The organism is Streptococcus suis (assembly GCA_022354845.1).
Taxonomy (GTDB): Bacteria; Bacillota; Bacilli; order Lactobacillales; family Streptococcaceae; genus Streptococcus; species Streptococcus suis_AA.
This window is the reverse complement of sequence record CP031970.1, coordinates 1556872-1614542: the sequence shown is the minus strand read 5'-3', so window position 1 is coordinate 1614542 and position 57671 is coordinate 1556872. Positions and strand designations below refer to the sequence as shown.

Below are 57671 nucleotides of genomic sequence, written 5' to 3'. Positions count from 1 at the left end.
AGCGTCCAGCGATTATAGCGTCTGGAGGAATAAAAAATCCATTTGATATTGTGAAATCACTTGCCTTGGGAGCTAATTTAGTCGGATTATCTAACCGTATCTTACAATATGTAAAAGATGGTAAAATGGACCAAATGGATAAGGTTTTTTATGATTTGTCGGTTATGAACGGTGAAATTCGTGATATTATGACTCTCCTAGGTGCAAAAGATATTGCATCGTTGAGGAAGACAGATCTTATCTTGCCTGCCTCTGTACAACATTGGTGTCAAGCGCGTGGTATTGACTGGCAGTTGTACGGTCAACGTTCTAAAAAATAGATGAATGTTAGTAAAGGACGGATATTTTGTCCTTTTTTTTAACATTTCTTTCGATTTTATCAGATTTGTGGTAGAATAATAAAAAATTATATCGAGGTAAACAAATGAAAGCAATTATTACAGTTGTTGGTAAAGACAAATCGGGTATTGTAGCTGGTGTAGCAGGAAAAGTTGCAGAATTAGGACTTAATATTGATGATATTTCTCAAACCGTTTTAGACCAGTATTTCACAATGATGGCCTTGGTATCTGCTGAAGAAAAGAAGGACTTTACGAAGCTTCGTGCAGAATTGGAATCTTATGGTGAGGCTTTAAACGTTAAAATCAATATTCAAAGTGCAGCTATTTTTGATGCGATGCACAATTTATAAGGAGAGTAATTTTTATATGGACATTAGACAGGTAACTGAAACGATTGCCATGATCGAGGAACAGCACTTCGATATTCGGACGATTACTATGGGGATTTCTCTTTTAGATTGTATTGATCCTGACATTGAAAAAGCTGCTGAGAAAGTTTATTCTAAAATTGTGACCAAGGCAAAGAATTTGGTTTCGGTTGGGGATGAAATAGCAGCAGAATTAGGGATTCCTATTGTCAATAAACGTGTGTCTGTAACGCCGATTGCCTTAATTGGTGCGGCGACTGATGCGACAGATTATCTCCCATTGGCTCATGCTTTGGACAAGGCAGCTAATGAAATCGGAATTGACTTTATCGGAGGTTTTTCAGCCCTTGTTCAAAAAGGCTATCAAAAAGGTGATGAAATTCTGATCAACTCCATTCCACAAGCCTTAGCACAGACTTCAAAGGTTTGTTCATCGGTTAATATCGGTTCGACAAAGTCCGGTATTAACATGACTGCTGTGAGAGATATGGGAAGAATCATCAAGGAAACAGCTGAAGCTTCTGAGATGGGTGCTGCTAAGTTGGTGGTTTTTGCGAATGCGGTTGAAGATAATCCGTTTATGGCTGGCGCTTTCCATGGTGTTGGTGAGGCAGATGTCGTTATTAATGTGGGTGTTTCTGGGCCAGGTGTAGTAAAGCGTGCTCTGGAAAAAGTCCGCGGGGAGAGCTTTGATGTAGTAGCTGAAACAGTGAAGAAAACAGCCTTTAAAATAACTCGTATCGGTCAGCTAGTGGGCAATATGGCGAGCGAACGTTTGGGTGTCAAATTTGGTATCGTTGACCTCTCACTTGCTCCAACACCTGCTGTCGGGGACTCTGTTGCGCGTGTCTTGGAGGAAATGGGATTGGAAACCGTTGGCACACATGGAACAACAGCTGCACTTGCTTTACTAAATGACGCGGTGAAAAAAGGTGGCGTTATGGCTTGTAACCAAGTAGGCGGTTTATCAGGCGCATTCATTCCTGTATCTGAAGATGAAGGGATGATTGCAGCGGTACAAAGTGGATCGCTCAATCTTGAAAAATTAGAAGCTATGACTGCGATTTGTTCTGTCGGTTTGGACATGATTGCCATTCCAGAAACGACTCCAGCCGAAACCATTGCAGCAATGATTGCAGATGAGGCAGCCATTGGGGTAATTAATCAAAAAACAACAGCAGTCCGTATTATCCCATTAGGTAAGGAAGGTGAATTGATCGAATTTGGAGGTCTTCTAGGAACAGCTCCTGTTATGAAAGTCAACCAAGCATCTTCTGTTGATTTTATCAACCGAGGTGGTCAGATTCCTGCGCCAATTCATAGTTTTAAGAATTAAAAAACGTAGACCGATTGCCCAAGCAGTCGGTTTTTTTGTTATACTATATAGTAAATAGTAAGAAATGACAAGGAGAATACTATGGCAGACGTAAGATTATACATTTCCCGTCATGGAAAAACAATGTTTAATACAATTGGTCGGGTACAAGGTTGGTGTGATACGCCTCTTACCAAAAAGGGAGAAGAAGGTATTCGTGAGTTAGGGCTTGGACTGAAAGATACCGGAGTCGATTTCAAATTAGCTGTGTCAAGCGACTTGGGACGAACAGTTCAAACGATGACCATTGCTTTGCGGGAATTGGAAAAATTAGGGGAAATTCCATATTATCAGGATAAACGCATTCGAGAATGGTGTTTTGGTAGTTTTGAGGGTATGTATGATGCAGAACTATTTCAAGGAGTTCTTCCTCGCTTGAAAGGAACTGTGGATACGAATGGAATGTCATTTGCAGAAATAGCGACAGGGATTCAAGAAGCAGACACAGCTGGTTGGTCTGAATCATGGGAAGTGCTTAGCAATCGTATTTTGACAGGTTTTGAATCTATTGCTCAAGACTTGGAAAAGCAAGGTGGAGGAAATGCCTTGGTTGTTAGTCATGGTATGACGATAGCCACACTCGCTCATCTACTTGACCCAGAGAGGGGGGCAGATGTTGTATTGGATAATGGCTCAATTACAGTTCTCAAGTATGAGAATAGCTCATTCACCATTGAATCATTTGGGGACATGTCCTATCGCCAGCGAGGAGCAGAATTAATAGCTCAAGGGAAATAACGAAAGAATCAGAGTTTCATCTCTGATTTTTTTCTTGACATGTATATCGAGATGCGATATAATAAATACATCGAAGTACGATATATCGAGGTACGAAAGGGGTTTTATGAACGATAAGTTAAAACGGGTCTATGTTCCCATGACAGAGACAGCCTTCTATATTCTCTTTCATTTACAGCAGGAACGACATGGTTACGATATTACACAGAAGACTAAGGAAGTCACGGCAGGTCAGGTCGTGATTAGTCCCGGAACCATGTATGGCACCCTATCGAAAATGGAAAAAGATGGCTTGATTGCCTTTGTCAGAGAAGAAGACAAGCGAAAGTTATACCAAATAACAGCAACGGGTCGAGAAATTCTGGATATAGAATTGGCTCGAATTGAACGACTTTATCGAAATAGTAAGGGGGAAAGTTATGGAAACTAAGACAGAGTGTAGAGTATTTTTTATCACAGATTTCAATCAGCAGGCACATTATCTTAGCAACATGCATAAAAAAGGGTGGAAGCTAGTTAAGATTAGCTGGAGCTTATTTTATCATTTTGAAAAATGCGAGCCAGAAGATGTTGTTTATCAGGTTGATTTTAAAGAATCTAAAAATAAAGATAGAGAATCCTATCTACGTATGTATGAGGACTATGGTTGGGAATTTGTCACATCATGCCAAAACTTCGTTATTTTTAGGAAGGCAGCTGTAAAGGGAGATCTTGAGATATACGGTGATAGGGAAAGCAAGCTGGTATTTGTTAAAACAATCATCCAACGACGCTATTTGCTGTCTTTGGGACTATATTTCATTCTATCAGGGACGAATATGAGTTCTCATCCAGGTTTTGTCTTAGTCTTTTCTCTTATTTATATCCCTCTCTTATTATTACTTGGGCTACGTTTTTATCGCATGATGAAGAGCGACTAGGTCCTCAGACTGATTTTTAGCACTCTAAGAAAAAGAGTGCTAATTTTTTGTCTTTTTCTCTTGACAATTCATTTTTTCAGGGTATAATAGGAGTATATAGCTTAGCACTCATTACAAGAGAGTGCTAACGCTCTTCGAAAATCAACACTATCCGTTGTCAGCTTGCCTTTGTGAACCTCAGTTCTACATTCGGCTTCGCTTCCTAGGCTACTGTCGATTTTCATTGAGCGTAACTAAAACAGTGTTCATGAAAGGAGCGAAGATGATTACCCAACGTCAAAATGATATTTTGAATCTGATTGTTGAATTGTTTACGCGCCATCATGAGCCAGTTGGTTCTAAGGCCTTGCAGGAGATGATTTCTTCTAGCTCAGCAACGATTCGAAATGATATGGCTAAGTTAGAGCAATTAGGCCTTTTGGAAAAAGCGCACACGTCTAGTGGAAGGATACCGAGTCGAGCTGGTTTTCAATATTTTGTAAATCATTCACTGAATTTAGAGTATATTGACGAGGAAGATGTCTATCAGATAGTTAAGGCTTTCGATTTTGAAGCTTTTAAACTAGAAGATATACTGGAGCGGGCCAGTCAGGTTTTAGCAGATTTGACAGAATACACATCAGTTATTTTAGATGTGGAGCCGACCAGTCAACAGTTGACTTCCTTTGACATAGTACAGCTAAGTAATCACGATGCTTTGGCAGTTTTGACACTAGATCAGTCCAAGCCAGTCACTGTCCAATTTGCGATTCCGAAGAACTTTTTATCAAGGGATTTGGAAGTACTAAGACGCCTAGTTGATGAACGATTTGTTGGACAGACAGTTCTGTCTATTCACTATAAACTGCGGACGGAAATACCTCAAGTGGTACAGCGATACTTTACTACAACGGACAATGTCTTAGATTTGATGGATTACATTTTTTCCAACTTATTTCAAGAAACAGTCTTTATTAGTGGCAAAGTTGCTTCGCTAACTTATGGAAATCTTGCTACCTACCAATTATTGGATAGCCCACAACTTCTGGCGCCAGAACTACGACAAGGATTGGCACCGAATCAGCAGTCCAGCATTGTGATAGCCGAGCACAGAGATCCAGCTCTTGCAGACATAACGGTGATTCATCATCGCTTTCCTATCCCCTATCGGGGTATGGCTCAGATGAGTTTGCTTGGTCCTGTTGACATGGACTATCGTAGGCAGATGAGTTTAATCAACATCATCAGCCGAGTCCTATTTATGAAATTAACTGATTACTACAGATATTTAAGTAGTAATCATTATGAAGTCAATTAAGATGTGACGGCGTGAAGGAAATGATTGAAAAATAGGAGATTGACGCGGTGTCATCAGACGCAAGGAAATCTATCTTTTTTCTGAGTTTCTAGCCCGAACTCCATTTATTATTTGTCAAAGTAATAATAGAAAATGAAGAGGTGAACAACTTGTCAGAAGAAATCAAAAATGAAGAAATCGTAGAAGAGGTTGAAACAACAGAAGATGTTGTGGAAACTCCTGAAAAATCAGAATTGGACTTAGCAAATGAGCGTGCAGAGGAATTTGAAAACAAATACCTCCGTGCCCACGCTGAAATGCAAAATATTCAACGTCGCGCCAACGAAGAACGCCAAATCATTCAGCGTTACCGTTCGCAAGACTTGGCTAAGAAAATCTTGCCGAGCTTGGATAACTTGGAACGTGCCCTTCAAGTCGAAGGCTTGACAGAAGATGTCAAAAAAGGCTTGGAAATGGTGCAGGAAAGTTTGATTCAAGCCCTTAAAGAAGAAGGGGTGGAAGAAGTCGCTACAGATGTCTTTGACCCAAATCTTCATATGGCTATTCAAACAGTCCCAGCCACAGACGACTGCCCAGCAGAACGCATCGCACAAGTATTCCAAAAAGGCTACAAGTTGCATGAACGTCTGTTGAGACCTGCTATGGTGGTGGTATCAGAATAACTTAGTTTTCCAGTTTATCTTTAATTACTTCGTTAACTCGCCTTGCCGTACTCCAGTACTGTCTTCGGCTCGTTGCCTAGTACTAAAAGCAAACTGAAACACTAAGGTCGCTCTGCTATTTTCCAAAAAAGAAACCTGACCGAGATGTCGTTAAACTACTTGAAAAGAAAGTAAATTAAAAAGAGGTAAATCATATGTCTAAAATTATCGGTATTGACTTAGGTACAACAAACTCAGCAGTTGCAGTTCTTGAAGGAACTGAATCAAAAATCATCGCAAACCCAGAAGGAAACCGCACAACTCCGTCTGTTGTGTCTTTCAAAAATGGTGAAATCATCGTTGGTGATGCGGCAAAACGCCAAGCAGTAACCAACCCAGATACCATCATCTCTATCAAATCAAAAATGGGAACTTCTGAAAAAGTTTCAGCAAACGGTAAAGAATACACACCACAAGAAATCTCAGCTATGATCCTTCAATACTTGAAAGGTTATGCGGAAGAATACCTTGGTGAAAAAGTAACTAAAGCTGTTATCACTGTTCCTGCTTACTTCAACGATGCTCAACGTCAAGCAACCAAAGATGCTGGTAAAATCGCTGGTCTGGAAGTAGAACGTATCGTCAACGAGCCAACTGCAGCAGCCCTTGCTTATGGTTTGGACAAGACTGACAAAGACGAGAAAATTTTGGTATTCGACCTTGGTGGTGGTACTTTCGACGTGTCTATCCTTGAACTTGGTGACGGTGTCTTTGACGTACTTGCTACAGCAGGTGACAACAAACTTGGTGGTGACGATTTTGACCAAAAGATTATCGACCACATGGTTGCAGAATTCAAGAAAGAAAATGGCATCGACTTGTCAGCAGACAAAATGGCTCTTCAACGTTTGAAAGATGCAGCTGAAAAAGCGAAGAAAGACCTTTCAGGTGTCACTTCAACTCAAATCAGCTTGCCGTTCATCACTGCAGGTGCAGCTGGTCCGCTTCACTTGGAAATGACATTGACTCGTGCAAAATTTGACGAATTGACTTACGACCTTGTAGAACGTACAAAGACTCCAGTTCGTCAAGCCCTGTCAGATGCAGGTCTCAGCTTGTCAGAAATCGATGAAGTTATCCTTGTCGGTGGTTCAACTCGTATCCCAGCCGTTGTAGAAGCTGTTAAGGCTGAAACTGGTAAAGAGCCAAACAAATCTGTAAACCCTGACGAAGTCGTTGCTATGGGTGCGGCAATCCAAGGTGGTGTTATCACTGGTGATGTGAAAGACGTTGTTCTTCTTGACGTAACACCATTGTCACTTGGTATCGAAACAATGGGTGGTGTATTTACAAAACTCATCGACCGTAACACAACTATCCCAACTTCTAAATCACAAGTCTTCTCAACTGCTGCAGACAACCAGCCAGCCGTTGACATCCACGTGCTTCAAGGTGAGCGCCCAATGGCAGCGGACAACAAGACTCTTGGTCGCTTCCAATTGACTGACATCCCTGCAGCACCTCGTGGTATTCCACAAATCGAAGTAACATTTGATATCGATAAGAACGGTATTGTTTCTGTAAAAGCTAAAGACCTTGGTACACAAAAAGAACAAACCATCGTTATCCAGTCTAACTCAGGTTTGACAGAAGAAGAAATCGACCGCATGATGAAAGATGCAGAAGCAAACGCTGAAGCAGATAAGAAACGTAAGGAAGAAGTGGATCTTCGTAACGATGTTGACCAAGCAATCTTTGCGACTGAGAAAACTCTTAAAGAAACTGAAGGCAAAGGCTTTGACGCAGAACGCGACCAAGCCCAAGCAGCTCTTGATGAGTTGAAAGCAGCCCAAGAAGCTAACAACTTGGACGACATGAAGGCTAAACTTGAAAACCTCAACGAAAAAGCCCAAGCCCTTGCAGTGAAACTCTACGAGCAAGCCGCAGCAGCCCAACAAGCAGCTGCAGGTGCAGAAGGCACACAAACTGCTGATAACGCAGGCGATGATGTGGTAGACGGCGAGTTTACTGAAAAGTAAGTCAAGATGTGAGAGCGTTAAAAGAACGACAGAAAAATAGGAACTTGACGCTGAATGCTTACATTCAAGGAAAGTTATCTTTTTTCCGAAGTTCTTAGCTCGAACTCAGTTCTTATCTTATCGAGAATAGGAATTCAGAAACGAGCAGTTGGTCCGGAGATCTTTTAATCCCGAGCCACGAAATTCTTCACTAGGCTTTGTTAACTCTCCTCTATGAACCCTAGTTCAATCTTCGTCCAGTTGCCTAGCCTAGTCTTGGATTTCTTTGAGTATGTAGAGCGTGGAAATTTATTTTTCCGAAGTTCTTAGCTCGAACTCAGTTCTCATTTTCTAGAAAATAGAAATCATTCGTCAATAAAATTTCCAATCACAGAGGTTGCAACCCAGCCTCTGTTTTTGGGTAAATAGCATTCTAACTTTTACAGAATTGAATACGCCTACGACTCTGTGGAAAAGTCAAAAAGTCTGGGGATAGACTTTTTGAGGAATACCTGTCGCTCGTTGTTTTTGTGCGACAGGGCTGAAAGTGTCCACTGGACCTCTCACTCCTTATTTTTCTTTGAGTCGCTTAACGGTTTAATATCTTCATAGAAAGGAAAGTGTTCGTAATCGAACACGGGCTACTTTCTGAGTTTCGTCTATTATTTAACGAAAGGAAATGAACCCGCTCTAAAAGCTGTGTGAAAAGTCAAAAAGTCTGGGGATAGACTTTTTGAAGAATACCTGTCGCTTATTGTTTTTGTGCGACAGGGCTGAAAGTGTCCGCTGGACACTTTCACTCCCTATTTTTCTTTGAGTCACTTAACGGCTTAATATCTTCATAGAAAGGAAAGTGTTCGTAAACGAACATGGGCTACTTTCTGAGTTTCGTCTATTATTTAACGAAAGGAAATGAACCCGCCCTAAAAGCTGTGTGAAAAGTCAAAAAGTCTGGGGATAGACTTTTTGAGAAATACCTGTCGCTTATTGTTTTTGTACGACAGGGCTGAAAGTGTCCACTGGACACTTTCACTCCCTATTTTCACTTTGTCTAAGTTTTACAGAAAGGAAAGTGTTCGTAATCGAACACGGGCTACTTTCAACATTCTAAAGAAAGGAATACAAGTTCGGTTATTCGAACACAGGCTAAAAACCTAGTGAAAAAGATAAACTTCCTAGTGTGTTAGACACACTGCGTCAGTTTGCTGTTTTCACTTTTCCAAAACCATGATAGAAAGGAAAGTGTTCGTAATCGAACACGGGCTACGGACTGTGCCAAAAAGATAGTTTTTCCTAGGACGATGTCGTCCTGCGTCAAAACTCCTATTTTGGCTGTGTCCGCTTAACGCCCTTAGTATCTTATATGAACAATACTGAATTTTACGATCGTCTGGGGGTTTCTAAGGATGCTTCACAGGACGAGATAAAAAAAGCATATCGGAAGCTTTCAAAAAAATACCATCCAGACATTAATAAGGATCCGGGTGCGGAGGATAAATATAAGGAAGTTCAAGAGGCTTATGAAACTTTGAGCGATCCTCAAAAACGGGCTGCCTATGACCAATATGGTCCTGCAGGAGCCAATGGTGGCTTCGGTGGTGGAGCAGGTGGTTTTGGTGGATTTGATGGAGCTGGTTTCGGCGGTTTTGAAGATATCTTCTCAAGCTTCTTTGGTGGAGGCGGTGCAAGCCGTAATCCTAATGCACCTCGTCAAGGGGATGATTTGCAGTATGCAGTCAACTTGAAATTTGAAGAAGCGATTTTTGGTGTGGAACGAGAAGTTTCCTACAATCGTGAAGCAACCTGCCGGACCTGTTCAGGTTCTGGTGCAAAACCTGGAACTAGTCCAGTAACCTGTGGTCGCTGTCATGGTTCTGGTGTCATTAATGTGGATACACAAACACCTCTCGGAACCATGCGTCGCCAAATGACTTGTGATGTCTGTCACGGTCGTGGGAAACAAATCAAAGACCCATGTACGACTTGTCATGGTACTGGTCATGAAAAACAAGCTCATACAGTAACAGTTAAAGTTCCTGCGGGTGTTGAATCAGGTCAACGTATTCGTTTGGCAGGTCAAGGGGAAGCTGGTTTTAATGGAGGTCCTTATGGAGATCTTTATGTAGTTATCCAGGTTCAAGCCTCAGACAAGTTTGAGCGTGAGGGAACAACGATTCACTATAAATTGAATCTGAACTTTGTTCAGGCAGCTTTAGGTGACACTGTTCATGTACCAACTGTTCACGGTGATGTTGACATGGTTATTCCAGAAGGTACCCAGACTGGTAAAACATTCCGTCTAAAAGGAAAAGGTGCGCCTAGCATTCGTGGTGGAGCGATGGGTGATCAGTATGTTACCGTCAATGTTGTGACTCCGACAGAATTAAACGATCGTCAAAAAGCCGCTCTAAAAGAATTCGCCACAGCTGGGAATATTGATGTAAAACCACAGAAAAAAGGCTTCTTTGATAAAGTAAAAGATGCGCTTGATGACTTATAATTGGAAAAATCAGTAAGGAATACTTGCTGATTTTTTCTATCTATGTTACCCTTAAAGGGAGAAGTGAGGTAACAAATGGAATTTAAAGATGCGACAGCCATGTCCCAAGCAATTAGAGAAAAACGAATTTCTTCAAGAGAATTAGTTGAGGATGCGATCCAAACCATTGAGAAATTGAATCCTCTTTATAATGCTGTTGTCTCAAAACAGTATGAAACTGCCTTAGCTGAAGCAGATAACCTTGATCGTCATGGTAATGAAGATAAACCATTCTTGGGTGTTCCTCTCCTATTGAAGGATTTGGGGCAAAATGAAAGTGGTCAACCTTCTACATCTGGATCACGATTGTTTAAAGCTAGCATTGCTAGTCAAACAGATTATTTTGTACAAGCCCTTAAAAATATGGGTTTCCTTATCTTGGGGCGCACAAACACACCTGAATTTGGTTTTAAAAATATTTCTGATTCAAGTCTTCATGGACCTGTAAGGTTACCACTTGATAGGACACGAAATGCAGGAGGGTCTAGTGGTGGTGCAGCTGCAGCAGTTGCTTCAGGAATGGTCTCAATTGCGGCAGCTTCTGATGGAGGAGGGTCCATTCGAATTCCTGCTTCATTTAATGCCTTGATTGGGCTCAAACCAAGTAGAGGACGAGTTCCTGTAGGACCTTCTTCCTATCGTGGTTGGCAGGGTGCTTCCAGCAATTTTGCATTGACCAGATCCATAAGAGATACCAAGCGCCTTCTTTTTCACTTACAAACCTATCAGGTTGATGCTCCCTTTCCACTTGCTCCTTTAGTCAAAGAATCCCTGTTTTGTCCGATGACAAAGCCGATTAAAATCGCTTTTAGCCTTCAATCTCCAATTGGAACGTTGGTTTCAAACGATGCAAAAAATGCTGTTATCCAGCTTTTACCACGATTAGAGGCGCTTGGATACGAGGTGGAAGAGCTAAAAACACCAATTTTAGATGGCATTGAGGTGATGAAAGCCTATTATCTCATGAATAGCGTGGAGACTGCCCAAATGTTTGACGATATTGAAGCATTTATCGGACGGCCGATGACGGTGGAGGATATGGAACCAATGACATGGGCTATCTATCAAAGTGGACAAACTATTCCAGCAAAACTTTACTCTAAAGTCTTGCAAGATTGGGACCAATACAGTGCAAAAATGGCGACTTTTCATGAATCCTATGATCTATTGTTGACACCAACAGTAGCAGATGTTGCACCAACCTTAGAGCAATTTATTCCCACAGATCAGATGGTAAATCGCTTATTGCATTCGCAAGAATTATCAATGTCGGAACAACAACAGTTAATTTGGGACATGTTCGAGGATAGTTTAGCATGGACACCGTTTACCCAACAAGCCAATATTACAGGTCAACCATCAATCAGCTTACCAACCTACCACACTAAAAATGGGCTACCAATCGGTGTTCAATTGACAGCTGCAAAAGGAAGGGAAGATATCTTACTTCAAGTGGCTGAAACTCTGGAGGTCTCAAAGTGTTGGGAAATGTAAGGGAATACATTTTTCGGTTCAATTATTTGCAAAAACGATTTCTAAATGTTAACCTATAAAAGTTGGTGAGGTAACACCGAAAAAGGATTATAGGGGCAATGGCTCCAAAGGAGATTGTTTATGTTGAAAAAAGTTTTAGCCTCAGCGCTTCTGGTTTCTGCTCTAGCATTGTCAGCATGCTCTAGTAGTAGTTCGAGCACAAATAGTTCCTCTGCTGAACAAACGCAGTGGGAAAAAGTGCAAGAAGCTGGTGTATTGAAAGTAGCAACACCAGGTACTTTGTTCCCAACTTCATACTATAATGATAATCAGGAACTAGTTGGTTATGAAATTGACATGATCAACGAAATCGGTAAGCGATTGGATCTTGAAATCGAGTATCAAGAAATTGGTGTAGCAGAAGCATTCACCGCTGTAGATAGTGGCAAGGTTGATATTTCTGTGAATAACTTTGATGTGTTAGAAGCACGTAAGGAAAAGTACAACTTCTCTATCCCTTACAAGTATTCAGTTGGTGGCTACATCGTTCGTGAAGATGGATCTTCTGGTATTGAAGCTGCAGACTTAAGTGACTGGGCTGATAAAAAAGCAGGTGGTGGAGCTGGTACTCAGTATATGAAAATTGCTGAGAAACAAGGTGCAGAGCCAGTTATTTATGACAATGTGACAAATGATGTGTATCTCCGCGATGTATCGACAGGTCGTACAGATTTTATTCCAAATGACTACTTCACTCAGGTTATGGCGATTCAATGGGTGAAATCGAACTTCCCGGACATTAAAGTAAAAATGGGAGATGCCCAATACAACCCAACAGAACAAGGGATTGTGATGAGCAAATACGATGATAGTTTGAAAGAAAAACTGGATGAAACCATAGAGGCTATGAAAGCAGATGGGATCTTAAAAGCTATCTCTGAGAAATACTATGGTGGTCAAGACTTGACAGTGCCAGTTGAAAATGCGGATGAATTGCCAGTTATCGATGTAGAGTAATTCCCAATGAAAATCAAAGTAGCTAACCTTCAACAATCTTGTCGATGTTGATCATTGTTAAGTTTCAATTTAAGGTTTTAAGAAAAGAGAGGGAAAGATGAATATCAATTGGCAGGCAGTATTTAATGCAGAAATTGCATGGGAAGCAATCCCGCAGATTCTGGAAGGCTTACCTTATACACTTTCCCTGTCATTGATTGGATTTGCATTAGGAACTTTTTGTGGCTTTTTCGTCGCATTGTTACGAATGTCTAAGATTACCCCATTACGCTGGTTAGCGATGCTGCATATCTCACTCATGCGTGGCATCCCACTTATGGTTCTTCTCTTCTTTATTTACTTTGGTCTCCCATTTATGGGAATACAATTGGATGCAATTTCTGCCTCTATCATTGCCTTTACCTCAATGTCTAGTGCCTATATTTCTGAAATTATTCGTGCATCTCTTTCAGCAATAGATAAAGGACAATGGGAGGCAGCAAAGTCGCTTGGCTTGAGAACAAACGTGATTTACCGAAAAATCATCATTCCTCAAGCCTTTCGGATTGCTCTTCCACCTCTAAGTAATGTTTTATTAGACATGGTGAAGAGTACTTCCCTAACTGCTATGATTACGGTTCCGGAGATTTTCAATAAGGCAAAAATTGTCGGAGGAGCCAAGTCTGATTATATGACAGTCTATATCTGTGTGGCTCTTATCTACTGGTTTATTTGTACCCTTTATGCGGTTGGACAAGCCCATTTAGAAAAACGATTAGCAACCTATTAATATAAAATATGAAAAATCCCTAGTAAATACGCATGTTTTACTAGGGATTTTTTATAGACATTTGAATGAATACTCTTCGAAAATCAAAATTATCTTATATCAAGAGCCTTAATGAGTGAAGAGCTCCAGCGGAGCTTTTCAACCTATTACCTTGAAACAAGAAAGTGATAGAGCTCTGTCTTCTGCTCAATGACGAGAACACAATTCTCTATATTTTCCAGCCTTCAACTGTTTCCCAGATAGTTGAAGCTAGACTACTTTTGATTTTCATTGAGTATAACTTTGATGCATCGTTACTTTCGGCCTGCACCTTAGTTCCTTGTTTGAAAGCTAATTTATTCAACTATGCTATTTAAAATACAGGAGTCTCAGTCCATTCAAAATCACAAGAATTGTGGAGCCTTCATGACCAACTACTCCGAGTGGGAGATTAATTGATTGGAAGAGGTTAGAGATGATGAGAACTGCGATGACTGAGAGGGCAAAAATGATATTTTGTTTGATAATTCCACGCATTTTTTTAGATAGGCGGATAGAATACGGAATCCGAGTCAAGTCTTCCATGAGAACAATATCCGCTGATTCCATCGCAATATCTGTACCGCTTCCCATAGCGTAGCTGACATTAGCTTGAGCAAGAGCTGGGGCATCGTTAATCCCATCTCCAACCATACCAACGGAAGCAAACTCTTTTTGCAACTCTTGGATGATTGAGGCCTTATCGGTTGGTAGGCAATTGGCAATGACGCGTTCGATACCGACTTGACTAGCTACATATCGGGCTGTCTTTTCTTGGTCTCCAGTTAGGAGTATAGGCGTTACTCCCATGTCCTTCAATTGACTGATCAGGGTTTTAGTCTCTGATTTTACACGATCCGCAATGAAAAAGATAGCCATTAGTTGATCGTTTTGGCTGACATAGACCAACGTTTTACCCGTGCCTTCTGCTTGATCAATGTGTGTAATCAAGTCAGTAGAAAGTGGTTTGACCAGCGTTTCTACCACAAAGCCAGATTTACCGATTTTCCAGCGATTTCCCTCGTACTCGGCTTCCAAACCTTTACCAGTTAGGTCTTTAAGGTTTTGGAGGACAATAGAAGAGCTGTCAACGGTATAATTCTGAAGAGCTTGAGCGATAGGATGGCTAGATTGTTTTTCAACTGCTTGAACAATTTCATTGATTAGGTTTTCATCGCCAAGATAGGTTGCCCCGACAACTTCTGGTTTCCCAATGGTTAATGTACCTGTTTTATCGAAAACAATGGCTTCTAAATTGGCGATGTTATCCGCAATATCACCGCCTTTGATAATCATGCCCTTGCGCGCCGCACGGCTTATGGCAGAAAGTGTCGCAGGTGAAGAGCTAGCGACCAGTGCACATGGGGATGCAATGGTTAACAGAATCATACCACGATAGAAGGAATTCAACCAGTCCCATCCTAATGCAAAGTGTACAAAGAGAATAAAAATGGGAACTGCTACAAGTACAACTTTGACATAGGTATCTTCCATATTTTCAATGAAGGTAGCCGTTTTAGACTTTGATTCCTGTGCATTTTCAACCATCTGAACAATTTTGTCAAACAAAGCATCACCTTTTTCAGCTGTAACTTGAACGGTAACAGTTGGACCTTGGTTAATGGTTCCGCCGATAACTGTGGCGCCCATCAATTTTTCAGCAGGCAAAGGCTCACCAGTGATCATTGACTCATCAAAAATAGATTGATTGCTCATCAACCGTCCGTCCAAGGGAACAGTGTCCCCTTTACGAACCTGTAAGAAATCACCGATGTGAATATCTGCAGTTTCTAAAACTGTAATGTCCCCATTTTCTTCGATTTTACGAGCTGTGGGTGGTGTCATGTTCATCAGTGAAGCGATGGCATTTCTACTTTTTTCCATCGCCAATTCTTCCAAAGTATTTGAAAGAGAGAAGATAAAGATGAGAAGTGCTCCCTCCATCCAGTAACCAATAATACCAGATCCAATAGCAGCTAAAATCATCAGAACATCAACTGATAAATGTTTATCAAAAATAAGTTCAGAAAGACCATCTTTGGCGGACTGATACCCACCGATTAGAAAGGCTAGAATGAATGCTGGTGCAGCAAATGGTTCTAGATCAATCTGAAGTAACAAGACACCAATCAAAATAAAGAGTAGGCAAAGACTGGTCGTTAGAATATGTATATTGTTTTTAAAAAGGGTTACTAGTTTCATAATCGTAGTTCCTTAATTAGAATAATTATTATTTATGATTTAATTATAACAGATATAATTAAATTGTCAAGCTTAATTGTAACGATTCTAAATAACAAAATTCTGATAATTCTAAGATTTTCGGAAAAGATGATTGGTGAAAACAAAAAGACAAACATCATTACAATGCTTGTCTGAATGAGAAGTGCGATTCGGTCACCTCACTATTTTTTTAAGCTGTTGGCATTCTGGACAAATTCCATAAATAGATAAGACTTCTTTAGTTATTTTATAGCCAGTTTGCTCATGTGCTTCTTTCTTGAGGCTAGGAATTTCCACATCCATAAAGTCTGTGATTTTTCCACATTTTTCACAAATAACATTGAGGTGTTCGTGTCCCATGAAATCATAGTAGGTGGTAGTGTCGTTCGCACGTTTCAGTTCAGTAACAAAACCTTCTTCTAATAAAACCTTGAGGTTATTGTATACTGTCGCTAAGCTCATATTCGGATAGTTAGGTAAAAGATCCAAATAAATCATCTCCGCACTAGGATGATCGTCGCTTTCAATGATATAGGCAACAACAGCTTTCCTGGTTTCGGTTATTCGAATTCTTTTTTCTTTCAGATGTTGAATAACATGTTCAAAGGCGGTCTGGTGTTCTGCATTAAGATGAGAGTGTAATTCCATTCGTACCTCCTCCTCTTTTTAAGAATAATTCTAATCAAGTGAATTTCATTATAATCCTTTTTACAAGAGGTGTCAACAATGGACTCGGTTGTGGACGAAGTGAGCAATCTAATTTATTGTAATGCGCGGTTCCTGAAGTGTTACGCTTTGATGTTCAACAGAGGCACCTAGGTGTAGAGTAGCTGCTTGTTGAATAAAGTCCAGAGCTTCTCGAAATGCTTGTTCTCTACTGTCATCGAGTAGTTCAATCACCAAGAAGTTATTTTGTGTCTGATTGGTAATCATAGTGCGCTCCCCATCACGCCAATTAAAACAGCGGCAGAAGGCCCCGGCATCGTCTTTATAACAGATTTCACCAGGAAGTGTTGGTTGGTTGCGGTCGTCTCCAATCAGATAAAATTCATCCCCGGCATCGGTGATTGTCAGCTGCAAATCTCCCACAAAATGGTCCATGTCTTCAGCTCCTACGGGGAGGGCATATCGGAGGCTGGCTGCGTTGTAAATGTCTACTAGGGGATTGACACTACGGATAGTCGTTCCGCCACTAGCTCGTTTCAGCAGTGCTTCAATACTAGAACGAGCCCCTCTCTTAGTTTTAAATGCTTGATAGGCTTTTCGATAAGTTTGAATTACTGCATTGTCGCTAAAAACTTCTTCTGTCAAATAAGACTGCGCAATAGGAATACTCTCTTGGAGTTAATCTGATTTTGATTTTCATTGAGTATTAATCTGTGATAGGACAGTTGAGTTTTTTCTGTATTGTTCATCCTATACACCTATGCTACAATCAGAACATGACAAGATATAAAGCAATTATTTCCTACGATGGGCATGATTTTTCTGGTTTTCAACGTCAGCCTCATGCTCGAACAGTTCAGGAAGAAATCGAGAAAACCTTGAAACGGTTGAACAGTGGTCACTCAGTAACAGTGCATGGTGCAGGTCGGACTGATGCAGGCGTGCATGCTTATGGCCAGGTGATACATTTTGACTTGCTAGGTACTCGAGATGAGGAAAGGCTTCGTTTTGCCCTAGATACGCAAACTCCGGAGGATATCGATGTGGTCAAGGTGGAGCAGGTAGCGGATGATTTTCATTGTCGTTATGCCAAACATAGTAAAACCTATGAATTTCTAGTGGATATCGGTCGACCTAAAAATCCCATGATGCGGCATTATGCTACCTTTTATCCTTATGATCTGGACCTTTCTTTGATCAGAGAAGCCATCAAAGACTTAGAGGGTACACATGATTTCACTGGTTTTACAGCTTCTGGGACTTCAGTAGAAAATAAGGTGCGAACCATCACGTCTGCAACACTAGAATATGACCAGCGACGACAATTTTTGATTTTTACTTTTTCGGGCAATGGCTTTTTATATAAGCAGGTTCGAAATATGGTGGGCACCCTCCTAAAAATTGGTAATGGTCGCATGCCTGTTCACCAAATCAAGAGAATTTTGGAAGAAAAAAATCGCGATTTGGCTGGACCTACCGCTGCTGGTAATGGCTTGTATTTAAAGGAGATTATTTATGAAGACTAATTATATTTTGTCACTTTCAGGTAATGATATTTTTAGCGGTGGTGGACTCCATGCAGATTTAACAACCTATACTGTTCATAAATTGCATGGCTTTGTTGCCGTCACCTGTTTGACAGCTATGACAGAGAAGGGATTCGAAGTATTTCCTACGGATTCGACTATTTTTGCTCATCAGCTTACTAGCTTGAAGAACGTTCCGTTCTCAGCAATTAAGGTTGGACTTCTTCCAAATGTTGAAATTGCAGAGCAGGCTTTGGAAGTTATTCAGGCCCACCAAGATATTCCTGTGGTGCTAGATCCTGTTTTGGTCTGCAAGGAAACGCATGATACAGAGGTTAGCCAATTACGTGACGAACTCTTGAAATTTTTCCCATATGTGACCATTATCACTCCAAACTTGGCAGAAGCTCAGCTATTGATTCAAAGAGACATTAAAACTGTCGAAGAAATGAAGCAGGCGGCGCGTGATTTGTACGAGTTAGGGGCTAAACATGTGGTGATTAAGGGTGGTAATCGTTTAGATAAAGATAAGGCAATTGATGTTTATTATGATGGGCAAACGATTGAGGTGTTGGAATCACCAATTTTGACCAGTAATAATGTCGGTGCGGGCTGTATCTTTGCTTCAAGCATTGCCAGTCAACTTTTACTTGGCAAGGATCCTTTAGAGGCTGTTCGGTTATCGAAAGAGTTTGTCTACCGGGCAATCGAGACGTCTGATGAGTATGGGGTGGTTCAATATGAGAAATAAGAAAACACAGGATGTAGTTTTATTAGCGATTTTGACGGCGCTTAGCCTGGTTTTGGCCTTTATTCATGTGCCAACTCCAACAGGTTTTGTTACGCTATTGGATGTAGGTATTTTCTTTACAGCCTTTTATTTGGGCAAGAAAGAAGGGGCGATTGTTGGAGGTTTGTCAGGTCTCCTGATTGATTTTCTGTTAGGTTATCCACAGTGGGCTTTCTTTAGTCTAGTTTTTCACGGCGCACAAGGTTATTTTGCTGGTTGGACAGGTAAGAAACAGCTGATTGGTCTTGTTTTGGCGACTGTATCCATGGTTGGCGGCTATTTTGTAGCATCTAGTTTAATGTATAATGTTGCAGATGCTGTAACGGGTCTTGTAGCAAATATCTTGCAAAATGTAGTAGGTCTTGTTCTGGGATATTTACTAGCTCAGGCGGCAGAAAGAATTGGTGCAGTAAATCATGTCTTTAAACGAAATTAAACAACAAACCCAGCAAATTGTCGAGGAAGTCTTAGAACTCAGCAATCTTCAAAAAGGGCAGATTTTCGTATTGGGTCTGTCCTCTAGTGAAGTAATCGGTGGACATATCGGCAAAAACTCCAGTCTGGAAGTCGGTGAGGTGATTGTTGAAACGATTTTGGATATTCTGGAGCCAAAGGGTATGTATTTAGCAGTCCAAGGTTGTGAACACCTCAATCGTGCCTTGGTCGTGGAGAGAGAATTAGCAATTCAGAAAGACTTGGAAATAGTAAATGTCTTGCCTAGTCTTCATGCAGGTGGTTCTGGACAGCTGGCAGCTTTCAAGTATATGAAAGATCCAGTCGAAGTGGAATTTATTACTGCTCAGGCAGGCGTGGATATCGGTGATACGGCAATCGGCATGCATATCAAACATGTGCAGGTTCCAGTTAGACCAATACTTCGGGAAATTGGGCAAGCCCATGTTACGGCGCTTGCTAGCCGACCAAAATTGATTGGTGGAGCTCGTGCAGCGTATGTAGAGGATAAAATACGGAAAAATTAGTCACAGCCAGAAGGTTGTGATTTTTTAAATAATTTTTTTTCGAATGAGACACTCTTATGTTAATCTTGTTCCTGTAGTTGATACATGAACAGAGAGGAAAATCTTATGATGGATACCAAATTTTCTGTTGCCCTTCACATTCTTACTATGATTAGTGAGAGCAAGGAAGTTCTCAGTTTGCAAGCCTTGGCTGAGAGCGTTGGCAAAAATGCTAGTTACATCCGCAAGGTGATTTCACTCTTGAAAAATGCAGGACTTATCACTTCGCAACAAGGGCGATCAGGATACCAGTTAAGCAAATCAAAAAGCGAATGTTATCCTGTTGCTCATACCAAAAGTCAAAAAATTGGCGTAGAGCCGATAATAGTTGACCATCCGTCCAATCCGACAAGTCGATCTGCTGTTCTGACAACCAGGCTTGTAACTCCATGTTGAATGACCGTTTGAGTACCTCTTCTTTATTAGAAAAGTTTCGGTAAAAGGTAACTCGACCGATGCCAGCTCGCTCCACCAACTCTGACACACTAATCTTTTCAAAAGATTTGTCTTCCAGCAACTCCCACAAACCCTCCACGACACTCTCCACAAATAACGACTCTTTCCGCTTCACTCTTTCCATGTGCAACACTTCATCCGAAACGAGCTTGACTGACTGCAAGTGGCCGGCTCATGTTGGACAACAACCAGATTAGAAGATTAGTTTCCAGCTCTGCCAATTGCCCAAAACTCAATCATAAAATCGTTGAAATCCTTGTCAATTGTGTTATAATGAAGAGTATGCAATAAAATTTTAAGGAGAATGACAGAATGTCTGTATCATTTGAAGCAAAAGACACAAACCGCGGTGTATTGACTTTCACAATCGATCAAGATGCGATTAAACCAGAATTGGACCGCGTTTTCAACAAAGTTAAGAAAGATATCAATCTTCCAGGTTTCCGTAAAGGTCACTTGCCACGTGCCGTATTTAACCAAAAATTTGGTGAAGAAGCACTTTACCAAGATGTTGTGAATGCACTTTTACCTGCAGCCTATGAAGCAGCAGTTGCTGAAGCTGGTCTTGAAGTCGTTGCACAACCAAAAATTGATGTAGTGTCAATGGAAAAAGGCCAAGATTGGACTATTAATGCTGAAGTTGTGACAAAACCTGAAGTGAAATTGGGTGACTACAAAAACTTGACAGTTTCAGTAGAAGCAACTAAAGAAGTATCTGATGAAGAAGTAGATGCGAAAATCGAACGTGAACGCAATAACTTGGCAGAATTGGTCATCAAAGAAGGTGCTGCTGAAGAAGGTGACACTGTTGTCATCGACTTTGTTGGTTCTGTTGATGGAGTTGAATTTGACGGTGGTAAAGGTGAAAACTTCTCACTTGGACTTGGTTCAGGTCAATTCATCCCAGGTTTTGAAGCACAATTGGTAGGTCATGCAGCTGGTGAAGAAGTAAATGTTGAAGTTACTTTCCCAGAAGATTATCAAGCAGATGACCTTGCAGGTAAATCAGCACTCTTCGTAACAAAAATCCATGAAGTAAAAGCAAAAGAAGTTCCAGCTTTGGACGATGAACTAGCTAAAGATATTGACGAAGAAGTAGAAACACTTGATGAGTTGAAAGCGAAATACCGTAAAGAATTAGAAACAGCAAAAGAAATTGCATTTGATGATGCAGTTGAATCAGCAGCTCTTGAATTGGCAGTTGAAAACGCTGAAATCGTTGAATTGCCAGAAGAAATGATTCACGAAGAAGTTCATCGTGCAATCAACGAATTCTTAGGTGGTTTGAAACAACAAGGTATCTCACCTGATATGTACTTCCAAATCACTGGTACAACTCAAGATGACTTGCATAATCAATACGAAGCCGATGCTGAAAAACGTACTAAGACAAACTTGGTTGTTGAAGCAGTAGCTCAAGCAGAAGGCTTAGAAGCAACTGAAGAAGAAATCAACAAAGAAATCGAAGACTTGGCAGCAACATACAACATGGAAGTGGAACAAGTTCGCAACTTGCTTTCATCAGAAATGCTTAAACACGATATCGCTGTGAAGAAAGCAGTAGAAGTGATTACAAGCACTGCAACTGTAAAATAATTAGCTATGATTAAACTCGACCTATGGTCGGGTTTTTTATTTGGGAAACTGTAGAGAGTTAGGAAATACCGTTTGCAAATAGGAATGAAATTGATCTAACTCATTTCTATAAGAGATAGGAATACTGGGCTTGTTCGTTCTTGAGCAATAGTTTGATGTTGGATTGGTTGATGTAAATAAACAAAACAAATATTTGACTGGTTAACTATCTCGTGATATAGTTAACTGGTTAATAAAAAAGAGGGAGATTATGATAAGGAAAATAATCCATTGCGGTATCTTAATTGTACTTGGTTTTTTTCTTGCTGCTTGTTCAGTGCAGAAGGAGTCAAGTCAGGTTCAGTCGGGATTGAAGGTTGTCACTTCATTTTACACAATTTATTCACTGGTTAAGGAGGTGTCTGGTGAAAGGAATGATGTCCGAATGATTGGTTCAAGGCAGGGGGATTCATTCTTATGAACCATCGGCAGTAGATATTAAGGCTATTTATGATGCCGATGTCTTTATTTATCACTCACGGATTCTGGAGTCGTGGGCGAATCGGTTGGAACCGAATTTACAAGGGTCATCCGTCAAAGTCTTAGAGGCCTCAACAACTCCACCCTATATAAATATGGGGGGTAGTCGTCATACATGGCTAAGCAAAGAGCAAATTGCGACTATCCGCTATATCATGCAACACCCTGACATTCGACCATCCGCCTGGACATCAAGTGGACATGGTGATGGAGAAGCGACGGACATTGCGCCACCTATTTTAAATGCAACACCAAAAATCAACCGTGTAGGTTTGAAAAACTGGCAAATTATTTATACAGCAGAAGAAGTGATGGCTGCGCGTGCTCAGGGAAAATTTGCAACCAATGATGGGTATATCTTTATAGCTAAAGACGTCTTAGATCCAGCAAGTTTTGTCTTTAGTCAAGCCTTTAGCTTACCAAGAGCAACAGGCGGATCACTCCGTTCAGTGTCGAAGAAAGATTTATCCAAGGCAGAATTGGAGGCTGTTCAAGCTCTTCTTGACAAACGAGATGGGGAAGAATTGGCTAAAAATGTTACACCGATTGAAAAACGTGAAGGGTTGAAAAATTGGCAGATTGTTCACTCTGCAAAAGAACGACCTGCTTCAAGTGAAGGATGGGGAACAGTGAAAAAAACAGTTTCTGAACCAACAAAAGTATCCGAAAGTTCCGCATCAGCAGTTCCATCAACTCAATCAAGTCTATCTGAAACAGATGCCCAAGTTACGAATGAAACCGCTGAAACAGCTCCACATACACCTACAGAAACTACAACAAAAGATGCTACAGGAGCAGTTGTAAAGGAGAGTGAAGAAAACGCTTTGGCGAATCATGCTACAGAGGACAGCGCTCGAAACATTGTCGATGAAAAGTCAATTGTGCCCGAGAAAACCAAGGAAAAAGCTCATCAAGAATCGACCGCAGTAAGTGCAGTTAACAACGAATAGATAGTGATGATTAAGGAAAACTCGAATGGATTCAAGTTTTTCTTTTCTAAAAATTTCATCAGTTTCTTTGACTATTTGCTTGTTTTAGCGTAAAATAGAAAGGAAAGACAAAAAAGGAGAAAAGCCTTGGAACTTAACGTATTTGCAGGACAAGAAAAAAGCGAACTTTCCATGATTGAAGTAGCTCGTGCTATTTTGGAAGAACGTGGACGTGGCGATGAAATTTATTTCAACGACTTGGTCAATGAAATTCAAAATTACCTTGAAAAACCAAATAGCGAAATTCGTGCAGCTCTACCAATCTTCTATTCAGATTTGAATGTGGACGGTAGCTTTATCCCACTTGGGGATAATAAATGGGGTCTTCGTTCATGGTATGCTATCGATGAGATCGACGAAGAAGTGATTACTCTTGAAGAAGATGATGATGCACCAAAACGTAAGAAAAAACGTGTCAATGCCTTCATGGATGGAGATAATGATGTCATTGATTATGGTAATGATGATCCAGAAGATGAAGAAGGTTACGAAGATACAGATGAATCAGAATATGGCGATGAAAATCCTGATGATGAAAAAGATGAAGTGGATTCATACGATTCTGAAATAAATGAAATCATTCCGGAAGACGACTTGGTTGATGAGGATGTTGATTTGGCTGAAGATGACGATGATGATGATTATTCTGACGACGAAAATTTGGAAGATTAAAATCAATTGACAAGATAGCTAAATTGCGATAAGATAATATCGGGCACCTCTTTTGAGGTCGGAGCTCCCTAGTTCATAGGGAGCTATTTTTGTTTTTTCGTCAGGTTAGTAAAAGGATCTTCCCCAAGATCTTTCGATTAGCTTGATTTGTAGAAAGGGAGTTTGCATGACAAAATACATTTTTGTAACAGGTGGTGTGGTTTCATCTATTGGTAAAGGGATCGTGGCAGCCAGCCTTGGTCGTCTATTGAAAAACCGTGGACTGAAGGTAACCATTCAAAAATTTGACCCATACATCAATATAGATCCAGGAACCATGAGTCCTTATCAGCATGGTGAAGTGTTTGTGACGGATGATGGTGCAGAAACTGATTTGGATTTAGGTCACTATGAACGTTTTATTGATATCAACCTCAATAAATATTCAAATGTTACAACTGGTAAAATTTATAGCGAAGTCCTTCGTAAAGAGCGTAAAGGTGAGTATTTGGGCGCAACTGTTCAAGTTATTCCACATATTACGGATGCTTTGAAAGATAAAATTAAACGAGCTGCCCGTACTACAGATGCTGATGTCATCATCACGGAAGTAGGTGGTACAGTTGGTGATATTGAAAGTCTGCCTTTCCTTGAAGCGCTTCGTCAAATGAAAGCGGATGTGGGTTCAGATAATGTCATGTATATCCACACGACACTTCTACCCTACCTTAAGGCGGCTGGTGAAATGAAAACAAAACCAACCCAGCATTCTGTTAAAGAACTGCGTGGTCTGGGGATTCAACCAAATATGTTGGTGATTCGTACTGAGCAACCAGCAGGTCAAGGAATTAAAAATAAATTGGCTCAATTCTGTGATGTGGCTCCAGAAGCTGTGATTGAATCACTGGATGTTGAGCATCTTTATCAAATTCCACTTAATATGCAAGCCCAAAATATGGATCAAATCGTTTGCGACCATTTGAAATTAGATGTGCCACCAGCAGATATGACAGAGTGGACTGCAATGGTAGACAAGGTATTGAACTTGAAGAAAACGGTGAAAATTGCCCTAGTTGGTAAATATGTTGAACTTCAGGATGCCTATATTTCAGTTGTCGAAGCTTTGAAACATTCCGGGTATGCTAATGATGCTGCTATCGAATTGGACTGGGTCAATGCCAATGATTTAACAGCTGAAAATGTAGGGGAGCGTCTTAGCCAAGCCCAAGGGATTATCGTTCCTGGTGGATTTGGTCAACGTGGAACAGAAGGTAAGATTCAAGCTATTCGATATGCGCGTGAAAATGATGTGCCAATGCTAGGTGTTTGTCTGGGAATGCAATTGACTTGTGTTGAGTTTGCTCGGAACGTTCTAGGCTTGGAAGGTGCTAATAGCTTTGAATTAGACCCAGAGACTAAATATCCAATCATTGACATCATGCGTGACCAAATTGGAGTAGAAGACCTTGGCGGAACACTTCGTTTAGGCTTGTATCCAAGTAAACTCAAACGTGGCTCAAAGGCTGCTGCTGCTTATGATAACCAAGAGGTTGTGCAACGTCGTCACCGTCACCGCTACGAGTTTAATAATGCATTCCGTGAGCAATTTGAAAAAGCAGGATTTGTCTTCTCAGGAGTATCACCTGACAACCGTTTGGTGGAAATTGTTGAAATTCCTGAAAATAAATTCTTTGTAGCTTGTCAATACCATCCAGAACTGCAATCTCGTCCAAATCGTCCAGAAGGTTTGTATACAGCTTTTGTTACGGCAGCGATTGAAAACAAATAACTGTCATGTTGAAGAGGAATACAGGGTTTCAGTGGATTCCTCTTTCCTATTTTTATCAATTAGATGCTATCTCATCACCAATTGATAGAGATATAATTATATTTGTGTAAAAAATGACTATTTTTTTGACTTTCCAAATGGTGATTTTATGGTATAATATGTCGGTGTGTTTTTTATTGAAACAGACGAAAGAGGAAAAAATGACAAAAGAACAAGAATTTTTAAAAGAGTTTGAAGCTTGGGTGAACACTCAAATCATGGTCAATGAAATGGCTGTTGAAGAAAGTCGCCGTGTTTTGGAAGAAGATAAGGATGAGCGTGCTGCGGATGCATATATTCGTTATGAGAGCAAGCTGGATGCCTATCGGTTTATTCAAGGGAAATTTGCCAACTACCACGCTGATAAAGGATTTCATGATTTACCAGATGAATTGCTTGGTCAACGGAATTACTAAGGAGAGGATTTAGCATTGTCAAAGAAAAAAGCAAATCGTAAAAAACAATTGAAAAAACAACTAGCAGACTTGAGACGAGCAGGGCGTGTCGGTCTTGAAACTGCTGGCGGAGCTGTTGAGACAGTCGCACATCAGGCTGAAACTTTCGTAGAACATGCTGTGGAACAAGTGAAAGAAGTTGTAGCAGAGGTGACTTCTTCAACGGCTTCATTGGAAGACTTTTTGGCACTTCCTGAGTTGGAAGGCATTGCGGCAGCACGTTTGGAAACTTTCTATGAAGCTGGGATTCAATCTGTAGCTGATTTTGCAAGCCACACAGAAAAAGATCTCTTGGCTCTTAAAGGAATCGGACCAGCGACCATTAAGCAGTTGAAAGAAAAAGGGATTGAGTTGAAAGCTTAAATCCCTTGCTTTTCAAGGTGCAATTTGTTACAATAAAGCCATTCAGAGGTGTTTTGAGCCCCATTTGTCACAGGAAGCGGTGGTACTGAGAAATCCGCACAAATGTCAAAACTGGTTGCTGATGATGTGAATCGAATAAGCAAAGTGCAGATAAATTATCTGAACAAGGGTGGTACCGCGGAATAACTTCGTCCCTGTCTAGCAAGTCTAGGCAGGGATTTTTATTTTGGAAAGGAGAAATATGTTACATCATGTTGAAATATATGTTTCGAATTTAGAAACCTCACGTGCATTTTACGATTTTCTTCTGACCAAGCTGGGCTACTCTCTTTATCAGGAGTGGGAGGACGGGCTGTCTTTTAAAAAAGCAGATCACTATGCCCTCTATTTGTAAGATCCCGGTGGGATCAAGATAGAGTTGGTGGGGGAGGCGACATGAATTTAGTAATTATTGGAGCACAAGCTTCTGGCAAGATGACCATTGGGCAGGAGGTTGAAAAATTAACTGATTTGGTTTTATTTCACAATCATGAATCAATCGATTTCGTAACAAAATTTTTTCCAATGTCTGACGAAGCGAGAGAACTTATAAATGATATTCGTATGAAGTTTTTTGAAACCTCTGCGAAAACTGATTTGGGTTTGATTTTTACAGTTGTTATAGACTTTAATGATCCAGCAGATATATCCTTTTTAGAGCAGATTCAAGCGATTTATCTTAGTAGGAATCAAGCTGTTCTGTTTATTGAATTGGAAACAGACCTGCAAGAACGTTTAAGAAGAAATGTGACTGAAAATCGTCTGCAACATAAACCTTGGAAAAGAAATATTGAGTGGTCTGAAAAAGATATTCTAGATACTATGAAGTTTGTAAACTTTAATCCAGAATTTGCTCCTAAGCAACTCTACCATTATCATAAAATTAATAATACCCAACTTACTGCCAATGAGGTTGCTCTATTGATTATCCAAAAAATGGAGGAACTTGAGCAAGAACAAACGAAATAGCCAGCCCAGAGGACTGACTATTTCAAAGAGAATTTATTTGCTATTCTTAGCTATATAGTTAGTATATCTCTTCAAACTTAAATGAATCTGAAAGCATAATCCATCTAGGTGGAGAAATATACGATTCGTAATGAGAGAATCTAAAAACGAAAACAGCCGACCAAATCGACTGTTTTCTAGGAGATTATATGAAAAAGAATTGGGCTATTTCTAGCTTGAGGATAGTATAAACCAATTTTCTTAAAGAATACTAAAGGAGAAAAAATAATGTCAAAAGAATTATCACCAAAATACAATCCAGCCGAGGTTGAGGCTGGTCGTTACCAAACTTGGTTGGACCAAGATGTCTTTAAGCCGTCAGGCGATAAGAAGGCTCATCCATACTCTATCGTGATCCCACCACCAAATGTTACTGGTAAATTGCACCTGGGACATGCTTGGGATACCACCCTTCAAGATATCATTATCCGTCAAAAACGTATGCAAGGTTTTGATACTTTATGGCTTCCTGGTATGGACCATGCGGGGATTGCGACACAGGCAAAAGTTGAAGCACGTCTTGCTGAAGATGGTATCTCACGTTACGACCTTGGTCGTGAAAAATTCCTTGATAAAGTTTGGGAATGGAAAGATGAATATGCTACGACCATCAAGGAACAATGGGGCAAGATGGGGATTTCTGTTGATTATTCGCGGGAACGTTTTACACTTGATGAAGGCTTATCAAAAGCGGTCCGTAAGGTTTTCGTAGAACTCTATAAAAAGGGCTGGATTTACCGCGGAGAATTTATCATCAACTGGGATCCAAAAGCTCGTACAGCCCTTTCTGATATCGAAGTTATCCACAAAGATGTCGAAGGTGCTTTCTACCACATGAACTATATGCTGGAAGATGGCTCGCGCGCTTTGGAAGTTGCCACCACGCGTCCCGAGACCATGTTTGGGGATACGGCTGTCGCTGTCAATCCAAATGATGACCGCTACAAAGACCTGATTGGTAAAAATGTTATCCTACCAATCGTTAACAAACCAATCCCAATCGTTGGTGATGAACACGCTGACCCAGAATTTGGAACAGGGGTTGTTAAAATTACCCCTGCCCATGACCCGAATGACTTCTTAGTTGGTCAACGCCATGACCTGCCTCAAGTTAATGTCATGAACGACGACGGAACCATGAATGAACTGGCTGGTGAATTTGCAGGCATGGACCGCTTCGAAGCTCGCAAGGCTGTGGTTAAGAAGTTAGAAGAAATTGGCGCACTGGTTGAGATTGAAAAAATGACTCACTCAGTCGGTCACTCAGAACGTACAGGTGTGCCAGTTGAACCACGTTTATCAACACAATGGTTCGTTAAGATGGATGAGTTAGCCAAAAATGCTATTGCCAACCAAGGCACTGATGACAAGGTTGATTTCTACCCACCACGTTTCAACGATGCCTATCTTCAATGGATGGAAAACGTGCATGACTGGGTGATTTCTCGTCAGCTCTGGTGGGGTCACCAAATCCCTGCTTGGTACAATGCTGAAGGTGACATGTACGTCGGTGAAGAAGCCCCAGAAGGCGACGGCTGGAAACAGGATGAAGATGTCCTTGATACATGGTTCAGCTCTGCCCTTTGGCCATTTTCAACAATGGGTTGGCCTGACACAGAAGCAGAAGACTTCAAACGTTATTATCCAACCTCTACGTTGGTAACTGGATATGATATTATCCCATTCTGGGTATCCCGTATGATTTTCCAAGGGATCGAATTTACAGGTAGGAGCCCATTTAAGAATGCCCTCATCCACGGTTTGATTCGTGACGAAGAAGGTCGCAAGATGTCCAAGTCGCTTGGAAATGGTATCGACCCAATGGATGTCATCGAGAAATACGGTGCGGACGCTTTGCGTTGGTTCCTATCAAACGGTTCTGCTCCTGGTCAAGATGTTCGCTTCTCTTATGAGAAGATGGACGCGTCTTGGAACTTCATCAACAAGATTTGGAACATTTCTCGCTACATCCTCATGAACAATGAAGGGTTGACCTTGGATGCAGCGCGTGAGAATGTTACCAAAGTCGCAGCTGGCGAGGCTGGTAACGTGACGGACCGCTGGATTCTCCACAACCTCAACGAAACCATTGCCAAGGTCACTGAAAACTTCGACAAGTTCGAGTTTGGTGTGGCTGGTCACATCCTCTACAACTTCATCTGGGAAGAGTTCGCCAACTGGTATGTCGAGCTGACCAAGGAAGTGCTTTACAGCGATAACGAGGCTGAGAAAGTCATGACCCGCTCTGTCCTTCTCTACACGCTGGACCAAATCCTTCGCCTCCTCCACCCAATCATGCCGTTTGTGACGGAAGAAATCTTTGCCCAGTACGCAGAGGGCTCTATCATGGTGGCAGCTTACCCTGTTGTCAACCAAGCCTTTGACAATGCTGGAGCTCACAAGGGAGTGGAAAGCCTTAAGGACTTGATCCGTTCGGTGCGAAATAGCAGAGCAGAAGTGAATGTTGCTCCTTCTAAGCCGATTACCATTTTGATTAAGACGGCAGATAGCGAGCTTGAAACCTTCTTCAAGTCAAATGAAAACTACATCCGACGCTTTACAAATCCAGAGCAGTTGGAAATCAGCTCAAGCATTGCTGCACCAGAATTAGCCATGTCAGCCGTTATCACCGGTGCTGAAATCTTCTTGCCACTAGCCGACCTCCTCAACGTCGAAGAAGAGTTAGCTCGTCTAGACAAAGAACTTGCCAAATGGCAAAAAGAACTAGACATGGTCGGCAAAAAACTCAGCAACGAACGCTTCATCGCCAACGCCAAACCAGAAGTCGTTGAAAAGGAAAAAGAAAAACAAGCCGACTACCAAGCTAAGTATGATGCGACAGTAGGACGGATTGAAGAGATGAAGAAGTTGGTGAATTAAGTTACTAAAGATTATGAAAACGTTAGCAAATGCTAGCGTTTTTTGGTATAATTGACATTATTAAAATAAATTTAAGGAGTTTTCAAATGGCAAATATTTTAGATTTATACTCTGAAGATATTTTACTTGAAAATATTGAAAATGAGCAGATAGATATTGATGTAGAAGAAGAAATTTTAGATGAGATTGAAGCACCACATAATAGAAAACTATATATTGATAAAGTAGACAAATCGACCTCAGATATTATTAGGATGATTAAAGAAGGAGAATTAAATTTACAACCTGACTATCAAAGAAGATTTGTTTGGAGTTCTAAAACTCAGTCTCAATTTATAGAGTCGTTGTTGTTATCAATACCTATTCCGACTATTTTTTTGGCAGAAAATGATGATGAGACTTTTGAAGTTATTGATGGCCAGCAGCGATTAACGACAGTATTTGCATTTTTTAAATCTGCTTTATCTGATGAGGAATTAAAAAATTTCAAAGTTTATGATGAAAATTTATTGCGGATGGATTCTCTGAAATTGACAGGGTTAGAAACATTATCTAATTTGAATAAATATAAGTTTAATGAATTGGATGATAAAATTCAAAGAAAGTTTAAAAATGTGTCATTGCCAATGGTGATTATTCAAAAGGATTCGTCCGAAGATATAAAATATGATATATTTTCTAGAATTAATCAAGGGTCAATTAAGCTGAATAGTCAAGAATTATTGAATGTTATGTATAGAGGAGAATTATTAAGTCAGTTAAATAATATTTGTAAGAGTGAGGCAGTTGATAACATTTTTGGAAATAGACCAGTGTTGAAAAAGCGGTTTGGTTATAACGAGATATTATTGCGATCATTTGTTATTAATGATTTTATTGATGATTCATGGAAGTTAGTATCTATTCCAGTAAAAGACAGAGAAGGATTAAAAAAATCGGAACGTACTTATGGTGGAAGACTAAATACGGCCATAATTGAATTTTTGAAAGAATACCGAAACGATAGTGATAAGAGTCAAAAACTAAAAGATTTTATTGATGACTCTATTAATAAAGTTAGTATTGTATTTGAAGATGATGCTTTTAAGCGCTTAGACGGAGTTGAGTTATCTACAAGTATTAATAAAACAATAGCAGAGGTACAATTAGTCACATTGTCTAGATTTTCGAAGACTGTAATAGAGGAAAATAAAATTTTAATCAAAAATTCCTTCAAGGAATTTTTAAATGAGAATTTAGATATATTTTTAAGAGCTACAAATAACACTGAGAATGTTAAGAAGAGATATAAATGGGGTGAAAAATTATCAGCCCAATTGGAAGGTTAAATTTATGCAGCAAAGAAGTATAAATGAAGAAGATTTTTTAGTTCCTTATGATGAATATTTGGAAATCTATCAAAATATTTTACCTAAATTAGAAGATGAAAAGGCAAAAACTTTACTGGAGAATTCATTGTATTTATCTATTTTTACAACATTTGAGCTGTTTTTAAAAAAAATCATAGATGTTTATATAGCTAATGTTTTAAAAAAAGGATTAAAATTTGAGCAATTGGTTGATGAATTTGCCATTGAATATCTAAAAAATAAGGAAGAACAAATTAAATATTTTTTCAGTGAAAAAAATAAAAATACAGAGTCGAGTTTTTCTAACATAAAGAAGTTATTATATAAAGATTTAGAGCAAAAAGAGATAACTAACTATGTCAGGTTTGAGTATTTACATAAAACTAAATTAGAAAAATACTATCCAGCACTTTTTAAGCAGATATTAGGAGAGGAAGAATTTCTAGATAGATTGAGTTTAGAATTCCAAACAGAAGATTTACCAAATTTAGAATTTAAATCGGTTCAAAATGCAAAAGATTTTATTCATTTCTATACAGATAAAATAAGAAACAATATTGCACATCAGAATAGTACATTTTCTGTAGGTGGAGATTCTTTTGAAGATTGTGTAAATCACTTTAAAGAGATTACCCAAGAAATATACAAAAAGTTTATTGAATACAATGAATTAGGCAGGACTGATGATTTAGATTTGAGAAAGAATGTTTTGGATATTGTACAGGAATGACCATTAAAATTCACTATTCTTTTCCTAGAAAGTAGTTGCTCACATAACAAATTCTGTAGTTCACGCCATTGGGGGAAGTTTGCTATTAAGCGTTCTTCTCTGGTGTTAGTTGATTCGAGTTGGACTTTGAATAGACCGACGAGTTCAGAGTTGTGTATGTCAATGAATTTGATAAGTATTCTAGACAGGCTTACCAAGATACTTATCTGGATGGCCGTGATATTCACGCAATATTGCCAGAGGAAATCCCCTCGGAAACAGTCGATGTGATTGTAGGAGGCTTTCCTTGTCAGGCCTTTAGTATTGCAGGTTACCGCAAGGGTTTTGAAGATGACCGAGGCGACCTTTTCTTTTAGTTGCTTCGTATGATTGAAGCCAAGAAACCCAAGGCTATTTTTGTCGAGAATGTGAAGAACATGGTTTCTCATGATTACGGTAACACTTTCAAGGTTATCCGTGAAACTTTATTCGCGAACAGTTGCTTATTAAAAATGTTTGTTTCTAGGAAGTTCTAGGAAGTTTGAAATCTGAACTCCGCTTTCTTATTTCTGTGCTTAGGAATCAAGATTAATTATTTTTATTTTGGTTTTATCCTATATGACTTTGTTTAATGGTATAAATGAAGCACTTTTTATAGTTACGCATATAAGTCATTATTTTATATTTTAAAAGGCTACATAGTCTCCACAGTACTTTTTCCCACTACAGTCTTATAGAGCCGATTTTAGCCGTACTAGATTAAACAAACGCCCAGCCTAAAATGGCTGGGTTTTGTGGTATAATAAGGCTAGAAATTCAAACAGGAGGAGTCTATGCAACCAACTTACAACATTGATAACCCCAATCTGTCCTACGAAGCCAAGCAAGAACTATGGGAAACGGGTTTTGGTCTTCAAAAAGTGGATGGGTTGACTCCGTCTATTTATATGGAAGAGTTGGCTGATAGGCAAGCTCGTGGAGAGTACACCTATGAGCAGGTGTACGAGGAAATTACGAAATACCACCAGTCAACTGATGCCAGTACACAAGAAGCAGATATTGTCTCTCTTCGGATTGTTGAAATGCTCTCCCAAAATGGTTTTAGCCTCCGACCAACCACTCTCTTACATATCCACAAAGAGCTTTTTCAGGATATTTTTGACAGCAGTATTCCAGTAGGTGAATACCGCACTGTCAATATTACAAAAAATGAATTAGTCTTAAAAGGTGATACAGTGATTTATTCAGATTTTCCATTGATTGCCGCCACTTTGGACTATGATTTCCAGCAAGAAAGGGATTTTTCTTATACTGGCTTAAATAAACAAGCCATTGTTGCCCATATCCAATCCTTTATTTCAGGTATCTGGCAAATACACCCATTCCGAGAAGGGAACACTCGAACAATCACTGTATTTCTTATCAAATACCTTCGCTCACTTGGTTTTGAGATTGATAATGAGCCTTTTCAAAAACATGCAAAATATTTTCGCGACGCCCTTGTGCTTGACAATGCTAAGTTAGTCAATAAACGGTCAGATTTTTTAACTGCCTTCTTTGAAAATCTCCTCCTGAATGGTCAGAATGATTTATCAAGTGAGAGGATGTATGGGGAGTTGGGGATAAAATTAGAGAAATAATGTAATCAAACATTTTAAATAGATGTTGAATTCTAGTGATTGATTACATAGCAACAATGGAAAATTTACAGGTGCTTCTTTTAATCTTTTGTTAGATTCAAGTTATTAATTTGTAACAAACGTATACGGGAAAATATCATGTCCAACAACAACTTATTCCAAGACCAGCTTCTTCATTCTTTGCAATATGGTTTCATTGATAGAGAGATTTTTCAAGAAGGGGTCTATTCGCCTAAAATTTTAATAAATGATACAGAGACTCATCGTTATGTCTTAAATGATATTCAAGAAGAGTTAGGCAAAGCTAAATCATTTGCTTTCAGTGTGGCTTTTATTACTCAGTCTGGACTAGCCCTAATTAAAAGTCAATTATCAGATTTGGCAGATGAGGGAGTTCAGGGGAGAATTTTGATTTCCCCTTATCTAGATTTTAATGATCCCATAGCGATGAAGGAATTGCTTAAACTGGAAAATGTCCAAGTTCGGATAACACCAGTCAATTTGCAAATGCATGCTAAGTTTTATCTATTTGAGCAAAAAGATAAACAAGTTATCATTTCAGGTAGTTCAAATTTAACTCATACAGCCTTGAAAATTAACTATGAGTGGAATGTGAAGTTGACCTCTACACATAACGGTGATTTTATCCAGAATGCCAAAGAAGAGTTTGAACTTATTTGGAAAAAATCAATCGTTTTAGATATAGAAGCAATCAATGCTTATTCAGCTCGTAGGAAGACGGTGATAAAAACAGCGTCGATTCAGGACGAGTCAATAGCATCTTACCAAGAAACCATTCGTCCCAACAAGATGCAAGAGCAAGCTTTGGAAGGCCTCGCAACTGTTAGGGAAAATGGTGCTCACAAAGCTCTGGTCATCAGTGCAACTGGGACAGGTAAAACCTATCTTTCTGCCTTTGATGTCGAACAATACAATCCAGATCGAATGTTATTTATAGTTCACCGAGAACAAATCCTACAAAAATCATTAAAAGATTTTCAAAAAGTGTTAGGATTTGAAGATGATGAAGGCTGCATTTATAAGAGTGGAATGGATTTATCACAGAAGAGGTATATTTTTGCGACCATTCAGACCATTTCGAGAGAAGATAACCTCCAATCTTTTGCCCCATCTTTCTTTAACTATATTTTGATTGATGAAGTTCATAAAGCTGGTGCAGACACCTATAAAAAAGTGATGAATTATTTTCAGCCAGATTTTTATTTAGGGATGACAGCAACACCTGAGCGAACAGATGGACAAAATATTTACGAGCTTTTTGACTATAATATTGCTTATGAAATTCGCTTGCAAGAGGCACTTGATAATGATATGCTCTGTCCATTTATATACTACGGCGTTTCAGATATTAAGATTGATGGCCAGTTAATAGATGAGAAAGCCAGTTTTTCGAATCTAGTATCAGAACAACGAGTTAATCATATTTTAGAAAAAGTTACTTATTATGGAGTAAGTGGAGAAACGGTAAAAGGTTTAATTTTCTGTTCTTCAGTAAATGAAGCAAAAGAGCTAGAGGGGCAGTTTAATGCAAGAGGACTCCGTACACGCGCTCTTTCTGGGGAACATAGCCAAGAGGAACGACAGAGAGTTGTTCAAGACTTAGAAAATGGAAACTTAGACTATATTCTGACGGTTGATATTTTTAATGAGGGAATTGATATTCCGAGTGTCAACCAGGTTGTCATGCTTCGCAATACCCAATCGAGTATCATTTTTATTCAACAATTAGGTCGAGGCTTGCGAAAGCACGATTCGAAAGAATATGTTACGATTATTGATTTCATTGGAAACTATCAAAACAACTATCTAATTCCTGTTGCACTATTTGGCGATCAGTCTATGAACAAAGACAATTATCGTCGTGAGGTCAGAGAGCCCAACATCTTAAAAGGATTGACGACAATCAACTTTGAGAAGGTTGCCAAAGAACTAATTTTTTCTTCTATCACAAATACGACACTCTCATCAATCAAAATTTTACGAGATGCTTTTAAAGACTTAGAGAATAAGTTGGGTAGAGTTCCGTATCTATCAGATTTCGTAAAATTAAACAGCATTGATCCGCTTGTCTTTTTTGAAAACTCCAGTTTTCAAAATTATGGAGATGTCATCAATAAATTTTCAGAAGAAACAATCCTTCTATCAGAAGTTGAAAAGCGATTTTTGAATTTTATTACGTTTGAAATCTTGAATGGAAAACGAAAACATGAACTGTATTTGTTGAACTTGCTTGTCGAAAATGAGGGACTAGTTTCGTCAGATAAATGGTTTGAATTTATTATTGAGCATGATTTAGATTTTAAAACAGATGTTTTGGATTCGGTAACAAGAGTATTGGACCTATCATTTCTAAAAGCCCAGGAGCAAAAGAAATATGGTAGTGATCCGTTAGTTGATTTTGATGGGGATATGTATAGATTGAATAATGCGGTCTATCAATCACTGGAAAATAACAGTATTTTTGCTCAACTCTTTATTGATACAATTATAACTGGAATATTAAAATCGAAAGAGTATCCTGAAATTTTCACACTGGGTCAGAAATATACTCGACGTGAAGTGCTTAAATTAATGAATGTCGCAAAAGATGAACCACCTTTAAATATTGGTGGATACAAAATTGATAAGGATACTAATTCTTGTCCGATTTTCATCACTTACCATAAAAGTGAAGATATTAGTGATACGATCAAATACGAAGATGAATTACTGAATGAGTCAACATTAAAGTGGTTCTCAAAGAACAAACGTACACTGGATTCTAATGATGTATCGACTATTATTCATTCTAATGAAAATGGATTGAGGCTAGAACTTTTTGTCATTAAAGATGATTCAGAAGCCGGAGAATTTTATTATCTTGGTCCACTAAGATACGTTGAAAATAGTGCAAGTGAATTAATAAAATCTGGAGACTCGGTAGTTCAAATGCTATTTAAGATAGGTTCACCTGTGGAGACAAACTTGTATAAGTACTTGACAGATAAATAAAAAAATAGAGATTCGCTGGAATCTCTATTTTTGTTGTAAACATTTGACAGCAGGAATATCTACTGGAGCCCATTCTAATGTATCTAACTCTTCGATGGGAAGCCATTTAGAATCCTGGTGTTCTAATAATGTTAAATTTCCAGTGTGTAATTTTGAACGGTAAGTTTTCATTGTAACAATACCAAAATCATACTCATGGGAGGCTTCATTGATGAAGGAAACGATTTCAATTTCAGAATCAAATTCTTCTTTAATTTCGCGAATTAAAGCCTCTTCGGGAGTCTCACCTTGCTCAAGCTTTCCTCCAGGGAATTCCCAATAGCCTCCTAAACTTTTTCCTTCAGGCCGTTGAGCGCAAAATATTTTTCCATCTTTTTCAATTGCTGCAGCTACCACACTAATAATTTTTTTTGACAAGATTTGACCTCCACAATAAACTCTTTTACAGATTTTGTTATACTTTCTCTATATATTACTTTAAAGGAGTTAAAATGTCTAGAAAAATTGCCAACCTCCCCTCCCTCATCCCTTTCGGTTTCACCTTTGCCGACAATCGTTACACCTACCGTGAGGTCTTCATGGAGGGGCAGTTTGAGGCGGTGGTGGAGGTTGATGAGGCTGGGCAGCTGTCGTCCTTTATCTGGGATTGTGAGATGGAGGAGGTCTATACTGCCCATCTGGTGACTGCGCCAGCTGGGGCTTTTGTGGGGCAGGTGAGAGAAAGCTATCAGGCGATTTTGGCTCGGGTCGAGGAGGCTTGTTGTGTTGCTCTGCCATTTTCCAAGGACCAAAGCAACCGCATAGCCCAGCTCATCAAGGAGCAGTGGGGCGACCTTCCTGACTATCCCTTTGACAAGTTACTGACCTATGGGGCCTTTCGCCATCCCTCCAATAATAAGTGGTACGCCCTGGTCAGTCAGATTCCGAGGGACAAGCTGGATGGGAGCGCTGACCAAGAGCTGGTGGAGATTGTCAATCTCAAGGTAGATGGTCGGGAAATAGCAGAGCTGCTGAGTCAGTCGGGCATCTACCCAGCCTATCATATGTCAAAGAAGGCCTGGGTGTCGGTCTTGCTGGATGAGACTGTGGAGGACCAGGCGATTTTCGCCCTCCTTGAGAAAAGTCGCCATCAGGTAGGACCAAAATCCTACAAGGCGGAGCAAGGGCCTGATTACTGGGTTATTCCTGCCAATCCCAAGGTCTATGATATTGATACCGAGTTTGCGGAAAATAAGATAGTCTATTGGCCACAAAAATTAACCATTCAAGCTGGAGACATCGTATCCATCTATGTGACGGCGCCTGTACAGGCCATCCGCTATGTCTGCCGTGTCTTGGGGGCGAACTTAGAAAATCGCGGGGAATCAGACATTCCTGCAGAGAAGAAAGTCATGCAGGTGGAATTGATTGCGCAGCTATCTGATACTGTCTTACCGAGGGAGCGTATGTTGGACTTAGGGGTCAAGGCGGTACGTGGTCCTAGACGTCTCACAAAGGAGTTGATAGATGTTCTGAGATCGGAAGTGAAAAAATTTATTAAATTATCAGAATATTTAATAAAAATCTTTACATCTGCAAAAAAAGCGGTATAATAAGACTATTAAATTTTAAGGAGGAGTAGGTATGAAGAAAAGCTTCATTCATCAGCAAGAGGAGATTTCTTTTGTCAAAAATACATTTACACAGTATTTGAAAGACAAGCTAGAAATCGTAGAAGTGCAAGGACCGATTTTGAGTCGTGTCGGGGATGGTATGCAGGATAATTTGTCCGGTGTGGAGAATGCAGTTACCGTTAATGTGAAGCTGATACCAGATGCTACTTATGAGGTGGTTCATTCGCTTGCAAAATGGAAGCGTCATACCTTGGCTCGCTTTGGATTTCACGAAGGAGAAGGTCTTTTTGTACATATGAAAGCCTTGCGTCCAGATGAGGATTCCTTGGATCCGATTCACTCGGTGTATGTGGATCAGTGGGACTGGGAAAAGGTCATCCCTGATGGACGTCGCAACTTGGCTTATTTGAAGGAAACGGTCGAACAAATCTATAAGGCCATTCGATTGACAGAGCTTGCAGTTGAAGCACGCTACGATATCGAATCTGTCTTACCGAAGAAGATTACCTTTGTTCACACAGAAGACTTGGTGAAAAATTTCCCAGACTTGACGCCAAAAGAGCGTGAAAATGTGGTTGCCAAGGAATACGGTGCGGTCTTCCTAATCGGTATCGGTGGTGAATTGGCAGATGGTAAACCACATGATGGCCGTGCACCTGACTATGATGACTGGACAAGCCCATCTGAAGCAGGCTATAAAGGCCTTAACGGAGATATTTTGGTATGGAACGAAGCACTTGGGTCAGCTTTTGAAATCTCATCAATGGGGATTCGTGTTGACGAAGAAGCACTCAAACGCCAAGTTGCCATTACAGGCGATGAAGACCGTTTAGAATATGACTGGCACCGTGCACTCTTGAATGGCTTGTTCCCATTGACAATCGGTGGAGGGATTGGTCAATCACGTTTGGCTATGTTCTTGCTTCGTAAGAAACATATCGGTGAAGTGCAATCTAGCGTTTGGCCACAAGATGTTCGTGACGCCTTTGAAAATATTCTTTAATAACAGGATAAAGAATTGTGCAAAATGGCCTTGCCAGCGATAGGAAAATGATAAAAATGTTTGGACTTATTTTAGAAGTTCCAAACTTTTTTGTTTTCATTCTCTTTTTGAATACTTGCAATTCATTGTTGAAAACATTTACAACATGATTATTTGTGATTTTTAGGCCAATCTATGATATACTTTTTTAGTTAAATTAAAATATACAGAGGATATTATGACAAAACTTAGAGAAGACATCCGTAACGTTGCTATTATTGCCCACGTTGACCACGGAAAAACAACCCTCGTTGATGAACTATTAAAACAATCCCAAACATTGGATGAGCGTACGCACTTGGATGAGCGTGCTATGGACTCAAATGATATTGAGAAAGAGCGTGGTATCACCATCCTTGCAAAAAATACTGCCGTAGCTTATAACGGTACTCGTATCAACATCATGGATACACCAGGACACGCGGACTTTGGTGGTGAGGTTGAGCGGATCATGAAAATGGTTGATGGTGTAGTCCTTGTCGTGGATGCTTATGAAGGAACCATGCCACAGACTCGTTTCGTGTTGAAAAAAGCGCTTGAACAAAACTTGATACCTATCGTGGTTGTGAATAAGATTGACAAACCATCTGCTCGTCCTGAAGAAGTAGTGGATGAAGTGCTTGAACTCTTCATCGAACTTGGGGCAGACGACGATCAATTGGAATTCCCAGTAGTCTATGCGTCAGCGATTAATGGTACTTCTTCATTGTCTGACAATCCAGATGACCAAGAAGAAACAATGGCACCAATCTTTGATACCATCATCGAGCATATCCCAGCTCCAGTGGACAACTCAGATGAACCATTGCAGTTCCAAGTATCACTTTTGGACTACAATGACTTCGTAGGTCGTATCGGTATCGGTCGTGTCTTCCGTGGTACTGTTAAAGTTGGTGACCAAGTTACCCTTTCTAAACTAGACGGCACAACGAAAAACTTCCGCGTTACAAAACTCTTTGGTTTCTTCGGTCTTGAGCGTAAAGAAATCCAAGAAGCTAAAGCGGGTGACTTGATTGCCGTTTCTGGTATGGAAGACATCTTCGTTGGTGAGACAGTAACACCGACAGATGCAGTTGAGGCACTCCCAGTTCTTCGTATCGATGAGCCTACTCTTCAAATGACTTTCTTGGTGAACAACTCACCATTTGCCGGTCGTGAAGGGAAATGGGTAACTTCACGTAAGATTGAAGAGCGTCTCTTGGCTGAATTGCAAACAGACGTATCTCTTCGTGTTGACCCAACAAATTCACCAGATAAATGGACTGTTTCAGGTCGTGGTGAATTGCACTTGTCTATCTTGATTGAAACCATGCGTCGTGAAGGCTATGAGCTTCAAGTATCACGTCCAGAAGTTATCATCAAGGAGATCGACGGCGTGAAGATGGAGCCATTTGAGCGCGTGCAAATCGATACTCCTGAAGAATACCAAGGTTCTGTTATCCAATCCCTTTCTGAGCGTAAGGGTGATATGTTGGATATGATTTCAACAGGTAATGGCCAAACACGACTTGTCTTCCTCGTACCTGCGCGTGGTTTGATTGGTTATTCTACAGAATTCCTTTCAATGACTCGTGGTTATGGTATCATGAACCATACTTTCGATCAGTATCTACCAGTTGTTCCTGGTGAAATTGGTGGTCGTCACCGTGGCGCCCTTGTCTCTATCGACCACGGTAAGGCAACGACTTATTCTATCATGCGTATCGAAGAACGTGGTACCATCTTTGTTAATCCAGGTACTGAAGTATACGAGGGAATGATCATCGGTGAAAACTCTCGTGACAATGATTTGACTGTTAATATCACAACTGCTAAACAAATGACAAACGTTCGTTCAGCGACGAAAGACCAAACAGCGGTTATTAAGACACCACGTATCTTGACTCTTGAAGAATCACTTGAATTCTTGAATGATGACGAGTACATGGAAGTCACACCAGAATCCATTCGTCTTCGTAAGCAAGTCTTGAACAAGGCAGAACGTGATAAGACTGCTAAAAAGAAAAAATTAGCGACTGAAGAAGGATAAGAAAAGGGAGAGGCATGTTTTATCTAATCTTAGCCATGTTGCTGGTGCTATTTTATATCTTTGCAGCACCAAACAATATTCGAGGAACCATTAATCTCATGGTTGCAGTATTTGTTTTAGTAGCACTTTTTATAGCCCTCTTATTAGCTTTTTTAAAGGTTTTAGAATTCTCTTCTCATGTCTGGGTTGCCATTATCATGTTCATGATTGCATTCTGGGCTATGTGGGATATTCATCATTTAGATAAACCAAATACCAAACGTTCATCAAGAACGAAGAGAGATACCTACTAAAATTTGTGAAAACGTGAATGCCTCCTTTCGGCCACCAGCTCAACTTGCTGGTGGTTTTTGCATGTTTAAAAAGTTAACAAGACTATTTATTACAAATTCTATGCAAACGTTTACATAATATTATTTGTCAATAATGACACGAAAAATGGGTAATTTGCAAATTGTTACCGGTAACAATTTATTTTGAAAATAAATGAAAATAAATGAAAAACAGCAAGAAAACATGTAGGTTAAACCATATTTATGAAAAAAAATAAAACTTTAGGAGATTGTTATTTTATTTTTGATATGATAAAATAATGAAAATGTTTGCATATTGTGTGCAGAAAGATGTCAATTGGATACTAACTTGCTTTATTCATGAAAAGGAGAAACGGACTTTTGAAATTAATAAGGAAATTAGTGACGGGGCTGATGATTCTTCTCGTAGCTCTTGGGAGTAGTCCTTTGGAGGTGTTTGCCTATGTTCCAGATTTGGATGGGACAGAGTGGCCAGTAAAAGATAACAATGGGTCTTCATCTACTTTGCCCCAACCACCAGCTGTTGAGAATATTGTTGATTTAAGGAATATGTTTAATTATCCAACTTTGGATTATTCCGGAATACCGCGTGATCCTGCTAACGGACAAATATTAGATTTTTCCAGGAACAAGTCTTATGTTACAAAGGATGATTCTTCGGTAGCGGTTTTGACAAGAGATTCGACATGGCAGTCAGGGGTTATGTGGAGTCTAGACGATTACAAAGTGAAGTTGAATGAACCGTTTCACATGGTTTCCTATGTTTATTTAGGGAATAAAGGTCAGCAAAACCATGGTGCAGACGGGATTACTTTCACGATGCACAATGATAACAAAGTAGCCTCCTCCTCAGAAGCAGGGAGTACTGCCAATACTGGAAATAATGCCTATGGTGCCCTTGGAAACGGTCTTGGAGTTTACGGGAATCACTTTAGTGGAGCAGATAATAGTAATATTTATGTCCAGATGAAAAAAGGGGTGACCAATGGTATTGCTTTAGAGTTCGATACATTTTATAATGACGAGACCGGTTTGAACGGGAAACAGTTTTCTGATAACGATTTGTGGTCTTATGCGCGTCCGCAAGGAAGTTATAATTCTAATTTTGGACATATTGGCATCAATTATTTGAATAATCTTCAGCAAAATCGCGCCAATGAGGATTATACGACATTACAACCTCGTAGGTATAAAAAGTTTAGCACAAATGTTTATGATTATAATACTATGATTAAACATAGTGGCATGTTAGCTGTTGGTTGGGATGGAACAATAAAAGAATTGGCCACGAAATTGGACCCGGATAAAGGTTGGCAAATTGATAGATATCCTTCTAAACCACTGGCTGATGACACGTGGCACCGTCTGGAAGTAAAGTGGACACCTAAATCAGATACAACTGGCGATTTAACATACATTATTTACCGAAAAGGTCACAGTGGGAATCGTAATGTTTCTTCGATTTATGATACATCAAATTATACAAACAGTAGCAATGATATTCTTACATACACTATTTCAGATTTAAATGTTGTAGATGTATTTAAGGTTAACAGCACGGCTGATTCAGTTTATTGGGGATTCTCAGGCTCAACAGGTGGTTTCCAAAACAACCAAGCTGTTCAGATGTTGCAATTGCCAGAAGCCTACTATCAATCTGAAATTTTGAAAAAGGATCAAGATGGGTATCCAGTTTCTGGTGCAGTTTTCGAACTTGAAAAAAAGAATGAGACAACTGGTCGTTGGGACGTCCAAGAGTTCTATAATCCGAAAAACGGTCAATATGTGAGACAACTAATGACTGGATCACAACAAGACATGGAAATTGGAGTTTATAGCGGTGTATTCCAGAGCCTAGGAAAAATTAAATTAACCCAATTAACTAAAGGTACTTATAGATGGAAAGAAGTTGCACCTCCAGAAGGTTATCAACTAGACAAAGTCTACTATGAAGGTTATCAACGAGACAAAATCTACTATCCGAATGAAGAAGGTTTTGTGGTCAATTACGCAAATTCGAAAATTGAAAATGCTTTTCAATACCCAGCAAAAAATACCAAACTCAGCCAAATAGAACTCTATAAGTATGATAGAGTCAAAACTCAACCATTGAATGGTGTAAAATTCACTATTTTTAAAAAGGAAAACAATACCAACTATTATTTGAAATTAAATGCTGACACTGACACTGCTGCTACTGATTTTGAGTGGACAATGAATGAAGACGAAGCAAAACAATTTGAAACGGGCAAATCCTATTTTGTAAGAAATGGCGAAATTGAGGAATCTGTACTAGCGGAGAAAGACAAGGGATATATTCGTATCGGCTATATTGAAAATGGTGCAAATCTTTCATGGAAAGAAGTGGAAGTACCAAAGGGATATGATTCTTCTGGTAAGTTGATAGGAGATTTCGAACATAATAACTATCTTTACTCGGCAGAACAGATTAACTCACGACTCTTTCAAGTGAGTCTAGAGAAAAAAGCGAGCGACGACCCCAATGCGGCATTGCCTGGAGCAGTCTTCTCCTTGGAACAATATGACGGAGATTGGAAGGTGGTAAAGGTTAAACAAACCACAGGTGAAAATGGTAAAATCACCTTTACCCCAATTACCCCAGGTGAAGATGGTGAAGACACCATTGAAACAGATGGAAATGGTAAAATCACCATTTCAAATTTAAAGGCTGGTAAATATCGTTGGGAAGAAAAACAGGCTCCTGTAGGATATAAAATCAAACAACAATATTACCCATTTGATGTGCAATATCGTGAAGGTCTAGAAATTGACAATATAAGTCAAAATTATATCTACGATCCGACCCAGGTAATCAACGAACCTAAAGATTTTAATTTAACGCTTGAAAAGTTATCGTCTACCTTCCAAAAACCGCTACAAGGTGTGGAATTTAAACTATATGATAGTGCAGGTGAGCCTGACTTTTCACCTCTGCACCTGATAGATACCGTAACAACAGGTACTGACGGAAAAATTGTTTTGGATAAGGGACAGATTCAAGCAGGTAAGACCTATTATCTAGTTGAAAGTCCGACACAGACAGTAGAGGGTTTCATTCGATTAAAGGGTTACTTTACCATCACGACTTCCAAAACCAATGGTTTCACAGACGAATCAGTCACCTATACGCCGAACGCTGAAAAGTCCACAAGTCCATTTGAGTTTACAAGCACATCTACTGACACATCCTATGCTGGTACCTTGAAAATCTACAATAAGCGGAAATCAATCCTACCAGAAACCGGTGGAAATGGCATTTTGGGCTATGTTGGTATTGGCTTGACGATGACCATCGTAGCTCTGCTATTTTTCATAGCGAGAAAACGTATCGTCAAATGGTTGGTCATCCTTCTGGTAGCGACCTCTGGTCTGGCTGGTTTGGCAGGGGGCACGCAAGTAGTGTCTGCTCAGGAACAGGAGCAGGTACAACTTGAAGTAAATCGTCTGGTTTATCAGCCGAGTGATACGCAGTACAAGTCTGGAGTACCAGTTGCTGGTGCTAAACTTGAGGTTGTGGATGTGACCAAGAGCTTCTATGAACTCGTCAATCGTCAGAAATTAAGTCTGAAAGAGGCGCAGGAAGCAGTTAGTAAAAGCAACAAGATTGATGGACAATCGCTTGCTGTAGCAACTACGGATCAATCTGGTTTAGTTCGCTTTACGGTTTCGAAAACCAGTCAGCAACGACCGGCGGTCTATCTCATTCGAGAGATTGTTACACCTGTAGCAGTGACGAAGATGGAAAATATGGTGGTTGTTCTACCTATATTGGATGAAAGTGGTAATGAAAAGTCACTCATATCTTTGTTTCCAAAGTCACATGGAACATTTACTTTTGATAAAACAATTGACGAGAAACAGTCTAGTTATAGCTATGGTGAGCCGATACCCTATCGCTTATCAACAATCATTCCGCAAGACATGATGAATTTATCGTCCTATGAGATAGAAGATATCTACGATCAGGGCTTGCGATTTATTTCTGATAGTTTGGAGATTTTTATTGACGGAGAAAAACAGTCAGATAGTATCAAAGCTGTAAATCTGTCAGAGAATCAATTTAGAGTAGTGTTTGATGTAGCCAAATTGGCAGACTTCGGTGGGAAAAAACTTGAAGTAACCTATCAAATGGTTATTAAGGATGAGGCTGCAATTGACCAAGATTTGGTCAATACGGCAACCCTTTATCCAGGAGATTTGACCCCGTTGGTCGATAGAGAAAATGTCCAAACAGGAGGTTTTCGATTCATCAAACGTGCAGCTGAGGGGAAACAAAATCCCTTAGCCAAGGCAACTTTTGTTATCAAAAATCCTACTGACGATACGGTCCTCACCTACAAGGAAGGAAAGTATCAATTCGAAAAGGTAGCTACAAATGCATCTGGGGTTGTTCGTTTAACTTCGGATGATGATGGCTATTTTGAGATAAGAGGATTGAGATATGGCGAGTATCTTGTCAGTGAGATACGAGCACCTTCGGGCTATGTCTTGAATGACAAGCCAACTGCATTTACTGTTGGGGTTTCAACTTATTCCCAAGGTCCGGTCTTATCGATATTTAACGTCAAAAAACCGAAAATTCGATTGCCAGAAACGGGTACCGTTGCAACATCAACCGCATTTGTGGGATTGTTGATAATGGCTTCATCACTTGTGATGATTAGGAGAAGAAAAGATAACTAATTCAAGGAGAATAAAAATGAAAAAGATTAAAGTTTTTGCTTTACTAGCGACACTTTTTGTCGGTATCTTTAGCAATCTGTTTACCCCAGTCGTATCGGCTGTAGAACCGAGTGGCGATGCAACTGTTACGATCCACAAATTGAAAAATAAAACTGGACCTATTGTTAACACTGGTAATGTGTTAGATGGTTACACTGCCTCTGATTTCTTAGATGGTATCACATATAATGTCTATGATGTGACTGCTGCATACCACGCTAAGTACAACGAAGTTTATACATCAACAGATGCTCAAGCTGCTGATAATACAGCTCGTGACTATGTTCAAGGAACTGCGGGTCATGCTCCTAAATTTGAAGGTACTTCTTATGTGGCTACTCTAAAAGGTACACAAACGACAGCTACAGCTGAAGCAGCTACAGAGTTAGTTCCAAAAGGTGCTGCAACATTTACCTTACCTAAAAAATCAGGTGGTAAAGATGCAGTCTACGTCTTTGTAGAACAACCTAAAACTGGTATTACTGCTGCTGAAAACAACTTAGTACTTAGCTTCCCAGTATATCAATTAGATGGTAATGGAAAAAACACTGACAATGAATTATCAACTATTCATTTGTATCCAAAAAACACTACGGAAGATATCACTCCAGTAAAAGATATCACAACTCCAAATTCAGATGGTGCTAAACCTGTTGAACATAACAACTATAATATCGGTCAAGATATTGGTTTCAAATTATCAACAAAAATCCCTGCTAATATTGGCATTAAAGAAGTTGATGGCGTAACACCACACTACAACACTTTTGGTTTAATCGATACTCATGACACAACATTGACATTTAATCCAACAGGGACTCATAAATTGGAAGTTGCTGGAACATCAGTTGTTCTTTCTGAGGGAAAAACAGCTGACTATACTATCGTAGTTGGTGAACCTGCTCCAGCTGAAGGAAAAGCTACCTTCAAAGTGAAATTGACTCAAGAAGGTATTAACAAACTTGCTACGCATGGTGGTAAGAATCTTGAATTCACTTATACAATGAAATTGAATGCTACTGCAGTGATGGACACTAAAAATGTCAACAAAGTAACTGTTGAATATGGTCGTAAGACAGATACTTTCGATGACGTTGTGACAAAACCAGGTAACGAAAAAGAAGTGTACACTGGTGGTTACGGTTTCATCAAGACTGACGTTAGCACAAACAAACCACTTGCAAAAGCAGAGTTCGTTGTACGTGATGCAGATGCTACTACCGCAAAATACTTGAAGATTGATGACACGACAAAAGAAATTTCATGGGTTAATTCTGTAACGGATGCAACTATATTCAAAACTGGTGAAGACGGTATCGTTGACATCAAAGGTTTGACTTATGGTACTTACTATCTTGAAGAAACGAAAGCACCAACAGACTATGTGCAATTGACTAAACGTATTGGGTTCGATGTTAAATTTGATTCATATAAAACTACAACTACAACTCCACATAACGTTGCTAATACACCTAAAGGTTTCCTTCCTTCAACTGGTGGTGCAGGTATCATCCTCTTTGTAGCTCTTGGTGCTGCTATGGTTGGTCTTGCAGGTGTTTACTTTACATCTCGTCGTAAAGATGCCTAATAATAATTAAATGAATAGGGAGGAGAGAACATGGCTCGCACCAGACAAAACGGCAAGCGAAAAATAATTGATACAATTATGGTATTGATTTTGGTTGCTGGTCTAGGCGTTCTCTCCTACCCATTTGTTCGGAACTCTTTAAATGACATGATCAATCAACAGTTGATTCGTCATTATCAGGCAGAAGCTAATCAAAAAAGTAAAGAAGAGTACCAACAACAACTTGAAAAACTGGAGGAGATGAATAGGCAGTTTGCCTATCAAAATATCTCTCCAGGCTTTGATCCATTTTCGGAAGAGGCCAAAGAAATTGAGCAGACAAAGGTTATCTACGAAGATCATATCATCGGAGTAATTTCTATTCCTAAGATAGCGGTGCGCTTGCCTATTTTTGACCAGACAACAGAAGCATTTCTGGCTAAAGGGGCTAGCTATCTGGAAGGGACTTCATTTCCCATAGGAGGGGAGTCTACTCACTCGGTGATTTCTGGTCACCGTGGTCTGACGGAGGCAAAACTCTTTACAGATTTACCAGATTTGGTAAAGGGGGATCACTTTTATATCGAGCTTGGGGAAGCTGAGATACATGCCTACCAAGTGGATGATATCAAAGTGGTAGAACCGACAGATGTTAGTAGTTTGCAGATTGAGAAAGGGAAGGATTACATTACCCTTGTCACCTGTACACCTTATATGATTAACAGTCATCGCCTGCTCGTTCGTGGTCACCGGGTTCCTTATGTTCCAGAATTAATGGAAAGTGAAGTGAAGGAAGCAAAAGTTGACTACTACACCTTTATGCCGATAGTGATACTAGGATTGGTATTGTTCCTTATCCTCATAGTCATATTTAGAAAATTTAGAAGAAGCCGTAAATCTTCTCCCACACGTTCATAGCCCAAGACGGCGGACTCAAATTTTTTTAATGACGAGAATGGATGATGACTTCACTTTGAGATAGGAATTCATTTCGATTGCTTGTCTCGGTATACTTAATTTATTCTAAGAAAATCCCATAAAATAAAGTGGCTTTTCCGATAATGATAAATCGGTCCACTTTATTTTTTAAGTTTAAATGAAAACGGTTGCACAATTTCATTTGGTTTTAGGAAGACTGTAACGTGCTTCCTAATTGTTGGAGATAAAAGAATGTTTATAAAGGTAACGAATGAAAAAGAAACAGTTTGCAAGTAAAGTAACAAGGCTAACCATGTCAATGGTGCTTGGGGCGAGTGCTATCGTTCCAAACATGCTTCCCCTGTATTCACAGACAGTCTCTGCAAATACTCAAAATACAGGTATTTTGTCAGCGAAAGATCGGGGGATTCTCTATGCCAATTCACGGACGGATTTTCGGGATGAAACCATCTATTTTTTGATTACAACTCGTTTTTATGATGGTGATTCAAGCAATAATGCCCGCACGTCTGAAGACAAGAAGGCCAATAATCCTGAGACTGACCCTTCCTGGCGCGGTGACTTTGCCGGCTTAATTGAACAGTTAGACTACATTAAAGCATTGGGATTCACGGCTATTTGGATTACCCCTGTTGTCCAAAACAATTCTGGCTATGACTATCATGGTTACCATGCTTCTAATTTTAACGCAGTGGACTATCGGTACGAATCCAATGGGGTTGATTATCAAACTCTGATTGATGCCGTGCATGCCAAGGGGATGAAAATTATTCAGGACGTAGTTTTCAACCATACTTCCAATTTTGGTGAAGAAGGCCTGAACGAACTGGGTGGAGAAAGTCTGAAAACCCAAATTTCAAGCAATGATTATCCAACTCGCAATAAGGTAGTTATGAATGGTACAGGAGATCCGCTGAATATTTACCACCATAATGGGTTTGCGGGAGGCGGTGACTGGGATAACTATGAAGCTCAGCGGAAAACGATTGCGGATGACTGTTTTGATTTGGAAACGGAAAATCCGCTGGTCTACAATTACCTCATTGATGCCTATAAGAAATATATCAATATGGGTGTGGATGGCTTCCGTGTTGATACGGTGAAGCATTTATCTCGTTTGACCTTAAATACCACCTTCCTTCCTCAGTTACAAGGGGCAGCTGAAGCGAATGGGAACAATGATTTTTATATGTTCGGGGAGATTTGTACAAAAGGACACGATGTCTGGTACCGTGATGCTCCGCCGATTTCAACCTCTTTCTACACTTGGGATACGGATGCAAGTTATAAGGCAAGATGGAGCGATACCGATTTGGCGACCAATGAAAAGTTAGTCGAGTCTCACTATCTTGATCATATGAATACAGGGAATCAACCGACTTCTTCCAATGCGTTGTTGAATGGCAATGATTACCATGCAACAGATTATTCTCAAAAATCAGATCTCGGTGCGATTGATTTCCAAATGCACTGGTCCTTTGACAATGCCAACCAAGCCTTCAATACGGCAAAATCGCAGGATCCTTATTTCAACGATGCGACCTGGAATGTGGTTTACGTTGATTCACACGATTATGGACCAGATAATTCACAAACAGTTCGTTACAATGGTGGTACAGATGCTTGGGCAGAAAATCTCTCATTGATGTTTACATTCCGTGGGATTCCGACGCTTTACTATGGTAGTGAAGTAGAGTTTCAAGCTGGAAAACCAATAGATGTTGGGCCGAATGCGCCTTTGAGTGCAACAGGTCGTGCTTATTACGGGGATTACCTTGAAGGAAATGTCGATACGACTGACTTTACAGAGTTTGGAAATCTGAGTGGAAAAGTTGCTGAGACTTTACAGGCTCCTCTTTCTCAACATATCATTCGTCTCAATCGTCTCCGCCAAGCTATTCCTGCTCTTAGAAAAGGGCAATATTCTACTGATGGTATCTCAGGAAATATGGCTTTCAAGAGACGGTATACAGATGATAAGACAGATAGTTTCGCCTTGGTGGCTATTTCAGGCAATGCAACCTTCTCAGGAATCCCAAATGGTACCTATGTAGATGCTGTTACAGGCGATACAAAAGTGGTGTCAAATGGCACATTAACAGCTCAAGTTTCTGGTAAAGGAAACATGAAGGTCTATGTGTTAAATACAAGCAAGACACCTGCCACAGGCCGTGTCATTCCGAATGGTCAATATTTGACTGATGGTGGCGTAGTTGTACCGATTGATAATGGCCAAATTTCAGTTGTAGAACCTACAAACTTGGAAGTGAGCACGTCATCCGTTACCATCAAGGAAGCAACTTCTACAAAAGTAACGGCTAAAGTAAGTCCTGTGGGTGCTTCTCCTATTGTAAAATGGACTTCAAAAAATCCAGATATTGCAGCGGTTTCAAATGGTGAAATTACCGGTGTATCTGTAGGGAAAACGACAGTAACTGTAAAAACCACAAATGGCATTGAAAAAACGATTCAAGTGACGGTTGAAGAAAATCCAGACATTATCAAGCCAACTTCTATCACATTAAATAAGAATAGTCTGACTCTATTGACCAAGGAATCGGAACAATTACAGGCTAAGGTTGAACCAGAAAATACCACTTATCCGGAGGTAGTTTGGGAAAGTTCGGATCCAACAGTGGCTAAGGTGGATGAGTCTGGAAAAGTGACTGCTCTGAAACCTGGTACAGCAACGATTACGGTGACAAGTCGGTATGGCAATCATAAGGCTCAATGTGAAGTAACCGTTGAAAAGAATACGAATGCAACAACCATTTACTTCAAAAATACGGCTAATTGGGCGACAGTAAATGCCTATGCATGGGATTCAACCAGCAATCCAATTCCGAAAAATGCAGCTTGGCCAGGTGAATCCATGGTTGCTTTAGGAGATGGAATCTATAGTATTGAATTGTCTCCTGAGACTAATTACGACAAGATTATTTTTAATAACGGTAGCCAACAAACCAAAGATTTGACAATTGATGTGGCAAAGACTCTCTATGATTTTGGTTCATCTTCATGGTCAACCTATGAGTCTGCTGACGTGAAGGCGGTAGAGGGCGTAACCTTGAATCAAGCAAGTTTAGAGCTTGATATTAATCAATCCGAACAATTAACAGCAACAGTTACACCAAGTGATGCGACCAATAAACGATTGTCATGGACTTCTAGTCAGTCAGATATTGCGACTGTGTCACCGGATGGTCTTGTAAAAGCAATCAAGGCTGGAAAAACGGAAATAACTGTAACAACAGTGGATGGTTCACATGTGGCGACTTGTCAAGTGACGGTAAAGGAAGCGCCAGTGAAACCTGTTGTTCTTGGAGTGAAAGATCAATCTACGGATACAATTGAAATCTCCGATACCGCAACATTGACATTGGAAGTGGCCAATGCGAAGACGGCTTCTTACAAGCTAGGAAATGGTCCTGCTGTCACATTCAGCAACGGACAAACCATTACAGTTGGTCAAAATTTAGCAGCAGGTAGCAGTGTAACATTGACATTGGCTGCAACATCATTGGATAACCAGTCCGTTACAAAAACCTATACCATCACGAAAAAAAAGGTGGAGCTTCCAGAAGAGCCAATTACTCAAACGACAATCTATTTCGATAATCCAGACAATTGGACAGAAGTCTATGCCTATATGTATGATGCCAAAGGCAACCACCTTCTTGGAGCATGGCCCGGTACTAAGATGACAAAAGAGGTATCAGGTGCATATGCTCTAAATGTACCTTCAACATACAGCACATTGGGTGTGAAAGTTTTATTCAGCAATAACAGGGGGGGCCAATACCCTCAATCTGTTGGTTTTGATTTTGTTGCAAAAGGAACTTATTCTAAGACTGGTTTGAAAGTGGCAGAAGAAGTTACGGTTAAAGAGGAGGTTGTTACAGAATCCATTCCATTTGAAACGAAAACGGTGGAAAACCCTGAGGTGGACAAGGGTGTGACCAATACCCTTTCTGAAGGTAAAGCTGGTAGCAAAGAGATTACCTATAAAGTGACCTATAAAAATGGGGTTGAAGCTAGTCGTGAAAAAGTGAAGGAAGTGGTTGTAACGGAACCAACTCCAAAAGTTGTCGAAGTTGGAACCAAAGTGAGTGTAGATGAGAAAAAGATCGCTACACGTGTGTATTTTAGCAATCCTCAGAAATGGAAAAAGGTCTATGCCTATGTTTATGACCAAAAAGGTCAACCTGTTGTTGGCACTTGGCCAGGGAAAGAGATGACCAAGGATGAGCATGGCTACTATATTGAATTGTCTGTTGATTTGGTGGGGGGAAGAATTATTTTCAATAATCCTGAGACTAAGGTACAATATCCTACGCAAAATCAAGCTGGCTTTACGATTGAGTTAGGACATTTGTATGATCAGACTGGGAACCGTTATCCTGTCCTACCAGAGGAAGGATTTACCCGGATTCAGTTTGAAAATCCTGGTGGCTGGGATGCTGCCAATGTCTATGCATATTACGGAAATCCGATCCAAAGTCCCCTTGGGGCATGGCCTGGAAAACCAATGATAAAAGGAAATGATGGTCATTTCTTTATTGACTTACCAGAAGAATATGCAGAAAAGAATGTGAAAATTCTTTTCAATAAACCAAATAGCAATGTACAATTTCCATCTGCAGTTGGTTTTGATTTCAAATTGAATGGTCAATATCCGAAAGATGGATTGAAATAAAAATCATCTATGTAAAGAGGGAAGGTTACTCCCTCTTTTTTGATTTTATCAAATTTCGTAAAGGTTACTATTTGATGATGGGTTGTTACCTAATTGATATAGACTTTCTACCCCTATGTCTTGAAAATGGTGCTATTTCAAGGTAAAATAGAGTGTTAGAAAGTCAAAGGTAAAGTATATGAAAATGATTGAACAATTTAAAAATAAAAAAGTATTAGTTTTGGGATTGGCAAAATCTGGTGAATCAGCTGCTCGTTTATTGGATAAATTGGGTGCGATTGTGACAGTGAATGATGGAAAACCATTTGATGAAAATCCGACGGCACAATCATTGTTAGAAGAAGGGATTCGTGTCATTTGTGGAAGTCATCCCTTGGATTTACTGGATGAAGATTTTGCGCTTGTTGTGAAAAATCCAGGTATTCGCTATGATAATCCGATGGTTGAAAAGGCTTTGCAAAAAGGAATTCCTGTGTGGACTGAGGTTGAATTGGCTTATTTGATTTCAGAGGCTCCAATTGTCGGCATTACTGGCTCTAATGGAAAAACAACTACAACCACTATGATTGCTGAAGTCTTAAATGCTGGACACAAACCTGCTAAATTATGTGGGAATATTGGCTATCCCGCTTCATCTGTGGCACAGACAGCAACAAAGGACGATACTTTGGTCATGGAGTTGTCTTCTTTCCAACTAATGGGAACAGAATCGTTCAGACCTCATATTGCAGTACTGACAAATTTGATTGCAAGCCATATTGATTACCATGGGACTTTTGAAGACTATGTGGCTGCGAAATGGATGATTCAACGTCAAATGACAGAAGAGGATTTCATTGTCTTGAACGTCAATCAAGCTGAAATCAAAGAATTGGCTCTACATACCAAAGCCAATGTTGTGCCATTTTCAACCTTGGAAGAGGTGGATGGTGCATATTTAGCTGATGGAAAATTGTACTTCAAGGGTGAATATGTCATGGACGCAGATCAGCTGGGTGTCCCAGGAGCTCATAATATCGAAAATGCCTTGGCTACCATTGCAGTTGCCAAGATTTTGGGAGTAACGAATCAGGCGATTCAAGAGAGTTTGTCTGCATTTGGTGGTGTGAAACACCGCCTACAGTTTGTTGGTAAAATAAACAATGTGTCATTCTATAACGATAGCAAGTCTACCAATATATTAGCAACTCAAAAAGCTCTTTCAGGATTTGATAATCAAAAGGTAGTATTGATTGCGGGCGGTTTGGATCGTGGCAATGAATTTGATGATTTAGTACCAGATCTTGTAGGCTTGAAGAAGATGGTTATCTTAGGTCAGTCAGCACCACGTGTGCAACGGGCTGCTGAAAAAGCTGGTGTTGGCTATATCTCGGCTGATGAGATTGCGGATGCTACTCGTAAGGCCTTTAAAGTTGCTGAACCAGGGGATGTTGTCCTTTTGAGCCCTGCAAATGCAAGTTGGGATATGTATCCTAATTTTGAGGTACGTGGCGATGTATTCCTACAAACCTATGAGGAGTTAAGTAAATAAAATATGAAAAAAATTGTTTTTACAGGTGGAGGAACAGTTGGACACGTGACGCTCAATCTCCTTTTAATGCCTCGTTTCATCAAAGATGGTTGGGAAGTGCATTATATTGGGGATCGAAATGGGATTGAGTATGAGCAAATTAAAAATTCTGGCTTAGATGTCCAATTTCATTCCATCGCTACTGGGAAACTGCGTCGTTATTTCTCTTTCCAAAATATGGTGGATGTATTCAAGGTTGGGTTTGGCATTCTTCAATCCATTGCGATTATTGCCAAAATTCGTCCTCAAGCCCTATTTTCAAAAGGTGGCTTTGTTTCTGTACCACCAGTTATCGCAGCAAACTTGTTAAGAGTACCGGTCTTTATCCACGAATCTGATTTGTCGATGGGACTAGCCAATAAAATTGCCTATAAGTTTGCGACGACAATGTATAGTACCTTTGAGCAACCATCAGAACTGGCAAAAGTAAAACACGTTGGGGCAGTGACCAAGGTCGGGCAGCAAACAGACAAGGTTACTCCAATCCAATTACCTGAAATCCTAAGCCATTTTGACAAACAATTGCCGACTTTATTATTTGTTGGTGGTTCTGGTGGAGCTAAGGTATTTAATAATTTAATCAGCCAGCATGCTAAGATATTGACAGATGGTTTCAATATTATTAACTTGACTGGCGATGCACGACTCAACCAACTGGATAAACATATCTATCGTGTAGATTATATTACGGAGCTTTATCAACCCTTGATGGATTTTGCGGATGTCGTGGTGACACGTGGTGGTTCCAATACCTTATTTGAATTGATTGCAATGAAAAAATTGCATCTCATCGTTCCACTCGGCCGTCAAGCAAGTCGTGGAGATCAGATTGAAAATGCTCTGTATGCGGAGAAAAAAGGTTACTCTCGACAAATTAGTGAGGAGCAATTTACAGTTGATACCTTGTTGTCTGAGGTGGAAGCTTTGCTAGAAAACAAAGACTTTTATATCCAAAATATGGAACAATCTACTGAAATACAGTCAGTTGATAGTTTTTATCGCTTGTTAATGGAAGATATAGGAAGGTAGATGAGGTATGGATGAAAAAGACCCAAAAGAGTTGGTAGAAAATAAGAATTCAGAGCCATCTCTTGATTTAGATTCCTCTGTTCCAACAATGGATGCCTCAGATGATGAAAAAAGTGCCTTCTTTGAACAATGGAAATCACGGCATCAAGCTTATTTGGAGCAACAAAATCAGCAAGATGAAGAAGTTTTTGTTCCTGTAGATGAACCGGAAAAGAAAAAAAATGGCTTCCTAAAACGCTGGAAAAAAAACAAGAAAACGAATGAAACACCAACTGAAATAACGGATGATGCATTAGAACAAGAACTGGTTACTTTAAAGAAAAAGGATCCACTTCCTAGAATGGCCCTTTTAAAAGCAATCCCAGTTTTGCTGGGTAGTTTGGTTCTGTTTTTGCTTTCGCTGTATTTTATCACACCATTTAGTAAGGACAAAATCATCTCCGTACAAGGGAATGAGAGGTTAACTGCCCAAGAGGTCGAACAGCTCAGTTTGATTTCGAATCAGGATTATATTGTTACGATAGCATTGAATGCAAAAAATTATGCTGAGAACATCAAAAAAGCAAGTCCCGAGATTTCTGAAGCAACCATAGCCTATCGTTTTCCAAATGCCTTTACTATTCACGTTAAAGAGTATAAGTTGATAGGTTATCTGGAAGAAAACAGTCAATATTATCGGATTCTTTCCAGTGGAGAAATAGCTAGCGAAGCAATCCCAGCAGATCAACTTCCTGAAACCTATCTTTTAGTAAAATTGACAGATAAGGCATCAATCAAATCGCTTGCGGAGCAACTGGCCAAGGTGGATGAAACAATTACTTCCAAGATTCAAGAAATCACTTTAACACCAAGCAAAGTTACAGCGGATTTATCGACTTTGACCATGACAGATGGCAA

At 39.8% G+C, this 57671-nt stretch carries 45 protein-coding genes and 3 pseudogenes (2 of these 48 only partly in view); 43 read left to right on the top strand and 5 right to left on the bottom strand.

Annotation, left to right across the window (positions count from 1 at the left end; all coding sequences use genetic code 11):
• The 13 genes from D2A30_08425 to D2A30_08365 all read left to right on the top strand — a co-directional run.
• Positions 1–320, top strand: partial view of a type 2 isopentenyl-diphosphate Delta-isomerase gene (locus D2A30_08425; protein ID ULL21595.1) — the end only. The gene continues 772 nt to the left of window position 1, outside the view; the window shows 320 of its 1092 coding nt (coding positions 773–1092); its start codon lies beyond the left edge, outside the window; it ends in the stop codon at positions 318–320.
• Between the two features lie 104 nt (positions 321–424).
• Positions 425–691, top strand: a complete 267-nt coding sequence (locus D2A30_08420) for an ACT domain-containing protein (protein ID ULL21594.1) — start codon at positions 425–427, stop codon at positions 689–691.
• A 16-nt stretch (positions 692–707) separates the two neighbouring features.
• Positions 708–2045 (top strand): PFL family protein, encoded by a 1338-nt coding sequence (locus D2A30_08415; GenBank protein ID ULL21593.1) that lies wholly within the window; start codon positions 708–710, stop codon positions 2043–2045.
• Positions 2046–2126: 81 nt separating this feature from the next.
• Positions 2127–2822, top strand: a complete 696-nt coding sequence (locus tag D2A30_08410) for a histidine phosphatase family protein (GenBank protein ID ULL21592.1) — start codon at positions 2127–2129, stop codon at positions 2820–2822.
• Positions 2823–2928: 106 nt separating this feature from the next.
• Positions 2929–3252, top strand: a complete 324-nt coding sequence (locus D2A30_08405) for a PadR family transcriptional regulator (protein ULL21591.1) — start codon at positions 2929–2931, stop codon at positions 3250–3252.
• Positions 3242–3742, top strand: a complete 501-nt coding sequence (locus D2A30_08400) for a DUF2812 domain-containing protein (protein ULL21590.1) — start codon at positions 3242–3244, stop codon at positions 3740–3742. The genes D2A30_08405 and D2A30_08400 overlap by 11 nt, the downstream gene beginning before the upstream one ends.
• Before the next feature lie 262 nt (positions 3743–4004).
• A complete protein-coding gene (gene hrcA, locus D2A30_08395) occupies positions 4005–5039 on the top strand; it encodes a heat-inducible transcriptional repressor HrcA (GenBank protein ULL21589.1) in 1035 nt (344 codons plus the stop codon).
• 149 nt (positions 5040–5188) lie between these two features.
• Positions 5189–5701 (top strand): nucleotide exchange factor GrpE, encoded by a 513-nt coding sequence (gene grpE, locus D2A30_08390; protein ULL21588.1) that lies wholly within the window; start codon positions 5189–5191, stop codon positions 5699–5701.
• Between the two features lie 194 nt (positions 5702–5895).
• Positions 5896–7719 carry a molecular chaperone DnaK gene (gene dnaK / locus D2A30_08385; GenBank protein ULL21587.1) on the top strand — a complete coding sequence of 608 codons (1824 nt, stop codon included), beginning with the start codon at positions 5896–5898 and terminating at the stop codon, positions 7717–7719.
• 1342 nt (positions 7720–9061) lie between these two features.
• Positions 9062–10198: a molecular chaperone DnaJ gene (dnaJ, locus tag D2A30_08380; protein ID ULL21586.1), complete on the top strand. Its 1137-nt coding sequence runs from the start codon at positions 9062–9064 to the stop codon at positions 10196–10198.
• 75 nt (positions 10199–10273) lie between these two features.
• Entirely contained in the window at positions 10274–11731 is a 1458-nt protein-coding gene (locus tag D2A30_08375) for an amidase (GenBank protein ULL21585.1), read from the top strand.
• Positions 11732–11851: 120 nt separating this feature from the next.
• The gene (locus D2A30_08370) at positions 11852–12727 is read left to right on the top strand and encodes an ABC transporter substrate-binding protein (protein ULL21584.1); all 876 of its coding nucleotides are present in this window, start codon (positions 11852–11854) and stop codon (positions 12725–12727) included.
• A gap of 97 nt (positions 12728–12824) precedes the next feature.
• Positions 12825–13496, top strand: a complete 672-nt coding sequence (locus D2A30_08365; protein ID ULL21583.1) for an amino acid ABC transporter permease — start codon at positions 12825–12827, stop codon at positions 13494–13496.
• Positions 13497–13844: 348 nt separating this feature from the next.
• On the opposite strand, the gene D2A30_08360 is transcribed toward D2A30_08365, so the two are convergent.
• The 3 genes from D2A30_08360 to D2A30_08350 form a co-directional block, all read right to left on the bottom strand.
• The gene (locus D2A30_08360) at positions 13845–15716 is read right to left on the bottom strand and encodes a heavy metal translocating P-type ATPase (GenBank protein ID ULL21582.1); all 1872 of its coding nucleotides are present in this window, start codon (positions 15714–15716) and stop codon (positions 13845–13847) included.
• Between the two features lie 195 nt (positions 15717–15911).
• The gene (locus D2A30_08355) at positions 15912–16385 is read right to left on the bottom strand and encodes a transcriptional repressor (GenBank protein ID ULL21581.1); all 474 of its coding nucleotides are present in this window, start codon (positions 16383–16385) and stop codon (positions 15912–15914) included.
• 108 nt (positions 16386–16493) lie between these two features.
• Positions 16494–17069 carry a hypothetical protein gene (locus tag D2A30_08350; protein ULL21580.1) on the bottom strand — a complete coding sequence of 192 codons (576 nt, stop codon included), beginning with the start codon at positions 17067–17069 and terminating at the stop codon, positions 16494–16496.
• Between the two features lie 110 nt (positions 17070–17179).
• Between D2A30_08350 and truA the strand changes: the two genes are divergently transcribed.
• From truA to D2A30_08325, 5 genes and pseudogenes are all read left to right on the top strand, one after another.
• Complete coding sequence (truA, locus tag D2A30_08345) at positions 17180–17929, top strand: tRNA pseudouridine(38-40) synthase TruA (protein ULL21579.1); 750 nt, start codon at positions 17180–17182, stop codon at positions 17927–17929.
• Positions 17919–18680 (top strand): bifunctional hydroxymethylpyrimidine kinase/phosphomethylpyrimidine kinase, encoded by a 762-nt coding sequence (locus D2A30_08340; GenBank protein ULL21578.1) that lies wholly within the window; start codon positions 17919–17921, stop codon positions 18678–18680. Before truA ends, D2A30_08340 begins: the two co-directional genes overlap by 11 nt.
• Positions 18670–19155: an ECF transporter S component gene (locus D2A30_08335; GenBank protein ID ULL21577.1), complete on the top strand. Its 486-nt coding sequence runs from the start codon at positions 18670–18672 to the stop codon at positions 19153–19155. Before D2A30_08340 ends, D2A30_08335 begins: the two co-directional genes overlap by 11 nt.
• Entirely contained in the window at positions 19136–19699 is a 564-nt protein-coding gene (locus tag D2A30_08330) for a TIGR01440 family protein (GenBank protein ULL21576.1), read from the top strand. Before D2A30_08335 ends, D2A30_08330 begins: the two co-directional genes overlap by 20 nt.
• 108 nt (positions 19700–19807) lie before the next feature.
• Positions 19808–20002, top strand: a pseudogene (locus D2A30_08325) (transcriptional regulator).
• 4 nt (positions 20003–20006) lie between these two features.
• Here the strand turns inward: D2A30_08325 and D2A30_08320 are convergent.
• Positions 20007–20327, bottom strand: a pseudogene (locus tag D2A30_08320) (TetR family transcriptional regulator).
• A 179-nt stretch (positions 20328–20506) separates the two neighbouring features.
• Between D2A30_08320 and D2A30_08315 the strand changes: the two are divergent.
• The 14 genes and pseudogenes from D2A30_08315 (at position 20507) to D2A30_08250 (ending at position 37232) form a co-directional block, all read left to right on the top strand.
• On the top strand, positions 20507–21790 hold the full coding sequence (locus D2A30_08315; GenBank protein ULL21575.1) for a trigger factor: 1284 nt from the start codon (positions 20507–20509) through the stop codon (positions 21788–21790).
• Positions 21791–22040: 250 nt separating this feature from the next.
• Positions 22041–22250 carry a hypothetical protein gene (locus D2A30_08310; GenBank protein ID ULL21574.1) on the top strand — a complete coding sequence of 70 codons (210 nt, stop codon included), beginning with the start codon at positions 22041–22043 and terminating at the stop codon, positions 22248–22250.
• Positions 22237–23259 (top strand): pneumococcal-type histidine triad protein, encoded by a 1023-nt coding sequence (locus D2A30_08305; GenBank protein ID ULL22022.1) that lies wholly within the window; start codon positions 22237–22239, stop codon positions 23257–23259. The genes D2A30_08310 and D2A30_08305 overlap by 14 nt, the downstream gene beginning before the upstream one ends.
• A gap of 126 nt (positions 23260–23385) precedes the next feature.
• The gene (locus D2A30_08300) at positions 23386–23970 is read left to right on the top strand and encodes a DNA-directed RNA polymerase subunit delta (protein ULL21573.1); all 585 of its coding nucleotides are present in this window, start codon (positions 23386–23388) and stop codon (positions 23968–23970) included.
• Positions 23971–24136: 166 nt separating this feature from the next.
• Entirely contained in the window at positions 24137–25738 is a 1602-nt protein-coding gene (locus D2A30_08295) for a CTP synthase (protein ID ULL21572.1), read from the top strand.
• A 200-nt stretch (positions 25739–25938) separates the two neighbouring features.
• Entirely contained in the window at positions 25939–26193 is a 255-nt protein-coding gene (locus D2A30_08290; protein ULL21571.1) for a DUF1912 family protein, read from the top strand.
• Between the two features lie 15 nt (positions 26194–26208).
• Positions 26209–26595: a helix-hairpin-helix domain-containing protein gene (locus D2A30_08285; protein ULL21570.1), complete on the top strand. Its 387-nt coding sequence runs from the start codon at positions 26209–26211 to the stop codon at positions 26593–26595.
• Between the two features lie 435 nt (positions 26596–27030).
• Positions 27031–27603, top strand: a complete 573-nt coding sequence (locus tag D2A30_08280) for a shikimate kinase (protein ULL21569.1) — start codon at positions 27031–27033, stop codon at positions 27601–27603.
• A 267-nt stretch (positions 27604–27870) separates the two neighbouring features.
• A complete protein-coding gene (locus D2A30_08275) occupies positions 27871–30522 on the top strand; it encodes a valine--tRNA ligase (GenBank protein ULL21568.1) in 2652 nt (883 codons plus the stop codon).
• A gap of 86 nt (positions 30523–30608) precedes the next feature.
• Positions 30609–31850: a DUF262 domain-containing protein gene (locus D2A30_08270; protein ID ULL21567.1), complete on the top strand. Its 1242-nt coding sequence runs from the start codon at positions 30609–30611 to the stop codon at positions 31848–31850.
• A 4-nt stretch (positions 31851–31854) separates the two neighbouring features.
• A complete protein-coding gene (locus tag D2A30_08265) occupies positions 31855–32601 on the top strand; it encodes a hypothetical protein (GenBank protein ULL21566.1) in 747 nt (248 codons plus the stop codon).
• 119 nt (positions 32602–32720) lie between these two features.
• Positions 32721–33062 (top strand): annotated as a pseudogene (dcm, locus tag D2A30_08260) (DNA (cytosine-5-)-methyltransferase).
• Positions 33063–33413: 351 nt separating this feature from the next.
• Positions 33414–34220, top strand: coding sequence for a cell filamentation protein Fic (locus D2A30_08255; GenBank protein ID ULL21565.1), 807 nt, complete (start codon positions 33414–33416; stop codon positions 34218–34220).
• Positions 34221–34358: 138 nt separating this feature from the next.
• On the top strand, positions 34359–37232 hold the full coding sequence (locus tag D2A30_08250) for a DUF3427 domain-containing protein (GenBank protein ULL21564.1): 2874 nt from the start codon (positions 34359–34361) through the stop codon (positions 37230–37232).
• A 24-nt stretch (positions 37233–37256) separates the two neighbouring features.
• Here the strand turns inward: D2A30_08250 and D2A30_08245 are convergent, their stop codons facing one another.
• Positions 37257–37649, bottom strand: a complete 393-nt coding sequence (locus D2A30_08245; protein ULL21563.1) for a (deoxy)nucleoside triphosphate pyrophosphohydrolase — start codon at positions 37647–37649, stop codon at positions 37257–37259.
• A gap of 74 nt (positions 37650–37723) precedes the next feature.
• Here D2A30_08245 and D2A30_08240 point away from each other — a divergent pair, with 74 nt between their 5' ends.
• The 11 genes from D2A30_08240 to D2A30_08190 all read left to right on the top strand — a co-directional run.
• Positions 37724–38824: an MmcQ family protein gene (locus D2A30_08240; GenBank protein ULL21562.1), complete on the top strand. Its 1101-nt coding sequence runs from the start codon at positions 37724–37726 to the stop codon at positions 38822–38824.
• Positions 38825–38855: 31 nt separating this feature from the next.
• Complete coding sequence (locus D2A30_08235; protein ULL21561.1) at positions 38856–39848, top strand: aspartate--ammonia ligase; 993 nt, start codon at positions 38856–38858, stop codon at positions 39846–39848.
• A gap of 217 nt (positions 39849–40065) precedes the next feature.
• Positions 40066–41916 carry a translational GTPase TypA gene (gene typA / locus D2A30_08230; GenBank protein ULL21560.1) on the top strand — a complete coding sequence of 617 codons (1851 nt, stop codon included), beginning with the start codon at positions 40066–40068 and terminating at the stop codon, positions 41914–41916.
• A gap of 14 nt (positions 41917–41930) precedes the next feature.
• The gene (locus tag D2A30_08225) at positions 41931–42209 is read left to right on the top strand and encodes a DUF3165 family protein (protein ID ULL21559.1); all 279 of its coding nucleotides are present in this window, start codon (positions 41931–41933) and stop codon (positions 42207–42209) included.
• A 360-nt stretch (positions 42210–42569) separates the two neighbouring features.
• On the top strand, positions 42570–46934 hold the full coding sequence (locus tag D2A30_08220; GenBank protein ULL21558.1) for an isopeptide-forming domain-containing fimbrial protein: 4365 nt from the start codon (positions 42570–42572) through the stop codon (positions 46932–46934).
• A 16-nt stretch (positions 46935–46950) separates the two neighbouring features.
• Positions 46951–48561 (top strand): isopeptide-forming domain-containing fimbrial protein, encoded by a 1611-nt coding sequence (locus tag D2A30_08215; GenBank protein ULL22021.1) that lies wholly within the window; start codon positions 46951–46953, stop codon positions 48559–48561.
• Between the two features lie 30 nt (positions 48562–48591).
• Complete coding sequence (locus D2A30_08210) at positions 48592–49458, top strand: sortase (protein ULL21557.1); 867 nt, start codon at positions 48592–48594, stop codon at positions 49456–49458.
• Positions 49459–49729: 271 nt separating this feature from the next.
• A complete protein-coding gene (locus tag D2A30_08205; GenBank protein ULL21556.1) occupies positions 49730–54175 on the top strand; it encodes a hypothetical protein in 4446 nt (1481 codons plus the stop codon).
• A gap of 178 nt (positions 54176–54353) precedes the next feature.
• A complete protein-coding gene (locus tag D2A30_08200; GenBank protein ULL21555.1) occupies positions 54354–55706 on the top strand; it encodes a UDP-N-acetylmuramoyl-L-alanine--D-glutamate ligase in 1353 nt (450 codons plus the stop codon).
• Between the two features lie 3 nt (positions 55707–55709).
• Positions 55710–56774 carry a UDP-N-acetylglucosamine--N-acetylmuramyl-(pentapeptide) pyrophosphoryl-undecaprenol N-acetylglucosamine transferase gene (locus D2A30_08195; protein ULL21554.1) on the top strand — a complete coding sequence of 355 codons (1065 nt, stop codon included), beginning with the start codon at positions 55710–55712 and terminating at the stop codon, positions 56772–56774.
• Positions 56775–56781: 7 nt separating this feature from the next.
• Positions 56782–57671: the 5' portion of a cell division protein FtsQ gene (locus D2A30_08190; GenBank protein ULL21553.1), read on the top strand. The gene runs 133 nt beyond the window's last position; only the first 890 of its 1023 coding nucleotides appear in the window; the start codon lies at positions 56782–56784; its stop codon lies off the right edge, out of view.

What these genes read in the sequence shown, in the direction of transcription:
- dnaK (ULL21587.1), top strand. Translation starts at nt 5,896, where the DNA reads ATGTCTAAAATTATCGGTATTGACTTAGGTACAACAAACTCAGCAGTT.
- typA (ULL21560.1), top strand. Translation starts at nt 40,066, where the DNA reads ATGACAAAACTTAGAGAAGACATCCGTAACGTTGCTATTATTGCCCAC.
- D2A30_08340 (ULL21578.1), top strand. Translation starts at nt 17,919, where the DNA reads ATGAAGACTAATTATATTTTGTCACTTTCAGGTAATGATATTTTTAGC.
- D2A30_08410 (ULL21592.1), top strand. Translation starts at nt 2,127, where the DNA reads ATGGCAGACGTAAGATTATACATTTCCCGTCATGGAAAAACAATGTTT.
- D2A30_08315 (ULL21575.1), top strand. Translation starts at nt 20,507, where the DNA reads ATGTCTGTATCATTTGAAGCAAAAGACACAAACCGCGGTGTATTGACT.
- D2A30_08370 (ULL21584.1), top strand. Translation starts at nt 11,852, where the DNA reads ATGTTGAAAAAAGTTTTAGCCTCAGCGCTTCTGGTTTCTGCTCTAGCA.
- hrcA (ULL21589.1), top strand. Translation starts at nt 4,005, where the DNA reads ATGATTACCCAACGTCAAAATGATATTTTGAATCTGATTGTTGAATTG.
- dnaJ (ULL21586.1), top strand. Translation starts at nt 9,062, where the DNA reads ATGAACAATACTGAATTTTACGATCGTCTGGGGGTTTCTAAGGATGCT.
- D2A30_08400 (ULL21590.1), top strand. Translation starts at nt 3,242, where the DNA reads ATGGAAACTAAGACAGAGTGTAGAGTATTTTTTATCACAGATTTCAAT.
- D2A30_08215 (ULL22021.1), top strand. Translation starts at nt 46,951, where the DNA reads ATGAAAAAGATTAAAGTTTTTGCTTTACTAGCGACACTTTTTGTCGGT.
- D2A30_08280 (ULL21569.1), top strand. Translation starts at nt 27,031, where the DNA reads ATGAATTTAGTAATTATTGGAGCACAAGCTTCTGGCAAGATGACCATT.
- D2A30_08265 (ULL21566.1), top strand. Translation starts at nt 31,855, where the DNA reads ATGCAGCAAAGAAGTATAAATGAAGAAGATTTTTTAGTTCCTTATGAT.
- D2A30_08270 (ULL21567.1), top strand. Translation starts at nt 30,609, where the DNA reads ATGGCAAATATTTTAGATTTATACTCTGAAGATATTTTACTTGAAAAT.
- D2A30_08310 (ULL21574.1), top strand. Translation starts at nt 22,041, where the DNA reads ATGATAAGGAAAATAATCCATTGCGGTATCTTAATTGTACTTGGTTTT.
- D2A30_08200 (ULL21555.1), top strand. Translation starts at nt 54,354, where the DNA reads ATGAAAATGATTGAACAATTTAAAAATAAAAAAGTATTAGTTTTGGGA.
- D2A30_08235 (ULL21561.1), top strand. Translation starts at nt 38,856, where the DNA reads ATGAAGAAAAGCTTCATTCATCAGCAAGAGGAGATTTCTTTTGTCAAA.
- D2A30_08210 (ULL21557.1), top strand. Translation starts at nt 48,592, where the DNA reads ATGGCTCGCACCAGACAAAACGGCAAGCGAAAAATAATTGATACAATT.
- D2A30_08420 (ULL21594.1), top strand. Translation starts at nt 425, where the DNA reads ATGAAAGCAATTATTACAGTTGTTGGTAAAGACAAATCGGGTATTGTA.
- D2A30_08365 (ULL21583.1), top strand. Translation starts at nt 12,825, where the DNA reads ATGAATATCAATTGGCAGGCAGTATTTAATGCAGAAATTGCATGGGAA.
- D2A30_08220 (ULL21558.1), top strand. Translation starts at nt 42,570, where the DNA reads ATGAAAAGGAGAAACGGACTTTTGAAATTAATAAGGAAATTAGTGACG.
- D2A30_08375 (ULL21585.1), top strand. Translation starts at nt 10,274, where the DNA reads ATGGAATTTAAAGATGCGACAGCCATGTCCCAAGCAATTAGAGAAAAA.
- D2A30_08355 (ULL21581.1), bottom strand. Translation starts at nt 16,385, where the DNA reads ATGGAATTACACTCTCATCTTAATGCAGAACACCAGACCGCCTTTGAA.
- D2A30_08225 (ULL21559.1), top strand. Translation starts at nt 41,931, where the DNA reads ATGTTTTATCTAATCTTAGCCATGTTGCTGGTGCTATTTTATATCTTT.
- D2A30_08290 (ULL21571.1), top strand. Translation starts at nt 25,939, where the DNA reads ATGACAAAAGAACAAGAATTTTTAAAAGAGTTTGAAGCTTGGGTGAAC.
- D2A30_08255 (ULL21565.1), top strand. Translation starts at nt 33,414, where the DNA reads ATGCAACCAACTTACAACATTGATAACCCCAATCTGTCCTACGAAGCC.
- D2A30_08335 (ULL21577.1), top strand. Translation starts at nt 18,670, where the DNA reads ATGAGAAATAAGAAAACACAGGATGTAGTTTTATTAGCGATTTTGACG.
- D2A30_08250 (ULL21564.1), top strand. Translation starts at nt 34,359, where the DNA reads ATGTCCAACAACAACTTATTCCAAGACCAGCTTCTTCATTCTTTGCAA.
- D2A30_08275 (ULL21568.1), top strand. Translation starts at nt 27,871, where the DNA reads ATGTCAAAAGAATTATCACCAAAATACAATCCAGCCGAGGTTGAGGCT.
- D2A30_08205 (ULL21556.1), top strand. Translation starts at nt 49,730, where the DNA reads ATGAAAAAGAAACAGTTTGCAAGTAAAGTAACAAGGCTAACCATGTCA.
- truA (ULL21579.1), top strand. Translation starts at nt 17,180, where the DNA reads ATGACAAGATATAAAGCAATTATTTCCTACGATGGGCATGATTTTTCT.
- D2A30_08330 (ULL21576.1), top strand. Translation starts at nt 19,136, where the DNA reads ATGTCTTTAAACGAAATTAAACAACAAACCCAGCAAATTGTCGAGGAA.
- D2A30_08240 (ULL21562.1), top strand. Translation starts at nt 37,724, where the DNA reads ATGTCTAGAAAAATTGCCAACCTCCCCTCCCTCATCCCTTTCGGTTTC.
- D2A30_08415 (ULL21593.1), top strand. Translation starts at nt 708, where the DNA reads ATGGACATTAGACAGGTAACTGAAACGATTGCCATGATCGAGGAACAG.
- D2A30_08360 (ULL21582.1), bottom strand. Translation starts at nt 15,716, where the DNA reads ATGAAACTAGTAACCCTTTTTAAAAACAATATACATATTCTAACGACC.
- D2A30_08195 (ULL21554.1), top strand. Translation starts at nt 55,710, where the DNA reads ATGAAAAAAATTGTTTTTACAGGTGGAGGAACAGTTGGACACGTGACG.
- D2A30_08295 (ULL21572.1), top strand. Translation starts at nt 24,137, where the DNA reads ATGACAAAATACATTTTTGTAACAGGTGGTGTGGTTTCATCTATTGGT.
- D2A30_08405 (ULL21591.1), top strand. Translation starts at nt 2,929, where the DNA reads ATGAACGATAAGTTAAAACGGGTCTATGTTCCCATGACAGAGACAGCC.